Source organism: Massilimicrobiota sp. An142, assembly GCF_002160725.1.
GTDB lineage: Bacteria > Bacillota_I > Bacilli_A > Erysipelotrichales > Coprobacillaceae > Allocoprobacillus > Allocoprobacillus merdigallinarum.
The window spans coordinates 115,344-173,014 of the sequence record NZ_NFLD01000001.1 but is presented as its reverse complement, the minus strand read 5'-3'; the positions used below and the strand labels follow the sequence as shown (position 1 = coordinate 173,014).

At 31.4% G+C, this 57,671-nt stretch carries 58 protein-coding genes and 1 tRNA gene (2 of these 59 cut by a window edge); 51 read left to right on the top strand and 8 right to left on the bottom strand.

Going from position 1 to position 57,671, the window contains the following annotated elements; genetic code table 11:
* Positions 1-310: the 3' end of a threonine aldolase family protein gene (locus tag B5E87_RS00915; RefSeq protein ID WP_087243020.1), read on the top strand. The gene continues 707 nt to the left of window position 1, outside the view; the window shows 310 of its 1,017 coding nt (coding positions 708-1,017); its start codon lies off the left edge, out of view; its stop codon occupies positions 308-310.
* The gene (locus B5E87_RS00910; RefSeq protein WP_158095517.1) at positions 310-684 is read left to right on the top strand and encodes an HU family DNA-binding protein; all 375 of its coding nucleotides are present in this window, start codon (positions 310-312) and stop codon (positions 682-684) included. Before B5E87_RS00915 ends, B5E87_RS00910 begins: the two co-directional genes overlap by 1 nt.
* Positions 685-729: 45 nt before the next feature.
* Here B5E87_RS00910 and pduL read toward each other — a convergent pair whose 3' ends face one another.
* Entirely contained in the window at positions 730-1,296 is a 567-nt protein-coding gene (gene pduL / locus B5E87_RS00905; protein WP_087243016.1) for a phosphate propanoyltransferase, read from the bottom strand.
* 201 nt (positions 1,297-1,497) lie between these two features.
* Between pduL and cdaA the strand changes: the two genes are divergently transcribed.
* The 7 genes from cdaA to B5E87_RS00870 all read left to right on the top strand — a co-directional run bounded on the left by cdaA (position 1,498) and on the right by B5E87_RS00870 (position 10,672).
* Complete coding sequence (gene cdaA, locus B5E87_RS00900) at positions 1,498-2,277, top strand: diadenylate cyclase CdaA (protein ID WP_241147098.1); 780 nt, start codon at positions 1,498-1,500, stop codon at positions 2,275-2,277.
* On the top strand, positions 2,267-3,664 hold the full coding sequence (locus tag B5E87_RS00895) for a CdaR family protein (protein ID WP_087243012.1): 1,398 nt from the start codon (positions 2,267-2,269) through the stop codon (positions 3,662-3,664). The genes cdaA and B5E87_RS00895 overlap by 11 nt, the downstream gene beginning before the upstream one ends.
* Before the next feature lie 4 nt (positions 3,665-3,668).
* Positions 3,669-5,018 carry a phosphoglucosamine mutase gene (glmM, locus tag B5E87_RS00890; RefSeq protein WP_087243010.1) on the top strand — a complete coding sequence of 450 codons (1,350 nt, stop codon included), beginning with the start codon at positions 3,669-3,671 and terminating at the stop codon, positions 5,016-5,018.
* 81 nt (positions 5,019-5,099) lie between these two features.
* Positions 5,100-5,756 (top strand): response regulator transcription factor, encoded by a 657-nt coding sequence (locus B5E87_RS00885; RefSeq protein WP_087243008.1) that lies wholly within the window; start codon positions 5,100-5,102, stop codon positions 5,754-5,756.
* 1 nt (position 5,757) lies between these two features.
* Positions 5,758-7,095 carry a HAMP domain-containing sensor histidine kinase gene (locus B5E87_RS00880; protein WP_087243006.1) on the top strand — a complete coding sequence of 446 codons (1,338 nt, stop codon included), beginning with the start codon at positions 5,758-5,760 and terminating at the stop codon, positions 7,093-7,095.
* Positions 7,096-8,118: 1,023 nt separating this feature from the next.
* Complete coding sequence (locus B5E87_RS00875) at positions 8,119-9,558, top strand: hypothetical protein (RefSeq protein WP_087243004.1); 1,440 nt, start codon at positions 8,119-8,121, stop codon at positions 9,556-9,558.
* A 1-nt stretch (position 9,559) separates the two neighbouring features.
* On the top strand, positions 9,560-10,672 hold the full coding sequence (locus tag B5E87_RS00870) for a hypothetical protein (protein WP_087243002.1): 1,113 nt from the start codon (positions 9,560-9,562) through the stop codon (positions 10,670-10,672).
* Between the two features lie 534 nt (positions 10,673-11,206).
* On the opposite strand, the gene B5E87_RS00865 is transcribed toward B5E87_RS00870, so the two are convergent.
* The 3 genes from B5E87_RS00865 to B5E87_RS00855 are packed head-to-tail and all read right to left on the bottom strand — an operon-like array spanning position 11,207 to position 12,951.
* Positions 11,207-12,124: an SPFH domain-containing protein gene (locus B5E87_RS00865; RefSeq protein ID WP_087243000.1), complete on the bottom strand. Its 918-nt coding sequence runs from the start codon at positions 12,122-12,124 to the stop codon at positions 11,207-11,209.
* The gene (locus B5E87_RS00860; RefSeq protein WP_087242998.1) at positions 12,118-12,567 is read right to left on the bottom strand and encodes an NfeD family protein; all 450 of its coding nucleotides are present in this window, start codon (positions 12,565-12,567) and stop codon (positions 12,118-12,120) included. The genes B5E87_RS00865 and B5E87_RS00860 overlap by 7 nt, the downstream gene beginning before the upstream one ends.
* Before the next feature lie 18 nt (positions 12,568-12,585).
* Positions 12,586-12,951, bottom strand: a complete 366-nt coding sequence (locus B5E87_RS00855; RefSeq protein WP_087242996.1) for a hypothetical protein — start codon at positions 12,949-12,951, stop codon at positions 12,586-12,588.
* A gap of 130 nt (positions 12,952-13,081) precedes the next feature.
* On the opposite strand from B5E87_RS00855, the gene B5E87_RS00850 reads away from it, so the two are divergent.
* The 4 genes from B5E87_RS00850 to B5E87_RS00835 are packed head-to-tail and all read left to right on the top strand — an operon-like array spanning position 13,082 to position 15,279.
* Complete coding sequence (locus B5E87_RS00850; RefSeq protein ID WP_087242994.1) at positions 13,082-13,528, top strand: hypothetical protein; 447 nt, start codon at positions 13,082-13,084, stop codon at positions 13,526-13,528.
* Positions 13,529-13,960: a YbbN family protein gene (locus B5E87_RS00845; RefSeq protein ID WP_087242992.1), complete on the top strand. Its 432-nt coding sequence runs from the start codon at positions 13,529-13,531 to the stop codon at positions 13,958-13,960. It begins immediately after the preceding gene.
* 6 nt (positions 13,961-13,966) lie between these two features.
* Positions 13,967-14,668, top strand: a complete 702-nt coding sequence (deoD, locus tag B5E87_RS00840; RefSeq protein WP_087242990.1) for a purine-nucleoside phosphorylase — start codon at positions 13,967-13,969, stop codon at positions 14,666-14,668.
* On the top strand, positions 14,668-15,279 hold the full coding sequence (locus B5E87_RS00835) for an HAD family hydrolase (RefSeq protein ID WP_087242988.1): 612 nt from the start codon (positions 14,668-14,670) through the stop codon (positions 15,277-15,279). The genes deoD and B5E87_RS00835 overlap by 1 nt, the downstream gene beginning before the upstream one ends.
* Before the next feature lie 66 nt (positions 15,280-15,345).
* Here the strand turns inward: B5E87_RS00835 and B5E87_RS00830 are convergent, their stop codons facing one another.
* Positions 15,346-15,540: a DUF378 domain-containing protein gene (locus tag B5E87_RS00830; RefSeq protein WP_087242987.1), complete on the bottom strand. Its 195-nt coding sequence runs from the start codon at positions 15,538-15,540 to the stop codon at positions 15,346-15,348.
* A gap of 94 nt (positions 15,541-15,634) precedes the next feature.
* On the opposite strand from B5E87_RS00830, the gene B5E87_RS00825 reads away from it, so the two are divergent.
* Together B5E87_RS00825 and alr are read left to right on the top strand one after the other, a co-directional pair.
* Complete coding sequence (locus B5E87_RS00825; RefSeq protein ID WP_087242985.1) at positions 15,635-16,627, top strand: LolA family protein; 993 nt, start codon at positions 15,635-15,637, stop codon at positions 16,625-16,627.
* Between the two features lie 36 nt (positions 16,628-16,663).
* Complete coding sequence (alr, locus tag B5E87_RS00820; RefSeq protein ID WP_241147097.1) at positions 16,664-17,776, top strand: alanine racemase; 1,113 nt, start codon at positions 16,664-16,666, stop codon at positions 17,774-17,776.
* A 247-nt stretch (positions 17,777-18,023) separates the two neighbouring features.
* Here alr and B5E87_RS00815 read toward each other — a convergent pair whose 3' ends face one another.
* Positions 18,024-18,452: a hypothetical protein gene (locus B5E87_RS00815; protein WP_087242983.1), complete on the bottom strand. Its 429-nt coding sequence runs from the start codon at positions 18,450-18,452 to the stop codon at positions 18,024-18,026.
* A gap of 125 nt (positions 18,453-18,577) precedes the next feature.
* Between B5E87_RS00815 and B5E87_RS00810 the strand changes: the two genes are divergently transcribed.
* The 17 genes from B5E87_RS00810 to trxA all read left to right on the top strand — a co-directional run bounded on the left by B5E87_RS00810 (position 18,578) and on the right by trxA (position 34,440).
* Entirely contained in the window at positions 18,578-19,123 is a 546-nt protein-coding gene (locus tag B5E87_RS00810) for a TetR/AcrR family transcriptional regulator C-terminal domain-containing protein (RefSeq protein WP_087242981.1), read from the top strand.
* Between the two features lie 178 nt (positions 19,124-19,301).
* Positions 19,302-20,447, top strand: a complete 1,146-nt coding sequence (gene fucO / locus B5E87_RS00805) for a lactaldehyde reductase (RefSeq protein WP_087242980.1) — start codon at positions 19,302-19,304, stop codon at positions 20,445-20,447.
* A 95-nt stretch (positions 20,448-20,542) separates the two neighbouring features.
* Complete coding sequence (locus B5E87_RS15510; RefSeq protein WP_275112283.1) at positions 20,543-20,668, top strand: hypothetical protein; 126 nt, start codon at positions 20,543-20,545, stop codon at positions 20,666-20,668.
* Positions 20,669-20,791: 123 nt separating this feature from the next.
* Positions 20,792-22,081, top strand: a complete 1,290-nt coding sequence (locus tag B5E87_RS00800; protein WP_087242978.1) for an HlyC/CorC family transporter — start codon at positions 20,792-20,794, stop codon at positions 22,079-22,081.
* A 33-nt stretch (positions 22,082-22,114) separates the two neighbouring features.
* Positions 22,115-22,933, top strand: coding sequence for a YihY/virulence factor BrkB family protein (locus B5E87_RS00795; RefSeq protein WP_087242976.1), 819 nt, complete (start codon positions 22,115-22,117; stop codon positions 22,931-22,933).
* Positions 22,893-24,197, top strand: a complete 1,305-nt coding sequence (gene rlmD / locus B5E87_RS00790) for a 23S rRNA (uracil(1939)-C(5))-methyltransferase RlmD (protein ID WP_087242974.1) — start codon at positions 22,893-22,895, stop codon at positions 24,195-24,197. The genes B5E87_RS00795 and rlmD overlap by 41 nt, the downstream gene beginning before the upstream one ends.
* A 120-nt stretch (positions 24,198-24,317) precedes the next feature.
* Positions 24,318-25,625, top strand: a complete 1,308-nt coding sequence (locus B5E87_RS00785) for an RnfABCDGE type electron transport complex subunit C (protein WP_087242972.1) — start codon at positions 24,318-24,320, stop codon at positions 25,623-25,625.
* A 15-nt stretch (positions 25,626-25,640) separates the two neighbouring features.
* The gene (locus B5E87_RS00780; protein WP_087242970.1) at positions 25,641-27,500 is read left to right on the top strand and encodes an RnfABCDGE type electron transport complex subunit D; all 1,860 of its coding nucleotides are present in this window, start codon (positions 25,641-25,643) and stop codon (positions 27,498-27,500) included.
* Positions 27,501-27,512: 12 nt separating this feature from the next.
* Positions 27,513-28,037 (top strand): RnfABCDGE type electron transport complex subunit G, encoded by a 525-nt coding sequence (locus B5E87_RS00775; protein ID WP_087242969.1) that lies wholly within the window; start codon positions 27,513-27,515, stop codon positions 28,035-28,037.
* 13 nt (positions 28,038-28,050) lie between these two features.
* Positions 28,051-28,701: an electron transport complex subunit RsxE gene (rsxE, locus tag B5E87_RS00770; RefSeq protein ID WP_087242967.1), complete on the top strand. Its 651-nt coding sequence runs from the start codon at positions 28,051-28,053 to the stop codon at positions 28,699-28,701.
* Positions 28,702-28,704: 3 nt separating this feature from the next.
* Positions 28,705-29,277 (top strand): electron transport complex protein RnfA, encoded by a 573-nt coding sequence (locus tag B5E87_RS00765; protein WP_087242965.1) that lies wholly within the window; start codon positions 28,705-28,707, stop codon positions 29,275-29,277.
* The gene (locus tag B5E87_RS00760; protein WP_087242963.1) at positions 29,277-29,462 is read left to right on the top strand and encodes a hypothetical protein; all 186 of its coding nucleotides are present in this window, start codon (positions 29,277-29,279) and stop codon (positions 29,460-29,462) included. The genes B5E87_RS00765 and B5E87_RS00760 overlap by 1 nt, the downstream gene beginning before the upstream one ends.
* Positions 29,452-29,763, top strand: a complete 312-nt coding sequence (locus B5E87_RS00755; RefSeq protein ID WP_087242961.1) for a (Fe-S)-binding protein — start codon at positions 29,452-29,454, stop codon at positions 29,761-29,763. Before B5E87_RS00760 ends, B5E87_RS00755 begins: the two co-directional genes overlap by 11 nt.
* Positions 29,764-29,925: 162 nt before the next feature.
* The gene (locus tag B5E87_RS00750) at positions 29,926-30,384 is read left to right on the top strand and encodes a MarR family winged helix-turn-helix transcriptional regulator (RefSeq protein ID WP_087242959.1); all 459 of its coding nucleotides are present in this window, start codon (positions 29,926-29,928) and stop codon (positions 30,382-30,384) included.
* Positions 30,385-30,425: 41 nt separating this feature from the next.
* Entirely contained in the window at positions 30,426-32,159 is a 1,734-nt protein-coding gene (locus tag B5E87_RS00745; protein WP_087242957.1) for an ABC transporter ATP-binding protein, read from the top strand.
* Between the two features lies 1 nt (position 32,160).
* On the top strand, positions 32,161-34,017 hold the full coding sequence (locus B5E87_RS00740) for an ABC transporter ATP-binding protein (RefSeq protein ID WP_087242955.1): 1,857 nt from the start codon (positions 32,161-32,163) through the stop codon (positions 34,015-34,017).
* A gap of 114 nt (positions 34,018-34,131) precedes the next feature.
* Positions 34,132-34,440 (top strand): thioredoxin, encoded by a 309-nt coding sequence (gene trxA, locus B5E87_RS00735; protein ID WP_087242953.1) that lies wholly within the window; start codon positions 34,132-34,134, stop codon positions 34,438-34,440.
* Positions 34,441-34,450: 10 nt separating this feature from the next.
* On the opposite strand, the gene B5E87_RS00730 is transcribed toward trxA, so the two are convergent.
* The gene (locus tag B5E87_RS00730; RefSeq protein WP_087242950.1) at positions 34,451-34,900 is read right to left on the bottom strand and encodes an HD domain-containing protein; all 450 of its coding nucleotides are present in this window, start codon (positions 34,898-34,900) and stop codon (positions 34,451-34,453) included.
* Positions 34,897-36,219, bottom strand: a complete 1,323-nt coding sequence (locus tag B5E87_RS00725; protein WP_087242947.1) for an RsmF rRNA methyltransferase first C-terminal domain-containing protein — start codon at positions 36,217-36,219, stop codon at positions 34,897-34,899. Before B5E87_RS00725 ends, B5E87_RS00730 begins: the two co-directional genes overlap by 4 nt.
* Positions 36,220-36,301: 82 nt before the next feature.
* Between B5E87_RS00725 and B5E87_RS00720 the strand changes: the two genes are divergently transcribed.
* The 19 genes from B5E87_RS00720 to ftsY form a co-directional block, all read left to right on the top strand.
* The gene (locus B5E87_RS00720; protein WP_087242944.1) at positions 36,302-36,847 is read left to right on the top strand and encodes a DNA-3-methyladenine glycosylase I; all 546 of its coding nucleotides are present in this window, start codon (positions 36,302-36,304) and stop codon (positions 36,845-36,847) included.
* A 43-nt stretch (positions 36,848-36,890) separates the two neighbouring features.
* Positions 36,891-36,975: transfer RNA gene (locus tag B5E87_RS00715), tRNA-Leu, on the top strand.
* A gap of 326 nt (positions 36,976-37,301) precedes the next feature.
* A complete protein-coding gene (locus tag B5E87_RS00710) occupies positions 37,302-38,132 on the top strand; it encodes an IS1096 element passenger TnpR family protein (protein WP_087242942.1) in 831 nt (276 codons plus the stop codon).
* A gap of 288 nt (positions 38,133-38,420) precedes the next feature.
* Positions 38,421-39,026: a 30S ribosomal protein S4 gene (rpsD, locus tag B5E87_RS00705; protein WP_087242940.1), complete on the top strand. Its 606-nt coding sequence runs from the start codon at positions 38,421-38,423 to the stop codon at positions 39,024-39,026.
* A 156-nt stretch (positions 39,027-39,182) separates the two neighbouring features.
* Positions 39,183-40,925: a septation ring formation regulator EzrA gene (locus tag B5E87_RS00700; RefSeq protein WP_241147096.1), complete on the top strand. Its 1,743-nt coding sequence runs from the start codon at positions 39,183-39,185 to the stop codon at positions 40,923-40,925.
* Positions 40,926-40,997: 72 nt separating this feature from the next.
* Positions 40,998-42,137, top strand: a complete 1,140-nt coding sequence (locus B5E87_RS00695) for a cysteine desulfurase family protein (protein ID WP_087242936.1) — start codon at positions 40,998-41,000, stop codon at positions 42,135-42,137.
* A 6-nt stretch (positions 42,138-42,143) separates the two neighbouring features.
* Positions 42,144-43,340 (top strand): tRNA uracil 4-sulfurtransferase ThiI, encoded by a 1,197-nt coding sequence (gene thiI / locus B5E87_RS00690; protein ID WP_087242934.1) that lies wholly within the window; start codon positions 42,144-42,146, stop codon positions 43,338-43,340.
* 135 nt (positions 43,341-43,475) lie between these two features.
* Positions 43,476-43,643, top strand: a complete 168-nt coding sequence (locus B5E87_RS15355) for an NUDIX domain-containing protein (RefSeq protein ID WP_241147095.1) — start codon at positions 43,476-43,478, stop codon at positions 43,641-43,643.
* Complete coding sequence (locus B5E87_RS15350; RefSeq protein WP_241147094.1) at positions 43,640-43,864, top strand: NUDIX hydrolase; 225 nt, start codon at positions 43,640-43,642, stop codon at positions 43,862-43,864. Before B5E87_RS15355 ends, B5E87_RS15350 begins: the two co-directional genes overlap by 4 nt.
* 96 nt (positions 43,865-43,960) lie before the next feature.
* Positions 43,961-44,449 (top strand): hypothetical protein, encoded by a 489-nt coding sequence (locus tag B5E87_RS00680; protein WP_087242932.1) that lies wholly within the window; start codon positions 43,961-43,963, stop codon positions 44,447-44,449.
* Between the two features lie 263 nt (positions 44,450-44,712).
* Positions 44,713-44,925 carry an alpha/beta-type small acid-soluble spore protein gene (locus B5E87_RS00675; RefSeq protein WP_087242931.1) on the top strand — a complete coding sequence of 71 codons (213 nt, stop codon included), beginning with the start codon at positions 44,713-44,715 and terminating at the stop codon, positions 44,923-44,925.
* A gap of 152 nt (positions 44,926-45,077) precedes the next feature.
* Positions 45,078-46,274 (top strand): acetate/propionate family kinase, encoded by a 1,197-nt coding sequence (locus tag B5E87_RS00670; RefSeq protein WP_087242930.1) that lies wholly within the window; start codon positions 45,078-45,080, stop codon positions 46,272-46,274.
* A 117-nt stretch (positions 46,275-46,391) separates the two neighbouring features.
* The gene (locus tag B5E87_RS00665) at positions 46,392-47,324 is read left to right on the top strand and encodes a DHH family phosphoesterase (protein ID WP_087242928.1); all 933 of its coding nucleotides are present in this window, start codon (positions 46,392-46,394) and stop codon (positions 47,322-47,324) included.
* Positions 47,308-48,963, top strand: coding sequence for a hypothetical protein (locus B5E87_RS00660; RefSeq protein WP_087242927.1), 1,656 nt, complete (start codon positions 47,308-47,310; stop codon positions 48,961-48,963). Before B5E87_RS00665 ends, B5E87_RS00660 begins: the two co-directional genes overlap by 17 nt.
* Before the next feature lie 11 nt (positions 48,964-48,974).
* The gene (locus tag B5E87_RS00655) at positions 48,975-52,295 is read left to right on the top strand and encodes an SEL1-like repeat protein (protein ID WP_087242925.1); all 3,321 of its coding nucleotides are present in this window, start codon (positions 48,975-48,977) and stop codon (positions 52,293-52,295) included.
* 128 nt (positions 52,296-52,423) lie between these two features.
* Positions 52,424-53,098: a response regulator transcription factor gene (locus B5E87_RS00650; protein ID WP_087242923.1), complete on the top strand. Its 675-nt coding sequence runs from the start codon at positions 52,424-52,426 to the stop codon at positions 53,096-53,098.
* Positions 53,095-54,483, top strand: a complete 1,389-nt coding sequence (locus B5E87_RS00645; RefSeq protein ID WP_087242921.1) for a sensor histidine kinase — start codon at positions 53,095-53,097, stop codon at positions 54,481-54,483. The genes B5E87_RS00650 and B5E87_RS00645 overlap by 4 nt, the downstream gene beginning before the upstream one ends.
* A 14-nt stretch (positions 54,484-54,497) precedes the next feature.
* Positions 54,498-57,446 carry a chromosome segregation protein SMC gene (locus B5E87_RS00640; RefSeq protein WP_087242919.1) on the top strand — a complete coding sequence of 983 codons (2,949 nt, stop codon included), beginning with the start codon at positions 54,498-54,500 and terminating at the stop codon, positions 57,444-57,446.
* A 72-nt stretch (positions 57,447-57,518) separates the two neighbouring features.
* Positions 57,519-57,671, top strand: the 5' portion of a protein-coding gene (gene ftsY, locus B5E87_RS00635) for a signal recognition particle-docking protein FtsY (RefSeq protein ID WP_087242917.1). Its footprint extends 828 nt past the window's final position; 153 of the gene's 981 nt are visible here — the first part of the coding sequence; the start codon lies at positions 57,519-57,521; the stop codon falls past the right edge of the window.

Sequence of the window (57,671 nt, the reverse complement as noted above, 5' to 3'; positions counted from 1 at the left end):
ATTGTTGGGCATTCAATTTTATGAATTGTTTAAAGATCATTTATATGAAGATATTGGTCTTCATGAAAATCGAATGGCTGATATGATACGTCAGGCATTGATTAAAAAAGGAATTCCACTTTATGAGCCTTCTGCCACTAATCAGATTTTTGTGGATTTACCACAAAATGCTTTAGAGGCTATTGAAAAAGAGTTTATGGTGACGCATATGGGAGCTATTCCTGGTGGTGAGCGCGTACGTATTGTCACTTCATGGGCAACTTCTCAAGAAGCTGTATTATCGTTTGTTTCGCTTATTGAAAATCTTTAATGGAAGATAGACGATTGCACTGTACAAGACATGAGACTTGTATTATAATAAGCTCTAGGGAATACCCTAATATACATAGAAATGGAGATTATAGTATGAATAAAAATGAATTATTAGAAAAAGTTTCTTTAACATCAGGTTTAACAAAAAAAGAATCTGAAGCTGCAATTAATGCTTTTTTAGAAACTTTAACTGATGTATTAAAAGCAGGAGATAAGATTTCTTTAAAAGGTTTTGGAACTTTTGAAGTTCGTACAAGAGAAGCTAGAATGGGACGTAACCCAAGAACTGGTGAAACAATGGAAATCGCTGCTAGTAAAGTTCCTGCATTTAAAGCAAGTTCAGCTTTAAAGAATGTTGTTAATGAAAAATAAAGTATGAAAAAACCTACAGATTTTGATCTGCAGGTTTTCTTTTTTTTATTTAATAATTGTTCCTTCACAAGGTGCACCAGCAGCATTTGATTCATCAGTATCAATATGCATAGCAAGAGCATAACTATCACTTACACGGCAGACAACATCACCAAAAACAAGTGAACGGTCAGCTGATTTCACTTCAACACTGACAACATCTTTATCTTGTACTCCAAATTCTTGGGCATCAGCAGGTGTCATATGAATGTGACGTTTTGCAGCAATAACACCACAAGAAATTTCAACTTCACCAGCAGGACCAACCAATTTGCATCCAGCAGTTCCTTCGATATCTCCAGATTCTCTAATTAATGCTTTGATTCCTAATGATCTAGCATCTGTTAAAGAGACTTCAACTTGAGTTTGAGCACGTGTAGGTCCTAAAATAGACATTTTTGTTTCGCCTTTTGGACCAATAACAGTGACTTTTTCCTGACAGGCAAATTGTCCAGGTTGTGATAAATCTTTTTTGTTTGTTAAAACATATCCTTTACCAAATAAAGTTTCTAAATCTGCTTGTGATAAATGTACATGTCTAGCAGAAGTTTCGACTAAAATTGTTTTTCCCATAAAATATCCTCCTATAACATACTTATCTTACAACTTTTTTGTGTGTTTGCAAAGGAATTTGTTTCTTTTTGATAAAAAATATGAAGTTCACAAAATGAAGATATAGATTTTCAGGAAATGAAAAAGGTAACGTTTTACTTTTGATGGAAAACTGATATAATAAAAAGGAAATGTAGGTGATAAAGATTGAATCTTAGTGTTGTGATAAATTTTATAAGATCAGCGATAGATTTGATTGCAGTATGGTTTATTTTATATTACTTAATTTCAATGTTTAAGACAAATATGAAAACCATGCAATTATTTAAAGGTGTTCTTTTTATTTTGATTGTCAAAGTATTAACAAGTTTGCTTGGATTAACGACACTTAATTATCTTGTTGATAGTATTATTAATTGGGGTGTATTAGCCATTATTATTATTTTTCAGCCAGAAATTAGAACTCTGCTGGAAAAGATGGGACAAACCAAATTAGAAGTTAAAAAAGAAATAAGTAATGATGAAAAGGAAAGACTGATGGATGAATTGGTAGATGCGATTTCGACTCTTGCAAAAGAGCAGACAGGAGCATTAATTACTTTTGAAAGAGGTCAATCCATGATTGATTATATCAATACAGGAACAAAGATCAATGCCGATATACGTAGTGAACTTTTTTTGACTATTTTCTGGGAAGGGACACCGCTTCATGATGGGGCAACAATTATTCAGGGGGATCGTGTAGCCTGTGCGGCAGCATTTTATCCACCGACAAATAAGGAACTCAGTCCTAAATATGGAGCACGTCATAGAGCAGCGATTGGAATTAGTGAAATTACTGATTCATTAACAGTTGTTGTCAGTGAAGAAACAGGAACCATTTCTTTTGCAACGAATGGTGAATTAAGAAAGATTCCTATTAAGGAATTAAGGGCATCATTAGTGAATGAATTGCAATGGTTTAAATCTAGTGATGAAGGAGGTCAAGCTCATGAGTCCTAGAAATCAAAAAAATAACAGACCTTTAAAAGATACAACAACTGACTTTTTCTTGAAAATTATTGAAAAAGAAAAAGACCAGACAAATAAAGATATATCTAGTAAAGAAAGTGTTAATGAAAAAAAAGTGAAAGCTATTGATACGGGGGCACGCTTTTATAACTATATGAATCAGCTTTTAGATAAAATATTATCAAGTAAGGTCTCGATTACAATTTTATCTTTTGTCATGGCTGCAGTTTTATTTTATAGTGTATCAGGAAAAGATATTCTCACAAGTCCAACTTCAGGAGCAACATTAGAAAATGTTCCTGTTTATGTAGAAAATCTTAATGATTCTTTGGAAGCATCAGGCATACCTGAAAGTGTATCAGTTGTTTTGGTTGGACCATCGCTAGATATATATAAAACAAATTTTTCTAAAGATTATCAGGTTTATCTAGATTTGCAGGATTTAGATGAAGGAGATTATGTTTTGAATTTAAGAACACGTAATTTCCCTGAATCGTTACAGGTTGTATCTATTCCTAGTTCAATTAAGGTGACGCTTGCTAAAAAAGTAACGCGTACATTTGATTTAGGATATCGTTTTATTAATGAAGATCAACTGGATAGTAAATATTCGGTCAGTGTGAATCAAATGGATTTAGATACCGTGGAGTTACGAGCAAGTGAAGAAACTTTATCTAGAGTCGAAACGGTTGAGGCTTGCATTGATGTATCTGATAAGACTGAAGATTTTGAACAAAATGCAAGAATTAGAGCTTATGACAGTAATGGTGAAGAATTAAATGTAGAAATGAGTCCTGAATCTGTCCATGTTACATGTCAGGTATCATCTTATAGTAAGACAGTTCCTATTCATGTTAATCTTGTAGGGAACCTGCCAACGGGATATCAGGTATCTCAGTATACACTGTCACAAAGTGAAGTTACAATTTTTGGATTAGAAGAACAATTAAATGAAATTCAACAAGTTGAAGTTGATGTTGATATCACAGATTTAAAATCAAGTACAACAATGACGAATCTTGCATTGAAAAAGATAGCAGGTATTAATAAATTTTCACAGGATGCAATTGATGTCAGTGTGGAAATCGAAAAAGTCATTACAAAAAAATTCGATAACATTCCTATTAAGGTGTTGAATAATTCGCGTGATTATAAGGTTTCGTTTGCTGGTCAAGGACAGAATGCTTCAGTATCAGTGACGGGAACCGAGGATAAAATCAATACTTTAAAAGTTGACAATATTCAAGCAACAATTGATATTGATGGTTTGGATGTTGGAACACATCAGGTGAATGTTAAAATAGCTGGTGATGATGAAACATTAACAATGAAATTATTATCATCATCTAAGGTTACAATTAATATAGAAAGGAATTAGAAAAATGGGAAAGTATTTTGGAACAGATGGATTTAGAGGAGAAGCAAATATAGATTTGACAGTAGAACATGCCTATCAGGTAGGAAGATATTTAGGATGGTATTTTTCACGTTCTCATCGAGCAAGAATTGTGATTGGAAAGGATACAAGAAGAAGTTCTTATATGTTTGAATATGCTCTTGTTGCTGGATTAACTGCAAGTGGAGCTGATGCATATTTATTACATGTGACAACAACACCTTCTGTTTCTTATGTAGTAAGAAGCGAAGAGTTTGATTGTGGAATCATGATTTCTGCTTCACACAATCCTTATTATGATAATGGTATTAAAATTATCAATGGAAAAGGACATAAATTAGAAGCAACAATAGAAAACCTCATCGAGCAATATATTGATGGTTTAGCAGATCCTATTCCATTTGCTACAAAAGATAAGATTGGACGTACAATTGATTATTCAATGGGAAGAAATCGTTACATTGGATATTTAATGAGTATTCCAACACGTGCTTTTAAAGATATCAAAGTTGGTCTTGATTGTGCCAATGGTTCATCAAGTGCCATAGCAAAAAGTGTTTTTGATGCTTTAGGTGCTCAAACACATGTGATTAACAATCAGCCTGATGGCTTGAATATCAATACAAATTGTGGTTCTACACATATTGAAGTTTTACAGAAATATGTGGTTGAAAATGGCTTGGATGTTGGTTTTGCCTATGATGGTGATGCGGATCGCTGTATTGCAGTAGATGAATTTGGACGTGTAGTCAATGGTGATTTGATATTATATGTTTGTGGTTTAGAAATGAAACAAAAAGGTGAACTTTTAAATAACACCATTGTTACAACAGTGATGAGTAATTTTGGATTATATAAATCATTGGATAAGGCTGGTATTCAATATGAAAAAACAGCTGTAGGTGATAAATATGTTTATGAAAATATGGTGAAAAATGGACATTGTATTGGTGGAGAACAGTCTGGTCATATTATTTTCTCTAAACATGCAACAACAGGTGATGGTATTTTAACATCATTGAAAATCATGGAAACAATGGTTGAAAATAAGAAAACATTAGCTCAATTAACTGAACAGGTTGAAATTTATCCTCAATTATTAATTAATGTAAGAGTGAGTGATAAAGCTTTAGCTCAAAATGATCCTGATGTTCAAAAAGCAGTCAAAGAAGTTGAAGAAGCATTAGGTGATGAAGGAAGAATTTTAGTACGTGAAAGTGGAACTGAGCCAGTTGTAAGAGTCATGGTAGAAGCACAAAGTGATGAAATCTGTCATGAATATGTCTTGAAAGTTGTTAATACAATCAAAGCAAAAGGGTATGCTGTAGAAAAATAATATAATTTCACATATTATCACAAAATATTGCCATTTTATATGGCAATATTTTGTATATAATAAATGGAAGAGGTGAGGAATGTGAAATACCGTATTAATATCATAGATGATGAAAAAAATTTAAATGATCTTGTCAGAACTTATTTAGAAAAAGAAGGATATATTGTTTATTCTTTTTATACATATGAAGAAGCTTTTTTACATAAAGATGATGATGTCCATTTATGGATTGTAGATATTATGTTAGATAAAAATAGTGGTTTTGATTTACTGAATGAAATCAAAGCTTGTAAGCCTGATATGCCTATTGTTTTTATGAGTGCCAGAGATCAGGAATTTGATCGTATTATTGGATTGGAAAAAGGCTGCGATGAATATATAACTAAGCCTTTTAATATTAAAGAATTGATTTTAAGAATACATAATGTCTTAAAACGTGTTTATAAGGATGATCCAGCCTTGATTAATATTGATGGATATGCCATTGATGAAGAAAAAAGAAAGGTTTTATTTCAAAATACTGAAATTGAATTAACGACAAAAGAATATGAATTATTACTTTATTTTATTAAAAATAAAGGATTGGCTATTTCACGTGATCAGGTTTTATCTAAAGTTTGGGATGAAAACTATTTTGGTAGTGACCGAGTTGTAGATGATACATTGCGTCGTTTAAGAAAAAAGATGCCTGATTTAAATATTAAGACGATTTATGGATTTGGATATAGATTAGATTAATATGGAAAAAATAAAATCAAAATTATCTTTTTTAAAAAAATTATCGTTGGTTCAACAATTGATTGTTGTTTTATGTTTTGTTGGATTATTATTGGTTGCTGTATTAATGCCTATTGTTGATTATAATGTGACTTCAATTGTTGATAAGCAGATGTATGAACGTTTAACAATTTCTCAGTATTCTATCATATATAATAATATTATGCCCTATAAACAGGAAAAAGAGGTCTATCATATTATTTATGAAACGTCCAATAATTCTTTTGTTCAATCAAATATAGGGAGTGTTCAGGTTGTTTATGATTTATACTCTTATCTCTTTAAAGATGATTTAGCTAAAATTGTCAATACAGATCAGGAAGTTTTAAAGAATAAAGGAGAGTATGATGAAAGAACATACTATTATATGATTACGAAAATCAATAATACTTCAAAATATTTGATTTCACTTGTGGATAGTGAATACTCTGTTTCCTTGATTACTTCATTACGTAATCAGATTATTTATATTCAATATGGTTTCTTTATTATTTTTGCATTAGTGATGATTCTATGGGTTTTAACATTAATCAATCCTTTGAAAAAGATAAAAAATTATATTGATAATATTAAAGATAGAAAAGATAGTGATTTGATTATGAATCGTGAAGATGAGATTGGAATTGTTTCTAAGGCTTTGGTCGAAATGAAAGAAGATCTAGATAAACAGGAGAGTATTAAAGAAGAAATGATTCATAATATTTCTCATGATTTAAAAACGCCTATTGCTCTTATTCAAACTTATGCACAAAGTATTAAAGATGATGTCTATCCTTATGGAGATAAAGACAGTTCTATTGATATTATTTTGGAAAATGCTGATCGTTTAGAACATAAAGTCAAATCATTTTTATATTTAAATCGTTTGGATTATTTGCAGGGTGAAGATAATGAAATAGGATCTTTTGCTATTCAAGATTTAATTGAAAAAATTGTTTTGCAGATGGATTTCATGAAGCCAGATTTACATTTAGAAACAGAATTAGAAGATGTTCAATTTGATGGTGATGAGGAACATTGGCGAGTAGCTATAGAAAATATTATTGAAAATGCTTCACGCTATGCAAAATCTGTTATTAAAATTACGCTTAAGGAAGATTATCTGGAAATATATAATGATGGTGAAAATATTGATGAAGCCACTTTACCATATTTGTTCGATCCATATGTTAAAGGAGTGAAAGGGCAATTTGGTTTAGGACTTTCTATTGTTAGTAAGATTGCTTCTATGTTCCAATATTCTGTGACTGCAAAGAATCATGATGTTGGTGTAAGTTTTATCTTTCAAAAGAAAAAATAAAGGATATTGGTTTAGATATAATCTATAAGAACTCTATTCAATAAAATGATATTTTTTCATTGTTAATTTAGTTGTGTCATAAAATAACAATGTAAAGTACGAGAAAAGGGTCCTTTAAATAATTGAGGGCTCTAACCTAAAAAGCTTTAAATTAATAGTGGGGTATTTTGACCCCACTTTCATTTTAGAGCTGGACGAACAATATTTGATTGATGACTATCTGTCATCTTTTTTTCATGCTCGGTTGCAGTATATTTTTATATAAATTTTGCGAATAGATGAACTTATTTCTAGCTCTTGCAATGTTTTTCATTCCATTTGCATGACTGGTTGATCTTCTTGATATAGTTATTTTTTTCTTAATAGCTCTGTTAGATAGTCTTCTCTTTCGTAATATTGTTTGCAAACAAATTATAACAGGAGATTCTCATTTTATAAAAAACAACCCCAATTTAAATTTAAAGCAAGAAAAGACAAACCCCATTAAAAATTTAAAGGCCAGAGTCTGCTCCGCAAATATTTAATATACCGAGAAAAATCATATGGCTAGTATCGTACTTTTTTATATCAATGTTGAAATTATGGCTTTTTTAAACGTATATTGGTTTACAGATTGAACTTTGATAATTCTTATGTTGATTTTCATTTCTTGAGCGATAGTATTGTTTTCATTAATATTATTGCGTATGACTGTTCAAAATTTAATAGTAATCTTAAAATTGATCAAAGGTAGTTATAAAATATAAAGAGCTTGATTGATTTTTGTTAATAAGCAAGAGATATTTTGTTGTTGATAGTATAATTCTTGTTTTATAGTGACCAAAAATTATTTTTCTCTACTCTAATATAGAAGTATTATTCTTAAAAAATGCTTGAATTTGATAAATTCATGGATGTGTATTGAAAAGAGTAAGTATATCATGTACAATTTTAAGTGTTTATAAAATTGGTGTTTTATAAGATGATTAATATATACTAAGATGTATGATTTATAAAATAGTTATTTGTAAGTGAGGAGAAAAAATGAATGATATGATAACAGGAAATAATATATTTCTTGATTTGAATATTGATGATAATAAATTTGATTTTTTTACATCTATTATTGATGCTTTAGCACAAGCAGAGACAGAACTTCTTGTTTTGAATGAATCAGTCAATTCGATTAAAAATTTAAAACAACAGTGCGATAAGTTAGATTATATTTTAGCTGCTAGTTCAGGGGCATTATGTGGCATTGTTGATATATTCTTAGTTGGTAAACCTGAAGAGTCGTTTTTGGGAGATATCACTGATAAGTGGTTTTCAGCTAGGACAATGGATTTTGCAAAACTTTGTCATCCAGATAAAAAGAGTTTTGATAATCTTGAATCTGCTTTGAGATTCTTAGAAAAAAATTTCAAAGTGCCATATGATCAGACAGGGCTTGGTGATACAGGACGAGCTGTTTTTGATTTAAATGCTAAAAATCATCATTTCAAATCTCTTGCACATAATCCAAGTTTACTGGGACTATTTTTTTCAATACTGAATCAATTCACAAATACTTCTCACTTTGTTACGGATGGTCATCTTGTTTCTTTGCAACAAGCAGACGAAAAGTGGGAATTACAAGGAAAAAACCTCCCAAGTAAATTATTTTGTGGTTTTGTAAACTGGTTTGGGCATCTTGTTTCTGATGTTGCTGGCTCTCAATCTAGCGCAAGGAAAGTCAATCGGGGAATGGGTATTCCATCTCCGTTTTGGATATGGACTAATGATATTCTTGCGATAAAAGCAAAGTTGGGATTAAATATAACTGAAACAGACAAAAGTATGAATGAATTAGCCTTAAAAATATTTGAACAAGGTTATGATGTTCGATTTCAAACTACACAAGCTATTCCTGTGTTTTTAAATGAAATGATTGTCCGCTTTATCTATTCAGTTAGACGTTTATTTAAATATTTTTCTGAAACATCAAGATCGGATCAATCTTTTAAGCTCATGTGGGAAAAATGTGAACCATTTTCAAACCCTAGTGTAAAGAGAATGTTGACGGTTGCGCATGGAACTTTTTGCTTGATTGATGTGGGAGATGCTGTTGGAAAAGCTTTTGTAAGTGGTAAAGGAACTTTTAACGCTGTTGAATTTGTTTTGCGACTTAATATTGTAGGCGTTGGACGATTTGCAATATCCCTATATGGAGAAACAAAAAGAGCAATTTCTTATAGTCATGCAAAGAATGAAGTTGATTTTGCGGTAAAAGAAATTATTATTAGAAATTATATAGAAGGTCTTAAAGTTCTGTCCATAAAATATGATGATACTCGTCTTTTGACGTTTGTTGATGATTTTCAAAAAAGTAATGCTTATAAAGATGCTTTTGGAAAATCTATAGCTTTAGCAGAACTGCGAAATGTTTCCGCAAATAAAATACTAAGAAATAAGTTAGATATTGATAAATATTTTGGAGGGAAATAATATGGCAAAAGAGTTGTCAAAACTTCAAATAGCACAGCAGGAAGCAGAGGTTGTTGCTCAAAAAACTAATCAAAAAATAAATGAATTAGGTCAATATACAAATGATTTATATGCTTCTTTGAATACGATACAATCACTATTTGACCTTATTCGAAATGTACCTGAAAAAAATAAGTTAAAATATGAAAAGCTTAAAGCTATTAGAGTAAGTTGGAAGCAACAAGCGGAAAAAATCGAAATGGAATATAAGAAAGCCGAAATGAAAACCGCAGGACAAGGTGTCGCAGGAGTTGGTGCAGGGATTGCGGTTGCAGCTCTTGGACCTACGGCAGCTATGGGTGTTGCGACAACATTTGGTGTAGCGTCTACAGGGACTGCTATATCAGCTCTAAGTGGGGCGGCAGCTACTAGTGCGGCTTTAGCATGGTTAGGCGGAGGTGCTTTGGCAGCCGGTGGAGGAGGAATGGCAGCAGGTAGTGCGTTTTTAGCACTTGCAGGACCTGTTGGCTGGACAATTGCGGGGGTTTCGGCTCTTGCAAGTGGACTTCTATTTTTTAAGAGTAAAAGTGATAAGGAAAGATTAGAGAATATCTATACACTTATTAGTGAGAGGGATATAAAATCATATGAACTTGCGATTGTAGAAATAAATGAGCGTATTAAAAGAATCATAGACGAAACGAGTAAGTTAGAAAATGCCATTGCTAGAATAGAAAGTTTTGGTACTGACTATAGTATAATGTCTGAGAATCAACAGTATGAACTTGGAACGTATGTTAACATCATGGAGGCATCTACTATGTTGCTTGTTAATCCAATTTTAGGTCTTCAACCTAAATATACTGAGGAAGATTTTGAAAAACTATGCTCATCCGAAGAGCATATAATTAATCATTATTATTTCATAGGTCATAAAAATTTGATTATTTCTATGGCAAATTTGCTTTATAAAATTAAACTTGATAATAAGGATAAAAAGTTACTTACTAAATCATTAAAGAAGAATAAAGAATTTCTGTCATCGATGGGAATGTCTAAAAAAGAATTTGATATTAATGATATTATGATGATTGAAAGTGCCTTGAATCATAGTTATAAATCACGTACATATTAAATTGATTTCATGCCAATAATGGAGCAAAAATAGTAACAGATGCTTAGTGATGAGCTAATGTTATTATTTTTTTTATTTATAGAAAATAATAAATTATGAAACATAATTGGAATATATGTTGATATATCATTATGTTCTTCATGAAAAGTTAATTGTCAAAGGCATAACGTATAAATCGCTCCTGTTATACAATGGAGGAATCAAGAAAATTATTGAGATGTTTGATTTTTTTATATCATATCTGTATTTAGCTTGTAATCTATAATGAATTCTATATTCTATTATAAATAATAAATTTTTTATCAATGTGACCATATCTAATATAAGGAGTACCCAATTTAATTATAAAAATTGGATAATTCAATCCTATATATGAACATTTAAATTTATATTCTACTTTATAAGTGATAAGAGATAAAATTTGGTTTTTAATTAAAAATTTAAAGAGAATTATGAATTATATTTATTTATATATGGAAAAGGGAAAATTAAGATTAATCTTAGATTTTCCCTTTCAATTTTATTATAAAGCTGTTATATTTTATTTTTTGGATCTTTAACTATTTCAGCAATAGATGTTACAGCACCAGCCATACCTTGTAAATCAGTTGGAATAATGATTTTTGTTGATTCTCCTTTAGCAAGGTTTTCTAATGCTTTAAATCCTTCTAATGTAATATAAGCTTGTTGAGGTTGAGAACTATTGATATATTCGATACCTTTAGCTTGAGCTTCATAAACAAGTCTTAATGCTTCAGCTTCACCTTCAGCACGAGCAATCTGTGCTTCTTTTTCTGCAGTGGCTTCAAGAATCATAGATTCTTTTTTACCTTCAGCAGTTAAAATAGCAGCAGTTTTTTTACCTTCAGCCTGTAAGATGGCTTCACGTCTTTCACGTTCTGCACGCATTTGTTTTTCCATAGCTTCTTGAATATCACGTGGAGGAATAATGTTTTTAACTTCAACACGATGAATTTTAATTCCCCAAGGATCTGTAGCTTCATCAAGAATAGAACGCATTCTTGAGTTGATAATATCTCTAGATGTTAATGTTTCGTCAAGTTCAAGATCACCAATAATATTACGAAGTGTTGTGGCAGTTAAGGTTTCAATAGCATTCAATGGTCTGACAACACCATAAGTAAATAATTTTGGATCTGTGATTTGAAAATAAACAACAGTGTCAATTTGCATTGTGACATTATCTTTTGTAATCACAGGTTGAGGAGCAAAATCTAATACTTGTTCTTTTAAAGAAACTTTATTTGCGATTCTGTCAAGCAAAGGAATCATAATATGCAACCCAACTGTACATGTACGATTATAAGCTCCGATTCTTTCTACAACATATGCATAAGATTGAGGAATAATACGAATTGTTTTTGCGATAATGACAACAACTAATACAACTAATAAAATAATCCATAAATATCTAAAGATTCCATCTAACATGAAGTATCATCTCCTTTGTTTATTTTTTTTACGACAACATGTGAACCTTCAATTGAAATAACTTCAGCATAATCGCCAATTTGAATTGTTTCATTATTAAGGCTTGTTGCTGACCATAAGTTTCCCATGACTTTGACTTCACCTTTTTGATCAGCAGTAATTGTTTCAGTAACTAAACAATGTTTTCCAATCATACGATCAAGGTTTGTTTTGACAGTATTTCCACGTAAGTATTTTTTAGCCAGTGGTCTTGAGGCAACAATACAGACAATGGAAACAATCGCAAAAATAACAATTTGCAAAACTTCTCCAACACCAAAGAAATGACAGATTAATGCAGCGATGGCTCCAATCCCAAACCAGATACTGACCAAGTCAATTGTAATGGCTTCGACAATGACCGCAATGACAAGAATAATAGTCCATACAAGAGTAATTGACATAATCATTTCCCCTTTCTCTTATAGTTGAACAATCATAATAGAATGAACAATATCATATGTAGCCTTGTACTTATAACATTGCTGTTTTGAAAAATCTAGATCAAATTCCACACTGAGGTCTAATACAAATGATTTGTTAGAAATTCTTCCATAGCTTTTTCCTAGTGAAATACGATGTAATTGACTCTTTGGGTAAATATTTTCATCTATTTCCTGTTTGGTAACAGGTTTGATTCCAATTTGTCTAGCGGTTCTATCTATCCCTAAAAGAACATAATTCACGTCTTCAAAATGAACACAGGCTGCTTTGTTTAAAGTTAAATTTGTTTCATAAATGGTAACAGTCATTGTGGCTATATCATTTGTTGACCATTCAAAGTTCATTTATATCCTCCTCCTTAAATATATTATATTATTAAAATTATTTTTTCGCAACAAAATTAAAAAAGATTTTAAATGTGTGAGTATACAATTTGGATAAGATAGTTTATAATACATGTAAAAGGAGAAAAGAATGAAAAAGAAAATATTATTTATATTATCAATGATGTTATTAATGGGGTGTCAATCAAGTCAACAACCCATCAATAAAATAACATTAATTCAACCAGCGACATTGCTCTATTTTTATATTGAAACATGTTCAGAATGTCAATCTTTCCAGGATGATGCTATTCCATATTTACAAGAAACATTTGGAGATTCATTAACAATTCAACAATATGATCTTGATGATGAAGCGACACAGGCTGTTTATGAAGATGTCATTACACAGCTTGATCAGTTTGACCAATCGCTTTATGGTATGGGGCCAATGTATGCCTTAGATGGTTATTTTGCGAAAGTTGGCTATACTTCTGGTGATGAAGAATATTTAGTCAAAGATATTGATAACGCTATAAATGATAAAGCGTTAAGTGATGAATTAAGTGGACTACGTTTTCTTTATCAACAAGAATAATTGAAAAAGTTATTTCTTGTTTTATTGCTTTTTTTGAGTGGTTGTCAAAATCGACCACAATATTATTTATATGTTTATTATGCGAAAACATGTCCACATTGTCGTTCGTTTATTCAAGTTGTCATTCCTGAACTGGAAGAAGAATATGGTAGCCAAATGGATATTATCCAGCTGGATATTGATGAGGAATCATCAATTGAATCTTATGCGAAGACCTGTCATTTATTAGAAGATTATGTTGTGAATGATAACTCGGGTAGTGTGCCTTTTATTGTATTAGATGGTTATTTTGCATGGGTAGGTTATCAGATGGGCGAAGATCAGGAATTTTTAGAAATGGTTCGTCAGGCTATTGCTGGAGAAGAATTATCAGTTGATAATCATGAAATATATTTTTTTAAAGAAGGTCAGACATTTCACGAAGGAGGATGATGAAAAATGTCAACACCACATAACCAAGCACAAAAAGGAGAAATTGCGAAAACTGTTTTAATGCCAGGAGATCCGTTGCGCGCTAAATTTTTGGCAGAACATTATTTAGAAGATGTACATCAATTTAATGCTGTAAGAAATATGTTTGGATATACAGGATTTTATCATGGTAAAAAAGTTTCTATTATGGGTTCTGGAATGGGACAACCATCTATAGGAATATATTCACATGAATTGTTTACGCAATATGATGTAGAAGCTATTATTCGTATTGGATCTTGCGGTTCTTTACAAAAAGATGTTCATTTAAGAGATATTATTATTGTACAAGGGTCTTGTACAGATAGTAATTTTGCTCATCAGTTTGAATTGCCAGGTACTTATTCTGCGATTAGTTCATATGATTTATTAGAAAAAGCTGTAGAACAGGCCAAATTGAAAAGTGCCAGCTATCATGTTGGAAATGTCATTGCATCTGATATTTTTTATCATGCTGATCAGGATTCAGGGAAAAAATGGGCATCTATGGGCTGCTTAGGTGTCGAAATGGAATCTTATGCTTTATTTGCAACAGCGGCTTATCTTGGTAAAAAAGCATTGACATTACTTACTGTTTCTGACTCTTTAGTGACTCAGGAAGAAACAACTGCTCAAGAAAGAGAACAGACATTTACGACAATGATGGAAATAGCTTTGGAGATTGCTTAATGTTAAAGAAAGTTGCTTTATATGATTTTGATAATACAATTGCTTCAGGAGATACAATCGTTCGTTTATTGAAATATGATTTAAAGAAGCATCCTGTACATTTTTTCTATTTTTTTAAGGTCGCATTTTATTACTTTTTATATTTATTACATATCAGTAGTTTTGAAAAAGCCAAATCTGCTTTATTGTTTCCACTTGATCATATGAATAATTCACAATTAAAAACATTTTATGAAAATGAAGTTGTTCCAAGCTATTATCCGCATATGATCGAACAAATGGAAAAAGAGCATCAACAAGGCTATATTGTGATTGTCTGTACAGCTTCTTGTGAAGTTTATATGAAATATCATCAGTTACCTGCTGATTATTTAATAGGAACTCGAACACTCACAAAAAATGGTCAACCAACAAGCACAGTTATTGGTAAAAATTGTAAAGGTGAAGGAAAAGTGCCACGTATTCTTGAATGTTTAAAATCACAGAATATTGAAATTGATTTTGAAAACTCTATTGGTTATTCTGATTCTACTTCAGATTTACCTATGTTGGCTCTTGTTAAAAATAGAAAAAGAATTGCTTTAAAGACTGGTCAAATAAGTGATTTTTAAAGAAATCATCATATAAAAAAAGACAGAACGTCTAGAAGTTATACTTCAAACGTTTTGTCTTTTTCTTTATCGATCTAAATCAGTAAATAACAACATAATATTAATAATACCAGCAATTCCTACAATCATATAGATAATGGCACTTAAAAGCGCATCGCCAAAAACAGCTTCTACAAGATTAAAATTAAAGAGGCCAATGAGTCCCCAGTTGATTGCACCAATAATGGTAAAAACTAAAGCAATTTTCTGTATCATATTCATTTTTTCTATCCTCCTAATGATATTATAACCAAACCTCATATCTTTATTCATAAAAACATTGACAAATCATAAGATGTGATGAGGAGGAATAATCATGAATAAAAAAATCATTGCTATTGCAGTGAGTGTGATTGTTGTGATTGTTATAGGTGTAAGCTGGTTTTTTTTGAAATCTACATCACTTAATGATTTGATTGAAGAAGCAAATCGATGTCAAAGTTATCAACTTGTAGGAAATATGGAGATGTTAGAGAATGATGAATTAAAATCTTATCAGGTCACATCAACTTATGCACGTATTGATAAAAAAGATTATTATAAAGTTGAGCTTTACGATAAATCATTAAATCAATCACAAGTGATTGTTAGAAATGATGAAGGTGTGTTTGTCTTAACGCCATCACTGAATCAGGCTTTTCAATTTCAAAGCGAATGGCCTCATAATTCACCTAAACCATACATCTATCAATCACTTGTATCATTTTTAAAAGATAATAAATCTGAAAAAGTAAAAGATGGATATCTGGTTCAAGGTGAAATGACTTATGAAAATGATGAACGTGTTAAAAGTCAGGAAGTGAAGTTTGATAAATCTTTAAAACCAGTATATATTAGTGTGTTTGATCAGGATGGAACAGAAGTTATTAAAGTTGAAGTCACATCTTTTGAAATGAATCAGGATATGAAAAAAGATAGCTTTTTACAAAACAATATCATTAAAGAAACAAAAACAGAATACACAGATAGTGTGGCAGCATCATTACCACTTTATCCAGTCTCTTTAATGGGATCAACACTAGAAAATGAAAAAGTATCTACAATTGATGATGAAATTAATCATATTTTAAAATTTACTGGTGAAAAATCATTTACTATCGTTGAAAAAACATCAAAAGAAAATGATGATTTACAAATTGAAAGTATTGATGGCAATATGATAGATATGATTGATGGAGTAGCTTTTGAAAATGATCAGCAAATGACATATATTTCATCAGGGGTTGTTTGTTCTCTTTATTCTAATGATTTAACATCACAAGAAAAACTCGCTGTTTTATCAAGTATGCAATCATCACAAGTGAAATAGGGGAAAACCCTATTTTTTCTTGAAAAAAAGAGTATGATGGATTATACTAAAACAATGAAAAGGGGTGAAAATGTGATACATTATCGTGATACCTATGCCTGCATTCGTCTAGATTATTTACAGGATAATGTTGAAACATTATATCAAAAAGTACGTAAACCGCTTATGGCCATCATTAAGGCTAACGCTTATGGACACGGTTATCAGCAGGTTGCCAATATTTTAAAGGATAATCCACATATTTCAATGTTTGGTGTTGCAACACTGAAAGAAGCTATTGATTTAAGAAAGATTGGGATTCAACAGGATATACTTGTTTTAGGTGCTATTCCTATTGAAGATTTGGATTTGGTTATTCATTATGATATTACTTTATCGCTATTTTCAAAGGAATATATGGCTGAAATTCAAAAGCTTTATCATCATCATAAACCTGTGAAAGTTCATATTAAAATAGATACTGGAATGAATCGTATTGGTTTGAAATCAAAAGCAGAATTTGAGGACATTTTGGCTTGTTGTCAAAATTCTATGTTTCAGGTTGATGGCGTTTTTACGCATTTTGCAACTGCTGATGATGAGATGCAAAATGATGCTTATGAACAGCAAATTCAGATGTTTTATGATATTATTGGTCAACATTCTTTTCGATATATCCATTGCCAAAATTCAGCTGCTATGATGTATCATCAAGATGACCGCTCTAATTTGGCACGTATTGGTATAGCTATGTATGGCGTTGATCCATCTGGTGAAGAATGTCAAGCACTCAAACAGGTGATGTCTTTATATACACGTGTTTCAATGATAAAACAGGTTAAGAAGGGTGAACGCATTGGCTATGGACTCACATATACAGCTTTAGAAGATGAGTATATAGCCACATTACCTATTGGATATGCTGATGGATTGATTCGTGCGAATCAGGGTAGAGAAGTTTATATAGAGGGACATTATTATCCAATTGTTGGTAGAGTTTGTATGGATCAAATGATGGTTAAGGTCGATCAGAATGTTCATTTACATGATCGTGTGGAAATTTTTGGTGAACATATAACACTGGCTCGTATGGCTAAGGAATTGTCAACAATCCCATATGAAATTGTGTGTTTAGTGAGTGAACGTGTTGAAAGAATTTATAAGAAATAAAAATTCCATTGAAAAATATGATGGAGTTAAGAGTTTGATGATTTTTGAGGAGTATATAAATATGCTCCTCTTTTTTCTATATATGAGATAAGAGACAAAATATTTTTGTATGAAAAATAAAAGGTAAAAAGTCATATCTCAAGTTTGTCATTGTCATGGTCAGTGAGAATACAATAATAAAAACCAGAAGAGAATATCACTTCTGGTTAAAATAGTGTCAACTTCATTTTATAATATTGTTTATTTTTTATTCGAAATTTTCTTTAACGAAATCATATAAAGAATAATATTGATTGTATCCTTCTTTTTTGGCAGTCATCTTTCCATCTTTAATAATAAGAGTTGCTGGATAAGTTACATTTGTATCAAATGTTTTTTCTACATAACTGTCAATATTATCAACTTCAGATGTATCTAGATAATAAAAAGGTGTAGAACGATTTTTGGTTGTATATGTCGTCATGATGTCTTGATAACTGACCATTGTAGAATCAGTTGAATCTCCTAATACAACGACAAAATCTTTTTTATCTTCTATCATTTGAGTTAATCGACTTTCTGATACTGTCTTATAATCTTTAAATGTTGCCTGACGATATATAAAGAGTCCTAAGAATATCAAAAGTACTAATCCAAAGACACTAATTTCTTTTGAAAACTTCTTTATAAAATTCATGTTTGATGCCTCCTAATGTTCATATTCTAACAAATTTCAGGACATATGACAATAAGAAGATTGTGTGAATGTTTGGGCTTGTTTCAAAGTCTTGTTTCTTTTATAATAAAAAAGAGGTGGTCATTATGAACGAACACGATTCAACACGCTATCTTTTTGCACAAAGTATTAAAGATTTAATGGCAAAACAGTCATTAGATAAAATGACTGTTACAGATATTGTGAAACATAGTGGAATGACAAGACAAACTTTTTACCGCTATTTTAAAGATAAATACGATTTGGTTAATTGGTATTTTGAAAAACTGGCTGATAAATCATTTCGACAGATTGGCAATTCTTCAACACTGAGAGAAGGACTGATTAAGAAATTTACTTTTTTACTGAATGATAAAATCTTTTTTATGCAGGCGTTTCAATCTAAGGATTATAATAATGTCGAAAATTATGATTATCAATGTATTTTAGAGTTTTATCAGAATATTATTTATAAAAAAATAGGAAATATTCCTACGGATATTATGTTTTTATTAGAAATGTACTGTCATGGTTCTATCACAATGACAGTGGAATGGGCGATTTCAGGAATGAATAAGACACCTGAAGAAATGGCTGATTTATTAATTCAGGCTTTACCTCCTAAATTAGAACAATTGTTGTCTGATTTATAGTTTTGATGAGCCTATATGAGACATGTTAATAGGTTATGAAAGTGGAGTTCATATCAATATAGAATTCCTGTGAAAATGTTTTATGAAGTAAAGTGACAAACGCTTTCATTTGTCACTTGTTTTTATTTTCACAAGAATGTTAAAATAGAATCAGCAAAATAAAGGAGATGTAATAAAAATGGCAAACAGATTTGTATTAAATGAAACAAGCTATCATGGAAAAGGAGCAATCAATGAAATTGTTACTGAAGCAAAAGCAAGAGGTTTTCAAAAAGCATTGGTTTGTTCTGATCCGGATTTAATTCAATTTGGGGTTACAAAAAAAGTAACAGATTTATTAGACGAAGCAGGATTGGTTTATGAAATTTATTCAGATATTAAAGCTAATCCAACAATTGAAAATGTACAACATGGTGTAGAAGCATTGCATAATGCAAAAGCTGATTATATTATAGCTATTGGTGGTGGATCATCAATGGATACTGCTAAAGCGATTGGAATTATTGATCGTAATCCAGAATTTGAAGATGTAAGAAGCTTAGAAGGTGTTGCTGATACTAAAAATCCATGTACACCAATCTTTGCAGTACCTACAACAGCAGGAACAGCAGCTGAAGTCACTATCAATTATGTTATTACTGATGCACAAAAAGATAGAAAAATGGTATGTGTAGATGTTCATGATATTCCAGTTGTTGCTTTTGTTGATCCTGATATGATGGCAAGCATGCCTAAAGGTTTAACTGCTGCAACAGGTATGGATGCATTGACTCATGCGATTGAAGGATATATTACTAAAGGAGCATGGGAAATGAGTGATATGTTCCATTTAAAAGCAATCGAAATCATTGCGAAAAACTTAAGAGGAGCTGTTGAAAATACACCAGAAGGTAGAGAAGGTATGGCTTTAGGTCAATATATCGCAGGTATGGGATTCTCTAATGTTGGTTTAGGATTGGTTCATAGTATGGCACATCCTCTTGGGGCATTATATGATACACCTCATGGTGTGGCTAATGCGATTATTTTACCAACAGTTATGGCATACAATGCACCATATACTGGTGAAAAATATAAAGATATTGCTGAAGCAATGGGTGTTGATACAACAGGTATGAGCCAAGATGAATATCGTCAGGCTGCAATCAATGCTGTTAAACAATTATCACAAGATGTTGGTATCCCAGCTGATCTTAAAGATATTGTGAAAGTTGAAGATTTAGACTTCTTAAGTGAATCAGCTTTAGCTGATGCATGTTGTCCAGGAAATCCTAGAGATACAAGTGTTGAAGAAATTAAAGCATTATATCAATCTTTATTATAATAATTCACAAAGTACATCTGTCATGGGTGTACTTTTTTTGTTATAATAAAAATGGAGTGTGAAAATAGATGGAAATGATTAACCAAACATTAATAATGTCTTTTTTAGGGATGATTGCAGTTAGCAGTATTGTTTTTCCTATTCTTTTTCTTGTACAAAAACGTAAACAACATCGTGAATGGATGCAGTGGTTAGAGATGAAAGATAAAAATAAATCTTAAGATGGATTTTATTGATAATTTTAAAAATGATATTATACTATAAAGTAGAGGTCGTTTGACAATTCAATGGTTTTATAGTAATATTTAGGAAATTTATGTGATGAGAAGGAGATATGTATCAAAATGGACTCGAGTCAGATAGTCATGATTTTTACTTTTATTGTGCTTATTTCATTATCGGCTCTTTTTTCAATGAGTGAAACAGCATTTATGTCAATCAATAAAATAAGAGTAAAGACATTGGCAGAGGAAAATAATAGGAAAGCGATTCTCATTCGGTCATTATTAGAAGATCAGACACGTTTATTAAGCTCGATATTGGTAGGAAACAATTTAGTTAATATTGCTGCTTCTTCTTTAACGACATCTTTTGTGATTAGTATTTTAGGTAATGAAGGAACGGGTGTTGCACTTGCCACAGGTGTTGTGACTTTAATTATATTAATTTTTGGTGAGATTACGCCTAAATCTCTAGCTACGCAAAATGCTGAATCTATTGCTTTTGGAGTATGTCGTTTCATTAAGTTTATCGTTATTATCTTTACTCCTGTTGTGGCTATTTTAAATATTGTTTCAGGCTTTTTTGTTCGTCTTTTTGGTGGCGATGCTAACAAAGGTCCAACAATGACAGAAGAAGATTTAAAAACCATCGTTACTGTTTCTCATGAAGAAGGCGTTTTGGAAGATGAAGAAAAAGAAATGATTCATAATGTGTTTGAATTTGGTGATACTGAAATTAAAGAAGTCATGACCCCAAGAATTCATGTTGAAAGTATTTCTGATGATACGACTTATGATGAAATCATTTTAGCTTTTAGAGAATCTCAATTTTCAAGATTACCTGTTCATAATGATTCATATGATGAAATTATAGGTGTATTATATATTAAAGACTTGTTTTTATATGATGTTCACCGTGAAGATTTTGATGTAACAAAAATCATGCGTGATACTTATTTTGTTTATGAATTCAATCAGATTTCTGATGTTTTTGAAGCTATGCGAAAAGATCATGTGTCATTAGCGGTCGTATTAGACGAATATGGTGTCATGAGTGGAATTGTAACTTTAGAAGATATTGTAGAAGAAATCGTTGGCGAAATTGATGATGAATATGATGAAGTTGAACAGTCCATTGTTGATTTGGGTCAAGGTGAATATCTCATTGATGGAAGTTTGAATATTGATGAGGTTAATGATGTTTGTGAAACATCATTTGATTCAGAAGATTTTGAGTCTATTGGTGGTTTGGTTTTAGGACAGTGTAATGGAAGTCCTGAAATCAATCAGGAAATCATTATTGATTCGGTTATATTTACAATCAAAGAAATTGATAAGAATAGAATTGTATTGTTGCATTTAAAAAAGGGATTTGAAAATGAAGACGAGAAAGGGGAGGAAAAACAAAGTTAATGTTTTTCCTCTCTTATTGGTGGGAGGCCATTTATGAGAGAATTCTATGAGCGATGTACAATTATATATGATGATTATCGTACTGCTATACCATCGTATGCAGCTGCGGCCTTATCTTTTTATCTTCTGTTGCTGTTAATACCAGCATTTACATTGATTGCAATAGGAACATCACTGTTTAATATTGATATGACTATTTTACAGAATATCATTGAACAATTTGTAGTCAAAGAATATGCACAAATGCTGATAGATATTTTACAGTCACGTTCTTTTAATACTGTTGCCTTTGTCACAATCCTTGTATCTATTTATACAGTATCAAGAGGTGTTGGTAACATATATGAAATTAGTAAACGTATGTATCACCCAGAAACAGAAGAAACTATTTTAGGGTATTATATATATACAATTAAAGTAACAATTTATCTGTTATTGTTATTGATTGGTGTCATCGCAATCACAGCAATTGGCCCTTTAGCGTATATTTTTAATTTTTTATATTCTTATGCGGGTATTCGTCATATTTTATTATATGCTTTGATTTGTTTTTGTTTGACGGGCATTTATATGATTGTACCAAGAATGAAAATTCATTATAGCGATGCTTTTCAAGGGGCATTGGTTGCCAGTGTATTACTATTGATATTATACTATGCATTGAGTTTTTATTTTCAAATTGCTGATTATCAGTCCGTATATGGACCATTGGCTTCTATTGTGATTGTTTTGTTTGTTTTTAACTGGACTGCCGAATTTTTCTATGTTGGCATGTATATTACAAATATATTATATTTCAGGAGGATCTCTGATGAGAAAAGAAAGAGTAGAAATAAAGAAATTGGGAATTAATGGTGAAGGAATAGGGTATATTGAAAAAAAGATATGCTTTATTCAAGATGCTTTGCCAGGTGAAATTGTAGATGTTGAAATCATTGAAAGAACACGTCAATTTACAAAGGGAAAAGTTGTCAGATATATTCAAAAGTCACCATATCGACAACCATCGGTTTGTAAAGAGTACACAAATTGTCAAGGCTGCGCTTTAACAACGCTTGAATATTCAAAACATTTATCATTTAAAAAAGGATTATTGAAAGATGCCTTAAAGAAATACACACATTTTGATGTAGAACGTTTACCTATTCAAAAAACAATAAAAGCACCTGAAACTTTACATTATCGTCAAGTTGTGTCTTTGCCTATAACATATTTTAAAGGAAAAGTACATGCTGGAATTTTTCAGCGTGAAACAAAATATTTAACTTTAATGAATCAATGTTCAATGCAAGATTCCTTGATCAATACATGTATTCAAAAAATTGAAGATATTTTAAATGAACATCATGTCAGAGATTATAACGATAAAGTTAAAAAAGGTTTACGCTTTATGCGTATGCGAAATATTGATGGACAAATTCAAGTTTTATTTGTGACTGGACAGGATGGCATGAAACAGGAAGTCATCAATGATATTAGTCAAATTCCTGAAGTGAAAAGTATCTGGTATACAATCAATACAACACGATATCAGCAATTTGAAATGCAAGGATATAAAAAGGCTTATGGACAATCTTATTTGCCATTCCATTGTTTTGATCAGAAGTATTTATATTCGATAAAATCTGAATTTCCTGTTTATCCTCAAATGGAAAAAATAAAACTTGATACAATTCGTTCTTTATTATCTGAAGATTCAAAGATTTTATCATTGAATTGTGGAATAGGTTTATTAGAACTTTCTTTAAAACAAAATATTGTTGCTGTTGATGAAAAGAATTATCATATTCATGATGCAAAAGAAAATGCAAAATTCTTGGTTAAAGATAATGTTCAATGGATTTGTCAAAATGTTCATGAAGCATGTATTCAACAATGCAAGAAGAATCATTTTGATGAAGTGATTGTAAGAAGTTCTGAATTAAGTGATGCTTTTAAACAAAGTTTTATCTTATCAAAAATAAAACATATTATATATGTCAGTGATCACCCATCTTCTTTAGCGAAAGATTTAGAAGAATTGGATAAATATTATCGTATAGAAAAGATCATTCCTATAGATACATATCCATATTCTGCCAAATTTGATACAGTGGTTAGTCTGATTAGAAAATAGTTTCCTTTTATGGGAAACTTTTTTTTGTGAACATTTTGTGAACATAGGATATAATTCTATTTCCAAATACATAAAAAAATGCTATACTATACTAGTATTTTAAAGATATGGAGGGATATAATGTCAATTTTATCTGGAAAAGGAAAAGTAAAGTTAGATGGCCAAAAAGGCTTAACTAAAGATAAACCTATTTTGACTATCGAAACACCTGACGTTATTTATGTTCCCCTTGTTTTAGGAGTTGCAACAGATTTTGATGTTCATGTTAAAGAAGGAGATCATGTCTGCATTGGAACAAAATTGGCAACACGTAAAAGTATGTACGTTCCAATTTATTCTCCAGTTTCTGGAACAGTTAAGGGAATAGAAAAACGTATGCATGCTTCAAAGCGTTTACAAAATCATATTGTGATTGAAAATGATCATAAAGATGAAAGAGTAAAAGCATATGAAGTCAGTGATCCTGATCATATGAGTCAGGAAGATATTATTAAAGCCATTAAAGAATTGGGAATTGTTGGATTAGGTGGTTCTGGATTCCCAACATATGTTAAATATGAAAATGTTCAAAACATTGAAACAATTTTAATTAATGGTGTAGAATGTGAACCATTCTTAACAAGTGATCATGTCGCTATGAAAAGAGATATTAAAGCACTTTTTGATGGGACACATTATTTAATTCAAGCTGCGGGAGCTAAAAAAGCCATTATTGCTATTAAGGAACATAAACCTGATTTAATGGAACTCTTAGTAGAAGAAGCTAAAAACTATGATAACATCGAACCACGTGAAGTTCCTGATCGCTATCCTATGGGATGGGAAAGAGTATTGATTCGTACAGTCTTTAAAAAGGAATATGATCGTTTACCTGCTGAAATAGGTGTTATTGTCAATAACTCATCAACAGCAATTGCTGTTTCTAAAGGAATTCGTCAAGGTGAAGCAATTACACGTCGTGTTGTGACATTCTCTGGAAATGGTTTGAAAGAACCACAAAATGTTGATGTCGCAATTGGAACACCAGTTAATTATATTGTTGAAAAAATTGGTGGATATATTGATGAAGATTGTGATGGATTCTTAGTTGGTGGTGGACCAATGATGGGAAAATCTGTTATGAATGATACATTTGTAATCTATTCTCATAACAATGCCATTACAGTTATGAAAAAAGAAAATATTCAACCATTACCATGTTTAAAATGTGGTGAATGTACATTGCACTGTCCAATGCATTTGCAACCTGTACGTATTATGCAGGCAGAAAAGGCAGCCAATGTTGAACTTATTGAAAAATTAGATACATCTCGTTGTGTTGAATGTGGTATGTGTACATATATTTGTCCAAGTAAGATTGAAGTGACAGATATGGTCGCAAAAGCAAAACGTCGTTACCAGTTAGCACAAAGAAAAAAGAATGCGTAGGGAGGGTGAAGATTAATGAAAATTACTTTACAAAGAACATCACCAAATTATAGACAAAAGCTCTCTACACATCGTATTATGAGAGATTTGACAATTGGTCTTTTGGTGCTAGTTGCTTATTCTTTATATTATTATTACTATAACTTTACAACAAATGATCCATTGATGCATGTTGCATTGATGTATATTGTTTCTTTAGTTGTTGCGATTGCAACTGAAGCTGTATGGGCACTTATTCATAAAGAAAAAGTTCTCACTTATTTGAAAAATAGTTTTGCATGGGTAACAGCTATTATCTTTACATTAACATTGCCAGCTGGAACACCTTTATATGTGACAGCTATTGGTTCATTTATTGCTATATTCTTTGGTAAATTGGTTTATGGTGGTTTTGGACACAATATCTTCAATCCAGCTTTAGTTGGTCGTGTTGTTGTACATTTGGCTTATGGTGCAGAACTGATTGCAAATATTCCTGATACTGTAAATGGTATTGATATTGCAACAAAAGCAACACCAACAACAATGTTGGCTGGAACTTCATGGCTAGGTGGAGAAAGCTTCTCTTATACTTTAGGTGATTTATTCTTCGGTAATCATACTGGTGCTTTAGGAGAAACTTGTATTGTATTGATTTTCATTGTTGGAATTATATTAGCTATCAGAAAAGTTTATGATGCGAGAATTCCAGTTGCTTATATGGGAACAATCTTAGTTTTAGCTGAAGTGTTTGCTTTAGTGAATGGATTAGATCCTATAAGTTATCCATTAATTCATTTCTGTTTAGGTGGAGCAATGTTTGGGGCTGTCTTTATGGCAACGGACCCAGTTACATCACCATCTAGTCCGTTAGGAAAGATTATTTATGGTATTTGTTTAGGATTTTTAACAATGATTATTCGTTTAAAAGCGAATTATCCTGAAGGTGTATTATTCTCAATTTTAATGATGAATATGTTAACACCATTAATTGACTCATTTGTTTTAGGTAGAACTGACCAAAATGTTGGTAAACAATGGGCTGCTATTGGTATTAGCTTAGTTGTAGCTGTTGCATGTGTCTTTGGTATCAGCACAGGTATTAAAAATGATGTTGCTGCAGCTGAACAAGAAGCATTAGAAGCTCAAAAAGCAAAAGAGGAAGAAGAAAAGAAAAAGGCTGAAGAAGAAGCTAATAAAGTTCAATGGACATATCTTGAAACAACTGATGATGGATATGTCATGCAAGTTAATGGATTTGGTGGAAGTGCTAATCCAATGAAAGTGGCAGTTAAAATTGATGGTGATACAGTTGAATCTGTTAAAGTTCTTGAATACGCTGGTGAAACAGGTGGATACGGAAAAGATTTAATCGAATCAGGAACAGGTGGAAATTTAAATGAAAAAGCCAAAACTTTCTATGATCAAGTGTTAAATGGTAGTCTTTCTACAAGTGATGTTGATGGTATTGATACATCAACAGGTGCGACAGTCACTTCAAAAGGAATTGTTAATGCTATAAAAGGTGCGATTGAACAAGCTCAAAAAGCACCGGTTGTTGATGGTGATACTTATACATATACTTTAACAGCAAAAGGATTCGGTGGAGATGCTAATCCAATGACAGTTAAAGTTTCTGTGAATAAAGCAAATGAAACTGTCACAAAAGTAGAAGTTGTTGAATACGCTGGAGAAACAGGTGGATTTGGAAAAGATTTAATTGAATCAGGTGCTGGTGGAAGTTTAAATGAAAAAGCGAAAACTTTCCATGATAATGTTTTAAATGGCGAAACTAAATGGGCTGATGTTTCTGGAATTGATACATCAACAGGAGCAACAGTTACAACAAAAGGAATTGTCAATGCTATTCAGGAAGCTATTGATCAAACAAAGTAGGAGGGAAATAAGATGAAAAATATTGTTAAATTAACTGTTTTCCTTGCAATTGTGGCTGGCTTAGCTGGAGGCGCTTTGTCATTTGTTAATGGCATGACAGATCCCATTATTCAAGAACAAAAAATTGCCAGTGTTAAGGAAAATTTAGTCAAAATTTATTCTAGTGGTGAAGAATTTAAAGCTTTAGATGTTTCTTTAAGTGATTATCCTGCTTTGGTTTCAGTATATGAAGCCGATAAAGGTGGAAGTGCTGTAGGATATATTTATGAAACTGCTGCTCAAGGATATGGTGGAGAAGTTAAAGCTTTGATTGCTTTAGATAAAGATGGAACATATAAAGGATTACAGATTATTGATTGCAGTACTGAAACAAAAGGTATTGGTGATCAAGTTGCTGGCGAAGCATTTATTAGTAGTGTTGTAGGTAAGAACATTGGTGATTCTATTGATACAATTTCTGGTGCTACCATTTCTTCAACAGCTGTTGTTGAAGGAATTGAACAAGCAACACAACATTACAATGAAAACTATAAGTAAGGAGGGAACATAGATGAAGAAATTTGATATATTTAAAAAAGGATTAATTGCTGAAAATCCAATCTTTGTTTTATTGTTAGGTCTATGTTCATCCCTAGCAATTACAACTTCATTAACAAATGCAATTGGTATGGGAATGGCTGTTATTTGTGTTTTGTTAATGAGTAACTTTATTATTTCTTTATTAAGAAAAATCATTCCTAACGAAATTAGAATACCTGTATTTATTGTTATTATTGCAACACTTGTTAAATGTGTTCAAATGCTTATGAATGCATATACACCTGCTTTGTATGAATCATTAGGTGTTTTCATTCCTTTAATTGTTGTCAACTGTATTATTTTAGGAAGAGCAGAAAGCTTTGCTTCTAAAAATGGTGTTGTTGACTCTATTTTAGATGCTTTAGGAATGGGGCTTGGATATACATTTGCAGTTGTAATTATTTCATTCTTTAGAGAATTAATTGGAACAGGTGGTTTATCATTATATAATCCATTTGATGCAAGTCAGATTATTTTCCAATTTAGTTTCTTTAGTGATTATGCAATCAGCTTGTTTACTCAACCTGCTGGAGCCTTCATTACTTTAGGAACAATTCTTGCGTTTATTCAATTCTTAAAAGTAAGAAAAGCTAATAAAGCAAAGAAAGCGGAGGTCAAATAGTTTATGGAATTAGTAAGTTTATTTGTAGGTTTAACGTTTGTTAATAACGTTGTATTAAGTAAGTTTTATGCTATTTGTCCATTATTAGGTGTTTCTAAGAAACCTAAAAATGCTTTGAACATGGGATATGCTGTGACATTTGTCATCTTCTTAGCATCAATTATCACATATCTTTTATACTATTATGTATTAACTCCATTAAATATTACTTATTTGGATTTAATTACATTTATCTTGGTTATTGCGTCTTTAGTACAATTTGTTGAAATGTTCTTGAAAAAGACAAGTCCAGAAATTTATAAATCAATGGGTGTCTATTTACCTTTGATTACAACAAACTGTGCTGTATTAGGTGTAGCATTAGATAATATCAGTGCTGGTTATACATTGATTGAAGCTATGGTTGCAGGTCTTGCAGTACCAATTGGATTTACAATTGTTATTTATGTTTTTGCGACAATTCGTGAAAGATTAGACATTGCAAATGTTCCTGAAAGCTTTAAAGGAACACCAATTGCATTAATTACTGCTGGTATTATGGCATGTGCTATTGCCGGAATCGCAGGTCTTGTTTAATGACTATTTGGGCAATTATTTGGCTAGTTATTTTAATAGCCATCTTTATTGGAACATATTTATTAAATAAACACACACCAAAACCAGAAGGGTGTGAAGATATGAGTGAATGTGTAGGATGCAATAACATTGCTTGTTCTCATCACAGTGCTCATCATAAGGAGGAAGTCAAAGATGCAAATTAGTGCTATTTTAGCATTGCTTGTTATTGGAGCTGTACTTGGATGTGTTTTAGGTATAGCGAATCAATATCTTCGTGTTGAAGAAGATAACCGTATCAGCGATGTTACAGAAATGTTGCCAGGTGCCAATTGTGGTGGTTGTGGTTATCCAGGATGTGCTGGTTTTGCTGGTGCTTTGGTTGAAGGAAAAGCATCAAAAGTGTCTGCCTGTGTTGTCAGCAATCAGGAAACAAGAGAAAAAATTGCAAATTATTTAAATGAAACACCTGGACCAGATGGAAAAACAGTAAACGTTTCAATTTAAATGTTTCATATGGAAATTGACTATGAAGTGTCAATTTCCTTTTTTTATATTTTGTTTTGAGTGATCATTTTAAAAATACTGAACTTCTTATATATTAATGCTTTACATTCAAAAAAATGTGTATTATAATACTGTTCGTAACCGAACAATGGAGGTGGTACGATGTTTAGAGATCCAATTGGATATCGTATTAAAACATTAAGTAATTTAATGAAAAGAAATATGGATAAACATTTGGGACCCCAACATGATAGAGCGACAATGATGCAAACCTGGATCATTGGTTTTGTTCAATTAAGAGACAGTGAAGGTAAAGATACTTTTCAAAAGGATATTGAAGAGGAATTTTCTATTAATCGTTCAACGACTTCTGAAATGCTGACCTTGATGAATAAGAGGGGGTTGATTGAACGTGTTCCTGTAGATTATGATGGACGTTTGAAAAAAATTGTTTTAACCAAAAAAAGTTTAGAGATTCATGAATGGATTAATCAGGCTATGATGCAACTTCATGATAAATTAACTGATGGTTTAACAACTCAACAAATTGAAACATTTATAGATGTTGCGGATCATATGATTCAAAATATGTCTAAAAATGAACAGGAATCTACAGATTAGCAATCGTGTTGGTTACAAATCTTTAAAGAAGGGGTGGTTATATGGTTATTAAAACATTGATGAAACAAATCAAACAATATAAAAAAGATTCTTTTTTAACAATGTTTTTTGTTATCGTCGAAGTTATTTTGGAGATTTTGATTCCTTTGTTAATGGCAAGAATTATTGATTTAGGAATTGAAGCTGGAAATATTAATGCTGTATATAAATATGGATTTATCATGTTTATTATTGCAATTGGAACTTTATCAACTGGTTTTTTAGCTGGGAAATATGCCGCAAAGGCTTCAACAGGATTTGCTGCTAACTTAAGAGATGGAATGTATACAAATATTCAATCATTTTCATTCTCTAATATAGATAAATATAGTACTGCTGGACTTGTTACACGTTTAACAACAGATGTGACGAATGTTCAGATGGCTTATCAGATGATTATTCGTATGTGTATTCGTGCACCAATGAACTTAATTTGTGCCCTGACAATGGCTTTTATGATTAATCATGAATTAAGTTTGATTTTTGTTGGAGCAATGGGATTCTTAATTATTGTTTTAGGATTTATCATGATTACAGCGACACGTTATTTTAATCAGGTCTTTCCTAAATATGATGATTTAAATGAAAGTGTTCAAGAAAATGTTGTCGCTATTCGTGTTGTCAAATCATTCGTCAGAGAAAAATATGAAAATGAAAAATTTAAAAGAGCTGCACAAAATATCTATCGTTTATTTGTAAAGGCTGAATCTGTATTGGCTTTAAACAACCCTGCTATGATGACAGCTGTTTATGGATGTATTTTACTTTTATCATGGTTAGGAGCAAAGAGTGTTGTTGGTGGAACTCTAACAACAGGAGAATTGACGACATTATTTAGTTATATCATGAATATTTTGATGTCATTAATGATGTTATCTATGGCATTTGTTATGATCACAATGTCATTTGCTTCAGCAAGACGTATTGCCGAAGTTTTAAATGAAAAATCAGATTTGGTTTCTCCTGAAAATGCCTTAAAAACAGTGAAAAGTGGATCTGTCACTTTTGATCATGTGACTTTTTCTTATAAACATGGAACAGGTGAACCAGTACTTAGAGATATTGATATCCACATTCACTCTGGTGAAACAATTGGAATTATTGGTGGAACTGGAAGTGCTAAGAGTACACTTGTCAGCTTAATCAGTCGTCTTTATGATGTTGATCGAGGAAGTGTTATTGTTGGTGGTGAAGACGTTAGAAAATATGATTTGGAAGTATTAAGAAATGAAGTAGCTGTTGTTTTACAAAACAATGTCTTATTCAGTGGAACTATTTTACAGAACTTAAGATGGGGAAATGAAAATGCGACTTTAGAAGAATGTCAGGAAGCATGTCGTCTGGCTTGTGCTGATGATTTTATTCAAGATTTCCCTGATAAGTATAATACTTATATTGAACAAGGTGGAACAAATGTTTCTGGTGGACAAAAACAACGTTTATGTATTGCCAGAGCATTGTTAAAGAAACCAAAAATATTAATTCTGGATGATTCAACAAGTGCTGTTGATACTGCGACTGATGCAAGTATTCAAAAATCATTTGAAGAACGTATTCCAGATACGACAAAAATTATTATTTCACAGCGTGTATCAAGTGTGCAAAATGCAGATCGTATTATTGTATTAAATGATGGTGTTATTGATGATTTTGATACACATGAAAATTTATTAAAAACAAGTGGTATTTATCGTACAATCTATGAAACACAGACAAAAGGAAAGGAGGAAGCATAATATGAAAAAACAAAATGTTTTAGCACGTCTTTTAAAGAAAGTCTTTAAACGTTATGGTTTGGCTATAGTTATTGTTTTAATATGTATTATTGGACAGGCCATTTGTAGTGTACAGGGCCAGGTATTCCAACAAAGATTAATTGATGATTATATTATGCCTTTAATAGGGCAGCCTTCTCCTGATTTTTCTGGATTGTTTTCTGCTCTTTCTGTTATGGCTTGTTTCTTTTTGGCAGGAATTGTTTTTGCTTATACCTATAACCGTATTATGGTTACTGTTACACAAGGTTTCTTGCGTGATTTACGTGTAGAAATGTTTGAACACATGGAATCATTACCAATTCGTTATTTTGATAGAACAACTCACGGAGATATTATGTCTGTTTATACAAATGACATTGATACTTTAAGACAATTAATTAGTCAATCTATTCCACAGTTTACTTCAAGTGCTATTACAATTATGACTGTTCTTATATCAATGTTAATGTTAAATGTGACTTTAACATTAATCAGTGTCATTATGGTTTGTATTATTCTCTTTATTTCACGTTCTATTGGAAGACGTTCAGCAAAATATTTTATTAAACAACAAGAAACATTAGGAAAAGTCAATGGTTATATTGAAGAAATGATTTCTGGACAAAAAGTTGTTAAAGTGTTTAACCATGAAGAAAAAGCTATTGAAGGTTTTAGAGATATTAACGAAGAATTACGTCAAAGTTCATATCAAGCTAATAAATTTGCCAATGTTTTAATGCCAGTTACCATTCAGGCAGGAAATATGTCATATATTTTATGTGCGGTGATTGGAGCTGTTTTGGCATTATCTGGTTTTGATTCTTCATTAACAATTGGAACACTTGTTGCATTTATGACATTGAATAGAAGTTTTAATAACCCAATTGGACAAGTGTCTATGCAAATCAATTCTATCGCTATGGCACAAGCTGGAGCGAAACGTATTTTTGAATTGCTAGATCAGGAAAAAGAAGTAGATGAAGGTATCGTGACATTATGTCGTGTAGAATTTGTTGATGGGAAAATGGTGGAAACTGATAAACGTACAGGACATTGGGCATGGCGTCATCCAAGAGCAAACGGTGAAGTAGAATTGGTTGAAATGAAAGGTGACTTGAAATTAGAAAATGTCAACTTTGGTTATTTTGATGATCATATGGTTTTACATGATATTGATGTATTTGCTAATCCTGGTGAAAAAATTGCTTTTGTTGGAGCAACTGGTGCCGGTAAAACAACTATTACAAACTTAATTAATCGTTTTTATGATATTCAAAGTGGAACGATTACTTATGATGGTATTGATATCAAATTAATTAAGAAAGATGATTTACGTCGCTCATTAGGTGTCGTATTGCAAGATACACACTTATTTACAGGAACTGTTATGGATAACATTCGCTATGGACGTTTAGATGCGACTGATGAAGAATGTATTGAAGCTGCTAAACTTGCTAATGCAGATGCTTTTATCAAACATCTACCTGATGGTTATGATACAATGTTAACTGGAGATGGAGCGAATCTTTCTCAAGGGCAACGACAATTAATTGCGATTGCTCGTGCTGCTGTTGCGAATCCTCCTGCTTTAATCTTAGATGAAGCTACTTCATCTATTGATACAAGAACAGAAACTCTTGTTCAAAAGGGTATGGATGGATTAATGGAAGGAAGAACAACATTAGTTATTGCTCATAGATTATCTACAATTAAAAATAGTGATTGTATTATGGTTCTTGAACATGGTCATATCATTGAAAGAGGTAACCATGAAACATTGATGAAACAAAAAGGTAAATATTATCAATTGTATACAGGAGCTATTGAAATGGATTAAGGTCGTCAGACCTTTTTCTTTTTAAGCACATTCGTTGTAAAAATAAGAAGTCTATGTTAAACTCTGTATGTAATCAAAAAAAGAAAACTATAATAAAATAAAGGAGGGCATTTTATGTCAGAAGTTTTACATGTTAACAGTCAGGAATTTGAAAATGTTATTGCTCAAAATGATGTTGTTTTTGTAGATTTTTTTGCAAACTGGTGTGGACCATGCAAAATGTTAGCTCCAAGTATTGATAAATTGGCACAGGAACATCCTGAAGTCAAAGTTGTGAAAGTAGATGTAGATCAGGAACCTTCTCTTGCAATGCAATTTGGTGTACAATCTATTCCAACATTGATAACTTTTAAAAAAGGACAAGCTGTCAATCGTCAATTAGGATTTGTTCCTTATGAAACTTTAGAAAATATGTTGAAATAAAAAATATCTCCTAGATTTTTTCTGGGAGATATTTTTTAAGTCTTTTTTTTCCTTCGTCTGATAAAACAATATCTGTTTCAGCAAAGTATTGAGCTAAGACATCAGCGTCTTTAAGAATCTCACTATATGCATCATCAACTTTATCTTTTTCACTATGTCTAGCAATGGCTTGTTGAATAATAGCTTTTTCATCATCCTGAAATTCACTTAAAATACTACTGATCCATTCACTACATCTTAGACCATGCTGGAATGAGGAATGTTGAGTGAATTGAATGTAGTCATGAAATAATCCAATGATGCCTGCAAGTTCAACATCTAAGTGATGTTCTAAGGCAAGTTTCTGACATAAAGTAGAGACTTGAATGCTGTGTAGTAAAGCTTTTTGCTTATAAATACCATGACATTGTTCTTCAATATGTGTAAAGAAATAGTCTTTTAATGTTTCATAACGATTCATCTTCTTAACCCCTTTGGATATAAGTTTTTAGCTAAGCCTTGACTTTCTTTATAAAAAGAAAGAGGATAATCTTCTACAAAAATGACACCATAACCTTTGTGGTTTGATCCCTGGATGGCTTCTCCATGCAAATACTGTTTGATTTCATCATCATTTTCATGAAAGCGATAAAACTGTTTGACGTCTTTTTGAGTTAATGTTAAAGCTAAAGCAAGACTTGGTTCAAATCTGTTTTTCTTACATTCCCCTAGATAAAGTCCATTGCGTAAAACACGTATTCCTTGTAAATCAGGGAATTGAGGCATGAGAGCATAAATATGATTATGATTGTCATAAAGATAATCAGGAGTAGGAATGTTGAGATATTTCTGATAAAATTCATCAACCAGTTTTTGATTTTGTTTAGAAATATGAGGTTTCATAGGCTTGTATTTTTTAGATACAGACTGACCATTTTTTTGAATGCAGGCAATGAAATGTCCCTCGCCCTGATAATGATGCGGATATAAACGAACAACTCCATCTAGTCCAATGCCATTAGCCATTCCATGACTTCTTTTGAGTGGCTTTAAACAACAATCATATCGTTCAAGAATATATTTGATCTGTTCTTCATTTTCTTTTGTATTATATGTACAGGTAGAATAAATCAGTGTCCCTCCAGGCTTTAATAATTGCATCGCCTGATCAATCAATTGTCGTTGAATATAGGCACATTCCTGTACTTTTTCAGGAGACCATGTTGTGATAGCTTGTTCATCTTTTCTAAACATTCCTTCACCACTACAAGGTGCATCTAAAATGATTTTATCAAAAAATTCAGGAAGAATTTTTGTAAATTGAATAGGATCACAATTGGTTACAATGGTATTTTTTAAACCAAACCTTTCAATATTTTCAGAAAGAATTTTGGCTCGCAATGTATTGATATCATTGGTAATCATTAAACCTTGAGGACCTAATCGACTAGCTACTGCACAGCTCTTTCCTCCTGGAGCACCACACATATCTAATACATAATCATCTTTTTGGATGTCTAAAAAATGAGCAACAAGCATGGCACTTGGTTCTTGAATATAATACAAACCACAAGAGAAAAAAGGAGATTTTCCTAGTGGGTATTTTTCATAATCAAAATAATATCCATCTGGTACAACTGGATGGGGAGAAATAGCATCCTGATTGAAATAATGTAAACAATCCTTTTTTAAAGGATTTAAATAAAAAGCTTTAACAGGAGGCTTTTGTAATGATTGTATAAAATCATCATATTCATCTTTTAATATTGTTTTCATTTCATTTTTAAATAATTCATTCATTTTGTTCACCAATGCTATTATACAAGTGAAAAATGTCTATGTAAACTAGAAAAGATATGTTAAAATAAGAAACGGTGATGGTATGAAAAGGTGTCAATGGGCATATAATGAGCGTTTAATCGCTTATCATGATCATATATGGGGTATTCCTCAACATGATGAAACGCAATTATATAAAATGTTAGTTTTAGAAGGTTTACAGGCAGGACTGAGCTGGGATATTATTTTAAAAAAAGAAGAATTATATGATAAGGCTCTTGATCATTTTGATTATCATCGCATTGCCTTATATGATTCAAAAAAATATGATGAGTTAATGCAAACAGAAGGATTGATCAAGAACCGTTTAAAAATGAAGGCAATTATAACGAATGCCAAAGCTTTTCTTGAAATTCAAAAACAATATGGAAGTTTTGATTCTTTTATATGGTCTTATGTTGATTTTCAACCGGTTCAACATCATTATCAGACATCACAGGATGTTCCATCAAGTGATGATCTGTCTATACAAATCTCTAAAGATTTAAAAAAACATGGTTTTTGTTTTGTAGGTCCAACAATTATATATAGTTATTTGCAGGCTATTGGTATATATAATGATCATGAAATAAATTGCGATTTTTATTGATTTTTAAAAAGATATGTAATATAATAAATAAGCAATTTGATTTGCCTGAGTGGCGAAACTGGTATACGCACAGCACTCAAAATGCTGCGACCTATGTCATGTCGGTTCGAGTCCGACCTCAGGCACCAATTGAATACAAAGTCATGGAAAAGATTTCTTTTTCATTAACATGAAGGTATCGAACAAGATAAAGAATTTTGTTCGATATTTTTTTATGGCTCAATACATATTTTTATACACAAGATGATGAAATTGGTTTGACTGATAGCTATTTCAAGGATTTTTGCGTGATAGATTTTCATATAAAATTCGACAGGATAAAAGAAAAAATGACTATATTTGATAATATTCTTGCAAAAAAATGACGAAAAAGTGAAGAAAATAGATCAAAAACATATGTTATTCTATAAATATTTTGGAAATATTGTAAAATAAAATCAGGAGGTGTAAAAATATGTTAGAAAATCATATTTTTGAATGTGTTGATCATATTTATGATGATATTATTTTAAATGGATCTGATGAATTAAAAGATATTATTCGTCAATTTGAAGATGTAGCAGGAGATGAAAGTCCTTATTTTTTAAAGAAAGGTATTATGTTAGCCATGACATTATGTTTGAATCAGCTTCAATTTCAGGATGAATTGTTTGAAGGTGTTTTACAGGAATATTTAGAACATATGATGGAAGCCATTCCTGAAATGAAGAAAACAGTTATATGTCGTATTGTGGTTAGAGAGTTAGAAAAGTATATTCATCGCCAGGTACGTATCCCTTATCATATGCCTTTAGATGAATTGGCATATTATATATTAACCATATTTCAGGCAGAGGGTACTCATCTTTTTACATTTATAACTGATCAGGGAAAATTTGGTTGTGATCAATGTGATGAAGAAATGTTAGATGATTATGCATCAGATGTTTTCTTAGATGAACTAGATTTGAAAAAGGGAGATACTTTTTCGTTATGGTATGATTTTGGTGATGATTATATATTTGATATTCAGATTCAAGATATTGAACAACACCCAAATGTACAAACTCTTCATGATATAGAAATTATGGCTGGAGAAGGCTTTGGTATTTGGGAAGATGAACATTCACTTTTGGATATGTATTATCATGATAGACAAGCTTTCGTTGAGCATATTCAAGATTTAGGTTTGAATTTGGATGACTTTATTTTTGAAGCATTTGATGTAGATACTGCAAATGGTGCTTTATTTGATGATTATGAATTTTTAAAACATGCTTATATGTATGATGAATATGAAATGTAATGGTTTGTGTTTTTGAATGGAGACTATAAAAACGTGATTTGAGGATGGAAAATAAAGATAAAATAGATATTCTGTTGATATTGAAAAAAATATTTGACAATATAAAAAAGCTTGTTATAATGTATTAGTGCAATAAATGATAGCAGCACATAGAGGGTTAGCCCATGCGTTTGTGACAAAGGGATGTAGAGTATCTTGCTGCAAAGAGAAATACTTAGTACAAACACACCCTAACTGATCTATGCATGTTATTGTTTTATGCCAAATAAAACAATAGGAGGAAAGAAAATGTCACGTTATACTGGACCACAATGGAAAAAATCTAGACGTTTAGGTTTTTCAACATTAGAAACTGGTAGAGAATTAGCAAGAAGACCATATGCACCTGGTCAACATGGTCAAAAAAGAAAGAAATTAACAGAATATGGATTACAATTAGCTGAAAAACAAAAAGTAAGACATATGTATGGAGTTAATGAAAAACAATTCCATAACACATTCAAAAGAGCTGGAAAAATGGAAGGAGTTACTGGTTACAATTTCTTCTGTTTACTAGAATCTAGATTGGATAATATTGTTTATAGATTAGGTTTTGCAACAACAAGAAGACAAGCAAGACAGTTAGTTAACCATGGACATATTTTATTAAATGGAGTTAAAACTGATATCGCTTCTTGTCAAGTTAAAGTTGGAGATGTTATTTCTGTTAAAGAACGTTCTCGTTCATTAGAAATTATCAAAAACGCTTTAGCTTCTCAAACACATGTACCAGGATTTGTTGAAGTTGATGCTGATAAAATGGAAGGTAAATTCATCAGATTACCTGAAAGATCAGAATTAAATCAAGAAATCAATGAATCACTTATCGTTGAATACTACAACCGTTTAGGATAAGATGATCAATATCAAAGTATTGGACAGTTATTTTGTTCAATACTTTTTTCTTTTGATGGCAGTATATCTCTTGTCTATGTAGGATTTTGGAAAAAGATGATGAAATACCTTTCTATTTATGATAAAATAAAACTTAGGAAAAGAGAGGAATTTTAAATGATGGATAATATTGTGAGATTGATTGAACAAATAGGTATACGTAATCTCATTTTTATAGGTATAGGTATTGTTGCGCTTGTAATACTACTTTTATTTTATAGGGGAATGAGATTAAGAAAATATAGGAAATTAATTGTGGATGTGGAAAATCGCATGAATGGCATTAAATCACTGCCATTACAATATCGTTTAGGAAGAGTCCACAGTATTTCTAAAAATATGCCAGAGGTTCTGGAAAAATATGAAGAATACGCTCAGGAATTTGAACGTATTACAGATTATCAGAAAAATCAATTAGGTGTATTGGTTAATGAAGTAGATGAACAGCTTTTTTATGGTAAACTTAGAAAAATATCTTCTAAAATGAAAGAATTAGAAAGCATGCTGAAAATCTATGAAGATGATTCTCAAGCTTTACTGGCAAAAATTGAAGAGATTACTGAAATTGAGAATGTTCAAAGAGTTGAAATTATTCGTGTGAAAGAAAAGTATCGACAATTGATAGATCGCTATGAAACAATCCGTTTTAAAGTGGAAGATTTTGTTAAGGGCATTAAAAATATTTTTAATAATCTTGATGATTCTTTTGTAAAGCTTGAAGATATGATGAATAATCAGAGGTTTGAAGATGCTAAAAATTTAACACAGGATATTGATAAAAAAGTAGACTGGTTAAATGCCCGATTACAGGAGTTACCTGATTATATCGCTATTGTCAGACAGTATATTCCTAAAAAGATTCATTATTTGGATAATTTGATTAAAGATATGTCTAATGGAGAATTTGCGTTAGAAAAGTTAAATGTATCTGCACGTTATCAGGCCATCCAATCCACTATAGAAACAACAACTCAACATATTCAACAATTACAATTAGAAAATGTTGGCGAAGTCTTACAGAAATTAGTTGATGATATTGATGCTATTATTAAAGATTTAGAAGTTGAAAAACAATCATATGATGATTTTAAAACAAAATGGGATGAATCTTATACAGTTATTACCCAGATTTATGATCAGTATAAACAAGCTTTAATTGATCAAAATCGTATTGAAAATTTATATTTGATTAATGAAGATTATGTTGATATTCAAGAAAAATATAAGGACTTTGATCAGATTTTAAGAGAATCTTATGATTTAGAAGAAGAAATGAATGCAGGTGATTTTTCTTACTTACAAATGATTGATAAAGTTGAAAAGATAAAAAATGCAGCTTTAACTCATCAGGATGACTTAAATTCATTCTTTGCATTTCGTGATCATTTATATTTACAGGAACAGCGTGCTATTGATGAGTTAGAAAATATTAATATTGTATTATTGGAAATCAAATCTGAAATTAAGAATAAACACTTACCTATGATCAATGAATCTTACAAAGATTATATTCAAGATTCATACGATAAAGCAGCACAGATTCAAGCCTATCGTATGCACCGTCCAGTGGAATTATCTGAATTATCTAAACGTGTTGATAGTGCAAGAGATATTATTTATAAATTATATGATAATGTCCATAACTTAATTGTCACAGCTGAAATGGTTGAAGAAGCTATTGTTTTTGGAAATCGTTATCGTTCTACTTTTTTAGAGGTGAATACTGAATTAACAAAGGCAGAAGTCTTATTTAGAAATGGTGAGTACACAAAGGCTTTATCAACTGCAGTAGATATTATTGAAAAGATTCAGCCAGGTTCATATGAAAATTTAATTCAAAAAACAAGCGAAAAGTCCTAATTTGGACTTTTTTAGTGGCTTTTTCTTAATAAAAATGGTATATATACATATAATGAACTATGGAGGAAAGATATGATTTATTTAGATTATGTATCAACAACACCATTGAACCAAGAAGTGAATCATATGTATCAGTCATTATTAAATGATTATTTTGCTAATGCTGATTCGTTATATTCTTTAGGATTAAAAACAAGTGCTTTAATGGAAAAATCAAGAGAATTAACAGCGCAATTATTACATGTTTTACCAGAAGAAATTATTTTTACAAGTGGTGCCAGTGAATCTAATAGTGCAGCTATTAAAGGATGTGCTTTTCAATATCAAAATAGAGGAAAACATATCATTACAACTGCAGTAGAACATTCCAGTGTTTATCAGTCATGTATTCAATTAAGAGATGTCTTTGGTTTTGAAGTTGATTTTATATCAGTAGATGTTTCAGGAAATCTTGATTTAAAACAGCTGGAAGAAGCAATCAGACCAGATACAATTTTAATCACGATGATGTATGTGAATAATGAAGTGGGAATGGTTTTTCCTATTGAAAAGGTTTATCAGATGATTCAAAAGATCAATCCAAAAATAAAATTACATGTCGATATGGTACAGGCTTTAGGAAAGATGCCTATTGTTCTCACTCATGTAGATTTAGCGAGTTTTTCAGCACATAAAATTTATGGATTAAAAGGAAGTGGTGTTTTATATAAAAAAACATCTACGTCATTAGTTCCATTAATTAATGGTGGTCAGCAGGAACATCAATTGCGTGGAGGAACATCTAATACAGCTACACATACAATGTTTGCGAAAACATTAAGATTAGCTCTAGAAAATTTAGAACAGAAATATCAATACGTGACTTCTTTGAATCATTATATAAGAGAACAGCTCACTCAGATACCTGATATTGTCATCAATACACCTAGTGAGCATGTTTCACCATATATTCTCAATTTTTCATGTGTAGGGTATAAACCAGAAGTGATTTTACATGCTTTAGAAATGTATGAATGTTATGTATCAACCAAAAGTACCTGTTCATCTCATAAAAATGATATTTCAAGAACATTACAGGCGATGGGAATTCGAGAAGATATTGCTAAAAGTGCGATTCGTATTAGTTTTTCTCATCATACGACACAAGATGAATTAGATGAATTTTTATTTTATTTAAAGAAAACTTTAAAAACTATTAAGAAACAGAGGTAATTGTCAATGGAATGTAGTCATATTTTAGTCAGATTTGGAGAACTCACAACAAAAGGGAAAAATCGTAAACTTTTTATTCGTAAATTAACACAGAATACAAAGGAAATATTAAAAGAGTTTTCACATTTAAGATATGAAATGTCTTTTGATCGTTTATATATTATGTTAAATAATGAAGATCCAGAGGCTGTATGTCAGAAGTTACAGACAGTCTTTGGCATTCACTCTTTTTCAGTTTGTTATAAAGTGGAAAGTGATTTAGAAAAAATAAAAGAAGTATGTTTACAGATTGTAGAGAAAAATCAAGGGCATACTTTTAAAATCAAAACAAAGCGTAATGATAAAGATTATCCACTTCACTCACATGATATCAATACAGCTATTGCTGGATATATTTTTCATCATACATCAAAAGACTTAAAAGTAGATGTTCATCATCCAGAAATATTAATACAAGTTGAATTGCGTAAAGAATGTACCTATGTTATGGATAATGTGATTCAAGGTGCTGGTGGTTATCCTGTTGGTATTGGTGGAAAAGCTTTATTGATGTTATCAGGTGGGATTGATTCACCAGTTGCCGGATATTTAACATTAAAACGTGGTGTTGATATTGAATGTATTCACTATGCTTCACCGCCATATACAAATGAATTGGCAAGGGAAAAAGTTTTAGATCTTGTTGATGTTTTAAGACATTATACTCATGGAAAAATCACTGTACATATCATTCCTTTTACAGATTTACAATTAGCTGTATATGATCATTGTGATGAAAGTTATGCGATGACAATTATGCGTAGAATGATGTATAGAATTGCTGAAGGAGTGGCACATCAAAATCAATGTTTAGCATTAGTGAATGGTGAAAGCATTGGACAAGTGGCTTCTCAAACTTTAGAAAGTATGTCTGTTATTAATGAAGTGATTCATATGCCAGTTATTAGACCAGTTGCTTGTATGGATAAATTAGAAATTATTGATATTGCTCAAAAAATTGGAACATATGATATTTCTATTCGACCACATGAAGACTGCTGTACAATTTTTACACCAAAGCAGCCTGCTACAAAACCAAAAAGCTATAAAGCTGAAGCATTGGAAGAAACATGGGATTATCAAACGATGATTAATGAATGCATTGAACAATGTGAAACAATTGTTATTGATGATCATTATAAAGAAGTAGAGGATTTATTTTAATGAATGATGAAATTTGGGATTTGTATACGCAGGATCGAGTAAAAACAAATCAAAAGATGATGAGAAGCGAGAAGATTCCTTCTCATCTTTATCATCTTGCTGTTCATATTTGCCTTTTTTAATGATCGAGATGAAATGTTGATACAACAAAGATTTAAGAAAAGAAAAACATGGTCAGGATTATGGGATGTGAGTGCTGGTGATAGTGCATTGATGAATGAAACGAGTTATATGGCAGCTGAAAGAGAAGTTTATGAAGAATTAGGTATTCAATTATCTTTAAAAGATATAAGACTTTTTTGATAATTCATTTTGATCAAAATCTTGATGATATTTATCTTATCCGTTATCTTGTCAATATTCAAAATTTAGTTATACAAGATGAAGAAGTACAAAATGTGAAATGGGCAAATCTTGAAGACATAACAAATCTTTTGAAACAAGAAAAATTCGTTCCATATCATCAAAATCTTATATCATTATATTTTGAAATGAAAAATAAACGTGGAGCACAAAGATTATAAATATAAAAAGTTTTATTTATTTTGAATATATATGATGTTTTGTTAATTTATAACCGATTATTCAAGTCAGGTTGCTATGTTGAAAGGAAATCTTATATGCAAAAGTTATTAAAAGATATATCGACTCAATTTCATTTGCTACCTAAATGGAAACAAAGAATATCATGGTGGTATGTTATCTCGGTAAGTTTGATTTTAGTACAATATTTCATCAATCGTCAATTAGATATTCATACATATTTTCACCCATTTATAAGTATAATGATTAATATACTTGTGATTATAGATATTTTTCTTATACCTGTTATTCTTGTGGTTATAGAGATATTAAGTGAAAAAATGAATTTATTACTTAAATTGATTCAAATCTTTTTATCAATTGCAGGGGTAGGTATAATAACACTTATCTTATCTATGATGTTCTTTATGACGAATAAATCTGCAATCAGTAGTAATACTGTAAATATTTCTTTTAGTAATAATAAAGTTTATATTGAAAATGGTGTGTGGCTAGAGAGTAGAAATCATATTGATGTATATCAAATTGAAAATTTAATTTTTATAAAAAAGATTAGCAGTTACTAATGAATAAAAGTTTTAATTGAGAATGAATAAAAGTTTTAATTGAGATATCTTGATGATTTGGTAAAATTATTTTATAATATTTCAATCTCGTTAATTGTCATAAAATATCAAATATAATATATTAAATTGACAGGAACATTTAATAAAAATGAGTATGATGTCAGTCATATTCTTTTTAAAAAGAGAGTTTACAAAATTTTTTTAAAATAAATGAATAATTTTGTCACCTTGACACAAACTAATTGTGTCAGGAGGTGAAAGCAATGAACTCAAAAAATTCAAAAAATAGATTAGTTGTTCCTGGTGCTCAAAATGCAATTGATCAAATGAAATACGAAATCGCTAATGAATTTGGTGTTAATCTTGGACCTGATGCAACATCTCGTGCTAACGGATCTGTTGGTGGTGAAATCACTAAGAGATTAGTTGAAATGGGACAAAATCAGATGGCAGGTAGACAATCTCAAAATCGTTAAGCTATTATAAAAAATCCTAGTCATAATCTTTATTATGAGTAGGGTTTTTTCATTTTTGATAAAAAGTGTATTCGCTTTCAAATTTTTGTTGAGTTTATTCTACAATTTATGTACAATAAATATATGTTATGTATTGTAGGAGGAATAAAAATATGACAAAAATTATGGCAGTCAATGCAGGAAGTTCATCTTTAAAATTTCAATTATTTGAAATGCCTGAAGAAACAGTCATTACATCAGGAATTGTAGAAAGAATTGGGATGGATGATGGTATTTTTACAATAAAATATAATGGAGAAAAAAAGACAACGACATGTCCGATTCCTGATCATCAGGTCGCTGTAGAAATGCTTTTAAAAGCATTGGTTGATGAAGGAGTCGTGACAGAATTAAAAGAAATAGATGCTGTTGGACATCGTATTGTTCATGGTGGAGAATATTTTAGTGATAGTGCTGTTGTTGATGATGATGTTGTCGCAAAGGTTGAAGAACTTTGTGAATTAGCGCCTTTACATAATCCAGCACATCTAATTGGATATCGTGCATTTAAAGCAGAATTACCTAATGTACAGCATGTCTTTACTTTTGATACAGCTTTTCATCAAAGTTTAGATAAAGAAAGATATTTATATCCATTACCATTAGAATATTACACAGATTTAAAAGTGAGACGTTATGGAGCACATGGAACAAGCCATAAATATGTTTCTGAACAAGTGATTGATATGTTAGGAAATCCAACTGAATCACGTGTTATTGTTTGTCATTTAGGTAATGGTGCAAGTATTTCAGCAGTATTAAATGGAAAATGTATTGATACATCTATGGGATTCACACCACTTGCAGGAGTTATGATGGGAACACGTTGTGGAGATGTTGATCCATCTATTATGCCTTATTTATGCAAGAAATTAAATAAAACACCAGATGAAGTCTTAGAAATTTATAATAAGAAATCTGGTATGCTTGGTATTTCAGGAATTTCATCAGATTCTCGTGATATTGAAAATGCTTTATTTAAAGAAGGTGATGATAGAGCATTATTAACAAGTTTATTATATGCAAGAATTGTTTCTAAATATATTGGAGCTTATTATGCTGAACTTGGTGGATGCGATGCGATTGCCTTTACAGCTGGTGTAGGTGAAAATGCAGCTTATTTAAGACGTTTGATTATTGATGATGTTTCAAAAGCTTTTGGTGTCTTCTTGGATGAAAGACTAAATGCTGTGAGAAGTGATGAAAATAGAGTGATTTCTCATCAGTTCTCACAAATTAAAGTTATGGTTATTCCAACAAATGAAGAAGTTATGATTGCAAGAGATACAGTCAGATTATTAGGGCTATAAGAGAGTTGAATGATCAACTCTTTTTTATTATGGTTATTTTGATATAGAAGAATAAATCTTTTATAAGTTCATATTTATGTGATAATATGGTATTATGATAAACAAAGGTGATGAGAAATGGATAAAATATTAAGAATTAGAAAAGAGTTTGATCAGGTTATTATATATAGACATGTGAATCCTGATTTAGATGCATTTGGTTCACAACTGGGAATGTATTGGACATTAAAATCAATCTATCCACAAAAAAATATTGTTTTAGCTGGTGAAATGAACAGTGATTTATTAAAGTATTATCCTTCTTTTGAAATGGGTGAAATCAAAAAAGGTTATACTTTAGGAATTGTTTTAGATACAGCCAATCGTGAACGTATTGATGGGGATATATCTGTGTGTGATCAGATACTAAAGATTGATCATCATATAGTTGTTGATTCATATGGTGATATTAATATTGAAGATGAAGAAGCATCTTCATGTAGTGAAATTGTGACTTTATTAATGAAACGCGGGAAAGCTCAAATCCCATTAGAAGCTGCCAATGCTTTGTATTTAGGAATTATTGGAGATAGCAATCGCTTTTTATATCATTCGACATCTCAAAAAACTTTTGAAGCAGCTTCTTATCTATTGGATATGGGAATTGATATTGAAAAATTATATCAGAAGCTTTATATGCGTACAAAACAGGATTTAGAAATTACAAAATTTATTTATAATCATTATCAGGAAAATGATCATATAGCATGGTATTATTTGAGTGACGAAAATTTAAAAGCATTACAGATGAGTCGAGAACAAGGGTCTTCTTATGTTAATGTGTTAGCTAATTTTGAAGAGTATGCTGTATGGATGGCTGTGACTCAAAATAAAAAAGACAACAACTATCGTGTGAGTATCAGAAGTCGTGGTATTCCTGTTAATGAAGTGGCAGCACTTTTCCATGGTGGTGGACATGCTTATGCTGCTGGAGCAACTCTTCAATCATTAGATGAATTGGAAGAACTTATTGAAAAATTAAAGGAGAAAATCAATGGAAAATATATTTGAAAAGTTTTTTACAAGAATGACAGAAAATAGGCAACGTCAATTTTTTCAACAACGTCAGCCCCAAAAAGGCGGGACAATAAAGGCATTGGTCATTGTTTTGATTGTTTTTTTGATTGTTGAATACTTTGTTTTGATACCTATTAATTTGAGATCACCTGATTTTGTTTTCTTTTTCAGTATTCTGCTTGTTATTTTTATAGCATTAAGAAGTTTATTTCAGGCTTCATTTGATAAAGTAAATAAGATACTTAGTGTAGTGATTGCGTTATTGTTAGTTTATGTCTTTGCTGGACAATTAATCAGTTCACCTATCTTTTTTGCATCAAGTTATCAAAAACAATTAAATGTTGATAAAAATGCTGATTTCTATAAAGATAATCCTAAAGTGAATTATCAGTCAATTCCTGTTGTTGATAAAGAGAGTGCTGAACGTTTAGGAGATCGTAAAATGGGTGAAATTGTCGATTACGTTTCACAATTTGAAGTTGATAATGATTATGTTCAAATCAATTATCAGGATAAACCTTATAGAGTCACAACATTATCATATAGTGATTTGATTAAATGGTTTACGAATCATCGTGAGGGATTACCTGCCTATATTCGCGTAGATATGGTGACACAGGAAAGTGAAGTTGTTCGTTTAGATGAAGGAATGAAATACTCACATTCTGATTTATTCTTTAGAAATATTGATCGTCATTTACGTGTTCACTATCCAACTAAAATGTTTGAAACACCTTCATTTGAAATTGATGATGATGGACATCCATATTGGGTAGCACCGACTTATACTTATAAAATTGGTTTATTTGGTGGTAAAGATATCACAGGTGCAGTGTTAGTTGATGCTGTGAGTGGTGACTGTCAATATTATGATATTCAAGATGTTCCAACATGGATTGATCGTGTTTATCCTTCTGAATTGTTAATAGAACAGCTTAATAACTGGGGAAAATATACACACGGTTTCTTTAATACGATTTTCTCTCAAAAAGGTGTTTTAAAACCAACAGACGGATATAATTATATAGCTTTAAATGATGATGTTTATTTATATACAGGTTTAACATCAGTATCTAATGATGCTTCCAATGTAGGATTTGCATTGATTAATATGCGTACGAAAGAAGCCAAATATTATGCGATTAGTGGAGCAGAAGAATTTTCAGCAATGTCTTCTGCTGAAGGAAAAGTTACAGATTTAAAATATACGGCAACATTCCCTATATTGATTAATGCTGGAGGAGAACCAACATATTTTATGTCTTTAAAAGATAGTGCAGGTCTTGTTAAAAAATATGCGTTTGTCAGTGTTGAAAATTATCAGATTGTTTCAGTTGGTGATAGCGTTGCCGAAGCAGAAAAAGAATATTATGCATTGTTGAAAGATAATGGTAAAACAAATGTTGATTATGATACAGAAAAATTAACAGCTGTTGTCAGTGATATTCATGAAGTTGTTGTTAATGGAAATTCACAATATTATTTCCAGCTTCAAGATTCGAATCAAGTCTTTATTGCACCTATTTCATTAAATGCTCAGTTGCCTTTTGTCAAAGCGGGTGATACAGTGACGATTGAATATGTCAATGATGAATCGACTTCACAAACTGTTTCTTCAATTACGATTCAATAAGGAGGAAGATTATGGGTGAATTATTTCAACGTTTAAAAATGTATGAACCTCTATTTGGGAAATGGAAAATAGATTTTATTGCCATCACTTATACAGATATGGCATGGGTCTATTTGAAAGATGATTATGGCAATGATGCTTTAATGAAAGTGAAAACTTTATTTTGCTTAGAAGAAGATGTGGAAAATGAAGTTTATGAATTGATGAATAAATATGACATCTTGGATTTTCCTGATTTAACACATTCACCTTATTTAGAAGAAGAACATTATTATATTGAAGATGGATCTGAAGCCAAAGGTGTTGATATCTGTTTGTTGTCAAGATATTCACTAGAGGAAGATAACGATCAGCTTTTATCTACCAATGAATTGTTTCAATTAGGTCTACAATATATGAATGGACAGGATAGAGTTCAGGATGAATATCGTGCTTATCAATTGTTTGAAAAAGCAGCTTATCGTTCACATGCCAAAGCTATTTGTTCACTTGGATATATGAATGAAGTGGGGTTAGGAACAAAAGTCAATAAGGAACAGGCAGTTGCTTTTTATCAGCAGGCTGCTGATTTAGGTGATAGTCTGGCAGCCTGTAATTATGCTTATTGCTGTTTAAAGGGGATAGGCTGTCAAAGCAATTTACAGCAGGCTTTTGAATATTTTGAAAAGTCTGCCCAAGATCAATATCCTCGAGCTGTTTATTATTTGGGAGAATGCTATTGCTTTGGTTATGGAACGCTCAAAGATGAAATGAAAGCCATGACTTATTATAAACAGGCAGTAGATTTAGGATATACACAAGCTAAATATAGCATTGGATATTGCTATGAATATGGTATAGGTGTCGCTAAAGATCTTGAAAAAGCTTTTGTATGGTGCTTGGATGGTGCCAAAGATGGACTACCTGTTGCACAGGTTCAAGTTGGTTTTGCCTATGAAGTTGGTGAAGGTGTTAAACAGGATAGTGAACAGGCTGTGTATTGGTATCAGCAGGCTTCGTCACAAAATTATGCACCTGCTCATTGTTATCTGGCATATTGCTATGAAATGGGAATTGGAACTCCTGTTGACTTAAAAAAAGCAAAAGAACTGTATTTACTTAGTGCGAATATGGGATATCCTCGTGCTATGATGGCTTATGGACATATGATTGAAGATGAACATCCTGCATTAGCCTTGGATTATCTTAAGCGTAGTGCGGATTATGGCTATTATCCAGCTATCAATAAGTATGCCTATTATCTGGAAAAAGGAATAGGTATAGAAAAAAATGAAAAGCTGGCATTTGAATATATTCAAAAAGCTGCCAATGATCAAGATGCACAAGCTATGTGTACTTTAGGATACTACTATGAAATGGGCATAGGAACAAAAAAAGATACAGCCAAAGCTTTTGAATATTATCGTCAATCTGCCAAGGCAGGTCATTTACATGGTATGACAAACTGGGGTTATTGTTATGAAGCTGGTATTGGAACTGAGCAGGATTTGTCAAAGGCTATAGAGATTTATCAACAAGCTGCTGATTTAGGTTATGATGTGGCGCAATGTAATTTAGGATATTGCTATGAAGTGGGAATTGGGGTAGAACCTGATTTACAAAAAGCCAAAACCTTTTATTTGTTAGCTGCAAAACAAGGACATTTAAGAGCTATGTGTAACTTGGCTTATTTATATGAACAGGGCGTTGACGGTCAACCTGATTATCAGGAAGCTAGAAAATGGTATGAGCAGGCTGCTCAATATCAATATCCTCGTGCACTTTGTTGTTTAGGTTATTTCTATGATGAAGGATTAGGCGTTGATGTTGATTTAGAAAAATCATTTGATTATTATCAACAGGCAGCTAATTTACATGATGGAGCCGCTTTGTGTACTTTAGGTTACTATTATGAAAACGGGATTGGCTGTCAAAAAGATGAACAACAGGCTGTAGAGTGTTATCAAAAATCGGCGGAATCTGGAAACTTGCGTGGTTTAACAAATTTAGGTTGCTGTTATGAACTCGGTATTGGAGTTGAAAAAGATTTATCTCAGGCTATTTCCTGTTATCAACAGGCAGCTGATTTAGGATTTGATGTTGCCCAATGGCGTTTAGGATACTGTTATGAAGATGGAATTGGTGTTGAACAGGACATGTCTAAGGCTATTCAATACTATCAGGAGGCTGCTAAACAAAATAATCCACGTGCTTTATGTGGTTTAGGTCTTATTTATGAAGAAGGTCGAGGAGTGCCGGTTGATTTAACGAAAGCTTTTGAATATTATCAACAAGGTGCACAACTAAATGATGAAGTCTGTCAATGTAATTTGGCTTTTTGTTATGAACATGGAATCGGTGTCGAGCAGGATTTTGCTCAGGCCAAATATTATTATGAATTATCAGCTCAAAAAGGATATCCAAGAGCTTTATGTGATTTGGGTGTCATGTATGAATTGGGACTAGAATGTCAAAAGGATGAAGAAAAAGCTTTACAGCTTTATCATCAAAGTGCAAAGTTTAATTATTCGCCTGCCATTTGCAATGAAGCCTCATGTTATGAAAATGGTATAGGGACAAAGGTCGATTTATCACATGCTTTTGAATTATATTTAAAAGCAGCCAAAAATCAATGGGCTCGAGCTATATATCATGTTGGTCGTTTCTATGAAGATGGCTTAGGAATTGAAGTGGACATAGAAAAAGCTGTACAATATTATGAATTGGCTGGTCAAAATGGTATAGCAGATGGATATGTCGAAATGGGGAGAATGTATGAATGGGGCATATTGAAACAATCTAATGATCAAGCTATAGAATATTATCAAAAGGCGCTTGATATGCAATCACCACGCGCTTATTATGCACTTGGAAATATGTATAAAGATGGAAAAGGTGTTCAACAGGATTATTCAAAAGCGATTGATTATTTTCAACATGCCGCCAAGATGAATCATGCTTCATCGCTTTATAATCTGGCTGTGCTATATGATTTTGAAGCTGGTAAAGAGTTTGAAGATAAACAAAAAGCAATCACCTATTATCAGCAGGCTGTTGATTGTGGACATGCAGGAGCCATGAATAATCTGGCAGTTTGTTATAAAGAAGGAGATGGCGTCAGCAAAGATTTAAAAAAGGCTTTTGAATTATTTTTAAAAGCTGCCAACCTTAATAATGGACACGCTTATCTCAATCTTGCGAGAGCATATACGTATGGACAAGGAACACAGGTTTCTTTAAAAGATGCTAAATACTGGTGTCAAAAAGCACTGGATGCTCATATTGAGGGTGCAAATGATTTAATGAAAGTGATTAAAAGAAAGTCATTTTTGCATCCTAAAAAGATAAAATAAGGACAACACAGATGTGTTGTTTTTATTATGGAATAAAGTTTGGTATATTTCATAAGGGAATAACAATAAATATAGGAATTCACGCATAATTATGATATAATTACAAAATGAATTGAGGTGGAAAGATTATGAAATCAAAGATTTTAATAGTTGATGATGAAGAACATATTAGAGAATTGATCCGTTTTTATTTAGATAAAGAGGGATTCTCAGTGGTTCAGGCTGCCAGTGGAGAGGAAGCTTTACATCTTTTAGAAAATGAATATATTGATTTAGCAATTGTTGATATTATGATGCCAGTGATGGATGGATTTCAATTGGTAGAGGAAATGAAGGAAATGAAAGACATTCCCGTTATTATGTTAACTGCCAAATCACAGTCAGCAGATAAATTAAGAGGTTTTTCATTAGGAATAGATGATTATGTGACAAAACCATTTGATCCTGATGAACTTTTAGCAAGAGTGAAAACAATTTTAAAAAGATATAGTATCAATAGTCAGAATATTGTGACTTTACATGATGTGGTTTTTGATGGAGATAAATATGAAATCAGATATAAAGATCAAACAATTCATTTGCCTTTAAAACAGTTTGAATTGGCCTTTGAATTAGCGAAAAATCCTAATCAGATTTTTACTCGTGAACAGTTAATTGAAAAAATTTGGGGAATGGATTATGATGGATTTGATCGTACTGTAGATGTTCATATTAAACGTATTCGTGAAAATTTAGGACATTTGCCTGGATTTAAAGTTGTGACAGTAAGGGGATTAGGATATAAGATTGAGGTTGAACCATGAAATCCATTTATGGGAAGCTGATTATTGGATTTTTAGTCAGTATTTTATTTAGTTTTTCAATTGCTGGATATTTTTCATTGCGTAAAAATGCAAATGAACTGGGGTTACTGGCTGTTGAAGAACTTAAAAATTCAACAGAACTTATAGAAGATTTTATTCAATTAATAGATCGAGATGATTTAGATAAAATATTACAGGGTTATGCCTCAACTTCAGAAGTGAGTTTTTATATTGAAAGTAATGGTCAAAAAAAGACTTATGGAAATATCAAAGGAGAACATCTCTCTCATGAAGAAGCAGATGTTTTAAGAGAAAATATAGGACAAAGTATTATTTTACAAGATTCATCTATACGTATTTATGCAAAATCTTTTGAAGTTAAAAATCAAAATTATATTGTCTATGTTCAAAAAGATATGAGTAAAAGGGAAATGATTTTCTTTGATTCTGCTTTAATAGCTGTCTTTTGTATGCTTGTTGCTGGAAGTATCACATTTTTAGTCATTGCTGATATTATTGTTAAACCTATTTCACGTTTAACTAAAGCAACAAATGAATTATCAAAAGGAAATTATCGTGTTCGTGTTAATTATACTGGTAAGGATGAAATTGCACGTTTAAATCGCAGTTTTAATCAAATGGCTCAACAGCTTGCCAAGCAGGATGAAACACGTCAACAGTTCATATCTGATGTTTCACATGAGTTTCAAACGCCTTTAACGGCTATTCAAGGTTTTGCGACAATCTTAAAGAATGAAAAATTAACTGATGAGCAACGTCAAAAATATGCAGATATCATTTTATTTCATAGTAAACGTTTATCTACACTTTCTAAAAATATGTTACAGTTAACTTTATTGGATGGTGAAGATGTTAAATTAGAAATCAGTGAGTTCTCGTTAATTGAACAGTTAAATCGTGTTATTGAAACACAAGATAATTTTGCGTTAAGTAAAAATATTGAAATAGAATTTGAAATACCTAAAAATGATATTCGTATTGAAGCAGATGAGTCACGTTTAGAACAAGTGTGGATTAATTTGATCAACAATGCGATTAAATACACACAAGATAATGGAGTTGTCATGGTACATATCAAGAAAACATCTAAAGAAGTGGAAGTCAGTATCGAGGATACGGGTGTTGGTATGAGCAAAGAAGCTATATCACATATTTTTGAACGTTTTTATCGTCAAGATAAATCACGAAGTGTAGAAGGCAATGGATTAGGGTTATCTATTGTAAAAAGAATTGTTGATTTACATAAGGGACGTATTGATGTTATATCAAGAGAAGAAGGAGGCAGTCGCTTTACCGTTCATTTGCCTCAGAATAAATCATTTCATATTAGTGAAAGACTTATAAAAAAAGAAAATCATGGTTAGAAAGGAATTGATTTATGTATTTAAAAAGAATTGAATTACATGGTTTTAAATCATTTGCCGATAAATCAGTCATTGAATTTCAACCAGGAATTACTGGGATAGTTGGTCCTAATGGTTGTGGAAAATCGAATATCAGCGATGCTGTCAGATGGGTATTAGGTGAACAGTCAGTGAAATCATTACGTGGTTCTAATATGTCCGATGTTATTTTTAATGGTAGTGAAGACCGTAAGGCACAAAATGTTGCTGAAGTGACACTTGTATTTGATAATGAAGATCGTTTTATGAATGTTGATTATAATGAAGTAGAAATAACAAGACGCTTATATCGTCAAAATAATGAGGCAGAATATTTAATTAATAAGGAACCATGTCGTTTAAAAGATATTGTTGATTTAATTATGGATACAGGTTTAGGAAGAGATTCACTTTCCATCATTTCACAGGGAAATATTTCTTCATTCGCTGATAGTAAGCCTGAAGAAAGAAGAGGAATGTTTGAAGAAGCAGCAGGTGTAGCAAAGTATAAAAAAAGAAAGCTTGAATCGATTCGAAAATTAGAAAGAACAAAGGATAATTTGGATCGTGTTGAAGATATTTGTTTGGAATTAGAAAAACAGATTTCACCATTAAAACGTCAAAAGGAAAAAGCTGAAATTTACTTGGATTTAAAAGAACAGTTACAGTCTATTGAAGTAAGTGTACTGGTAAAAGGAATTGAAACTTTATCTCAATCTTTACAGGATTTAAATCAATCTTTAGATTTACTGGATAAAGAAAAAGTGACAATTGAAGGACAAATCTTAATTAATGAACAACAAAATGAAAGCTTAAAGAAAAAGATGTTTGATTTGGATCAGGAAGTCAATGGACTTCAAGGCCAACTTTTAACAGCTATGAACAATGTTAATCAATTAGAAACACAAAAAGTTGAGATTGATGCTAATCGTAAACATATTTTAGAGACAACTAACAAAGAAGATTTACAGGCACGTATGGAACAGTTAAAAGCCATTTTACAAGATGCTATTAGTGAATATAATGATCGTGTTAATCGTTATAATGAAACAAAGGAAGAAAAATTAACTTTGGAAGCTTCTCAGGAAAAAAATCGTGCTCAGATGAATGCTTTAAGACAGGATATTGAAAATCTTAATTTAAAATTGCATCAAGACCGTCACCGTAGAGAGCAACTGGTTGATTTGGTAGAAAACAAATCTGGGTATAGTTATGGTGTACGTTCTATTATAAAAGCTAAAGATTCCATGAATGGAATTGTAGGTGTACTTGGAGATTTATTGGAAACTCAAGAAGAATATGAAACAGCTTTAGCAGTTGCTTTAGGAAATGCAGTGCAGTTTATTGTGACTGATAGTGATGAAGATGCGAGACATGCTATTCATTTTTTAAAGAATAATAAATCAGGACGTGCAACATTTTTACCTATTACAACAATGAAGGAAAGACATTTGCGAGAAGAACATTTACTGGTATGTCAAAATACACAAGGTTTTTTAGGTGTTATGAGTGATTTTGTGAGATATCCTGATAAAATTAAAACGATTGTTTTGAATCAATTAGGACATGTGATTGTAGCTGATACATTAGAAAATGCATCTCTTTTATCAAAAGCAACATATGCCAGATATAAAATTGTAACTTTGGCTGGTGAAGTCATCAATGTGGGTGGTTCATTAACTGGAGGAAGTTTTAAACAATCTTCATCACTTTTAACAAATAAACGTGAATTAGAATTGTTACAGGAAACCATTCGTCAAAGTGAACAAGATATCACAATGAAGAAAGCCAAACTTAATGAATTAGATAATTTAGCAAGAGAAATTTCTCATAATCTTCTACAAAAACAGATGTCATTTGCTAAATTGGAGTTGGTTGTCACAAATAAGAAAAGTGAATTACAGATTGCCAAAAGTGAATATGAAAGTTTAACACATCAAAGCGTTGAATTATCAGAGATTGAAAAAGGAACGCAAGATAATCAATTGCTTCAAGAGCTAAATGAAGCTAAAAAAAGAAGAGATCGTTTAACTGAAAGTATTCAGGCTAAGCGAGAATTGCGTATGAGTTTTGTTAATGAAAATGATCAGCTGGAAGATACTTTGAAAGTCACACGAGCTCATTTAAGACACATTCAAAACGATATGACACAAAAGCAGGTTGATAAAGCCAAACAGGAAACAGAACTGCAAAATCATTTACAGCGTTTAAATGAAGAATATAAGATGACATATGAATTTGCCAGTGAAGAATATGCTCGTGATATTGATATGCAAAAATCCAAAGAAGAAGTACGTTTATTAAGACATCAGATTGATTCTTTGGGACATGTCAACTTACAGGCTATTGAAGATTATGAAGAAGTGTCTACACGTTATGAAACTTTAAATCACCAACGTTTAGATCTTATTCATGCTCAGGATAGTATTTTAAAAGCTATTGATGAAATGGATGAAATCATGGTTTCACGTTTTAGTGAAACATTTGAAAAGATTAATCATGAATTTAATATTGTGTTTAGAAATCTTTTTGGTGGTGGAAAAGCGGAATTGAAATATAGTGATCCTGATAATATTTTAGAAACAGGAATTGACATTGATGTACAGCCACCAGGAAAAGCAGTCCAGAATATTACTTTATTCTCGGGAGGAGAAAAAGCATTGATTGCCATCTCATGTCTATTTGCTATTTTACGTGTGCGACCAGTGCCAATGTGTATTTTAGACGAGGTTGAAGCCGCTTTGGATGTTGCGAATGTAGAACGTTTTGCCAAATATTTAAGAGAGTTTTCTCATCAGACACAATTTATTGTTGTCACTCATCGTGAGGGAACAATGGAAGAATGTGATTTGTTATATGGAGCTACTATGCAACAAAAAGGTGTGACAAAACTTGTGAGTGTGAAATTAAAGGATGCTATTGATTTGGCACAAACGGCATCATAGATGAAAAAATATTGACATATCATCAAGAAGTGTTATCTTTATGATATGTCAATCAGTTTGAGGAGGATGTTTATGGGCTTTTTTAGTAAAATCAAAGAAACATTAGTAGGAAAGTCAGCGAAACAAAATGATAAATATGTAGCTGGTTTGGATAAGTCTAATTCTTCATTTTCATCAAAAATTAATGAATTAGCAGCACGTTATCGTGAAATAGATGATGATTAT

Excerpts from the sequence above, each read along its gene's own strand:
- B5E87_RS00745 (WP_087242957.1), top strand. The coding sequence starts at position 30,426 with ATGGTTATTAAAACATTGATGAAACAAATCAAACAATATAAAAAAGAT.
- B5E87_RS00710 (WP_087242942.1), top strand. The coding sequence starts at position 37,302 with ATGTTAGAAAATCATATTTTTGAATGTGTTGATCATATTTATGATGAT.
- B5E87_RS00830 (WP_087242987.1), bottom strand. The coding sequence starts at position 15,540 with ATGAATATGATACAGAAAATTGCTTTAGTTTTTACCATTATTGGTGCA.
- B5E87_RS00825 (WP_087242985.1), top strand. The coding sequence starts at position 15,635 with ATGAATAAAAAAATCATTGCTATTGCAGTGAGTGTGATTGTTGTGATT.
- B5E87_RS00860 (WP_087242998.1), bottom strand. The coding sequence starts at position 12,567 with ATGTCAATTACTCTTGTATGGACTATTATTCTTGTCATTGCGGTCATT.
- B5E87_RS00800 (WP_087242978.1), top strand. The coding sequence starts at position 20,792 with ATGGACTCGAGTCAGATAGTCATGATTTTTACTTTTATTGTGCTTATT.
- B5E87_RS00740 (WP_087242955.1), top strand. The coding sequence starts at position 32,161 with ATGAAAAAACAAAATGTTTTAGCACGTCTTTTAAAGAAAGTCTTTAAA.
- B5E87_RS00750 (WP_087242959.1), top strand. The coding sequence starts at position 29,926 with ATGTTTAGAGATCCAATTGGATATCGTATTAAAACATTAAGTAATTTA.
- B5E87_RS00680 (WP_087242932.1), top strand. The coding sequence starts at position 43,961 with ATGCAAAAGTTATTAAAAGATATATCGACTCAATTTCATTTGCTACCT.
- B5E87_RS00760 (WP_087242963.1), top strand. The coding sequence starts at position 29,277 with ATGACTATTTGGGCAATTATTTGGCTAGTTATTTTAATAGCCATCTTT.
- B5E87_RS00785 (WP_087242972.1), top strand. The coding sequence starts at position 24,318 with ATGTCAATTTTATCTGGAAAAGGAAAAGTAAAGTTAGATGGCCAAAAA.
- B5E87_RS00870 (WP_087243002.1), top strand. The coding sequence starts at position 9,560 with ATGGCAAAAGAGTTGTCAAAACTTCAAATAGCACAGCAGGAAGCAGAG.
- pduL (WP_087243016.1), bottom strand. The coding sequence starts at position 1,296 with ATGGGAAAAACAATTTTAGTCGAAACTTCTGCTAGACATGTACATTTA.
- B5E87_RS00765 (WP_087242965.1), top strand. The coding sequence starts at position 28,705 with ATGGAATTAGTAAGTTTATTTGTAGGTTTAACGTTTGTTAATAACGTT.
- B5E87_RS00755 (WP_087242961.1), top strand. The coding sequence starts at position 29,452 with ATGCAAATTAGTGCTATTTTAGCATTGCTTGTTATTGGAGCTGTACTT.
- B5E87_RS00810 (WP_087242981.1), top strand. The coding sequence starts at position 18,578 with ATGAACGAACACGATTCAACACGCTATCTTTTTGCACAAAGTATTAAA.
- B5E87_RS00655 (WP_087242925.1), top strand. The coding sequence starts at position 48,975 with ATGGGTGAATTATTTCAACGTTTAAAAATGTATGAACCTCTATTTGGG.
- B5E87_RS00880 (WP_087243006.1), top strand. The coding sequence starts at position 5,758 with ATGGAAAAAATAAAATCAAAATTATCTTTTTTAAAAAAATTATCGTTG.
- B5E87_RS00720 (WP_087242944.1), top strand. The coding sequence starts at position 36,302 with ATGAAAAGGTGTCAATGGGCATATAATGAGCGTTTAATCGCTTATCAT.
- thiI (WP_087242934.1), top strand. The coding sequence starts at position 42,144 with ATGGAATGTAGTCATATTTTAGTCAGATTTGGAGAACTCACAACAAAA.
- trxA (WP_087242953.1), top strand. The coding sequence starts at position 34,132 with ATGTCAGAAGTTTTACATGTTAACAGTCAGGAATTTGAAAATGTTATT.
- B5E87_RS00835 (WP_087242988.1), top strand. The coding sequence starts at position 14,668 with ATGTTAAAGAAAGTTGCTTTATATGATTTTGATAATACAATTGCTTCA.
- B5E87_RS00700 (WP_241147096.1), top strand. The coding sequence starts at position 39,183 with ATGATGGATAATATTGTGAGATTGATTGAACAAATAGGTATACGTAAT.
- alr (WP_241147097.1), top strand. The coding sequence starts at position 16,664 with ATGGATTATACTAAAACAATGAAAAGGGGTGAAAATGTGATACATTAT.
- B5E87_RS00780 (WP_087242970.1), top strand. The coding sequence starts at position 25,641 with ATGAAAATTACTTTACAAAGAACATCACCAAATTATAGACAAAAGCTC.
- B5E87_RS00875 (WP_087243004.1), top strand. The coding sequence starts at position 8,119 with ATGAATGATATGATAACAGGAAATAATATATTTCTTGATTTGAATATT.
- B5E87_RS00815 (WP_087242983.1), bottom strand. The coding sequence starts at position 18,452 with ATGAATTTTATAAAGAAGTTTTCAAAAGAAATTAGTGTCTTTGGATTA.
- rlmD (WP_087242974.1), top strand. The coding sequence starts at position 22,893 with ATGAGAAAAGAAAGAGTAGAAATAAAGAAATTGGGAATTAATGGTGAA.
- B5E87_RS00725 (WP_087242947.1), bottom strand. The coding sequence starts at position 36,219 with ATGAATGAATTATTTAAAAATGAAATGAAAACAATATTAAAAGATGAA.
- deoD (WP_087242990.1), top strand. The coding sequence starts at position 13,967 with ATGTCAACACCACATAACCAAGCACAAAAAGGAGAAATTGCGAAAACT.
- B5E87_RS00660 (WP_087242927.1), top strand. The coding sequence starts at position 47,308 with ATGGAAAATATATTTGAAAAGTTTTTTACAAGAATGACAGAAAATAGG.
- B5E87_RS00670 (WP_087242930.1), top strand. The coding sequence starts at position 45,078 with ATGACAAAAATTATGGCAGTCAATGCAGGAAGTTCATCTTTAAAATTT.
- fucO (WP_087242980.1), top strand. The coding sequence starts at position 19,302 with ATGGCAAACAGATTTGTATTAAATGAAACAAGCTATCATGGAAAAGGA.
- rpsD (WP_087242940.1), top strand. The coding sequence starts at position 38,421 with ATGTCACGTTATACTGGACCACAATGGAAAAAATCTAGACGTTTAGGT.
- B5E87_RS00650 (WP_087242923.1), top strand. The coding sequence starts at position 52,424 with ATGAAATCAAAGATTTTAATAGTTGATGATGAAGAACATATTAGAGAA.
- B5E87_RS00850 (WP_087242994.1), top strand. The coding sequence starts at position 13,082 with ATGAAAAAGAAAATATTATTTATATTATCAATGATGTTATTAATGGGG.
- B5E87_RS00855 (WP_087242996.1), bottom strand. The coding sequence starts at position 12,951 with ATGAACTTTGAATGGTCAACAAATGATATAGCCACAATGACTGTTACC.
- B5E87_RS00665 (WP_087242928.1), top strand. The coding sequence starts at position 46,392 with ATGGATAAAATATTAAGAATTAGAAAAGAGTTTGATCAGGTTATTATA.
- glmM (WP_087243010.1), top strand. The coding sequence starts at position 3,669 with ATGGGAAAGTATTTTGGAACAGATGGATTTAGAGGAGAAGCAAATATA.
- rsxE (WP_087242967.1), top strand. The coding sequence starts at position 28,051 with ATGAAGAAATTTGATATATTTAAAAAAGGATTAATTGCTGAAAATCCA.
- B5E87_RS00730 (WP_087242950.1), bottom strand. The coding sequence starts at position 34,900 with ATGAATCGTTATGAAACATTAAAAGACTATTTCTTTACACATATTGAA.
- B5E87_RS00640 (WP_087242919.1), top strand. The coding sequence starts at position 54,498 with ATGTATTTAAAAAGAATTGAATTACATGGTTTTAAATCATTTGCCGAT.
- B5E87_RS00695 (WP_087242936.1), top strand. The coding sequence starts at position 40,998 with ATGATTTATTTAGATTATGTATCAACAACACCATTGAACCAAGAAGTG.
- B5E87_RS00675 (WP_087242931.1), top strand. The coding sequence starts at position 44,713 with ATGAACTCAAAAAATTCAAAAAATAGATTAGTTGTTCCTGGTGCTCAA.
- B5E87_RS00910 (WP_158095517.1), top strand. The coding sequence starts at position 310 with ATGGAAGATAGACGATTGCACTGTACAAGACATGAGACTTGTATTATA.
- B5E87_RS00645 (WP_087242921.1), top strand. The coding sequence starts at position 53,095 with ATGAAATCCATTTATGGGAAGCTGATTATTGGATTTTTAGTCAGTATT.
- B5E87_RS15355 (WP_241147095.1), top strand. The coding sequence starts at position 43,476 with ATGTTGATACAACAAAGATTTAAGAAAAGAAAAACATGGTCAGGATTA.
- B5E87_RS00795 (WP_087242976.1), top strand. The coding sequence starts at position 22,115 with ATGAGAGAATTCTATGAGCGATGTACAATTATATATGATGATTATCGT.
- B5E87_RS00865 (WP_087243000.1), bottom strand. The coding sequence starts at position 12,124 with ATGTTAGATGGAATCTTTAGATATTTATGGATTATTTTATTAGTTGTA.
- B5E87_RS00775 (WP_087242969.1), top strand. The coding sequence starts at position 27,513 with ATGAAAAATATTGTTAAATTAACTGTTTTCCTTGCAATTGTGGCTGGC.
- B5E87_RS15510 (WP_275112283.1), top strand. The coding sequence starts at position 20,543 with ATGTCTTTTTTAGGGATGATTGCAGTTAGCAGTATTGTTTTTCCTATT.
- B5E87_RS00895 (WP_087243012.1), top strand. The coding sequence starts at position 2,267 with ATGAGTCCTAGAAATCAAAAAAATAACAGACCTTTAAAAGATACAACA.